The organism is Micromonospora yangpuensis (genome assembly GCF_900091615.1).
GTDB lineage: Bacteria > Actinomycetota > Actinomycetes > Mycobacteriales > Micromonosporaceae > Micromonospora > Micromonospora yangpuensis.
Genome location: NZ_FMIA01000002.1, coordinates 4,458,746 through 4,516,416 on the forward strand (window position 1 = coordinate 4,458,746; position 57,671 = coordinate 4,516,416).

The window sequence follows — 57,671 nt, forward strand, 5'->3', positions numbered from 1 at the left end:
GCCGGCCTCGGTGTAGTAGCCACCGAAGAAGAGAGCGGTCGCGCCACTGCCGACGATCTTGCTGACGACGGCGGAGAAGTTGGTCTGCTTGACCTGGATCTTGTCCTCACCGGCCACCGTGCCGAGGACCTTCTTGACCTCGTCCACCAGACCCGCGCCGTACGCCGACTGGTCGTCGACGACGTAGACCTTCTCGGCCTTCAGCACGTCCTTGATGTACCGGCCGGCCGCCGGGCCCTGCGAGGTGTCGTTACCGACGCCCCGGTGGAAGATCTTCCAGTTCTTCTCGCTCAGGCTCGGACGGGTCGCCGACGGGGTGATGATCGGCAGACCGGCCTGGTCGAAGATCGGGTCGGCCACCTCGGACTCACCCGAGAACGCCGGGCCGATGATGCCGACGACCTTGGTGTCGCCGACCGCCTGCTGGGCCAGCGCCGGGGCCTTGGCCGGGTCGCCCTGCGAGTCGTACTCGGTCAGGTTGACCTTGCAGTCCGCGTTCTCGGCGTTGTACTGGTCGATGGCCAGCTTGGTGCCGTTACGCATGTGAATACCGAGACCCGCGGCGTCGCCGGTCAGCGGCCCGAAGAAACCAAGCTTGAGGTCGCAGGCAGCGGAACTGCCGGTACCCTCGCTACCACTGTCGGCCTTACACGCGGCCGCGCCACTGATGACGAGCGCGCTGATGGCGACACCACCGAGCACCCGTGCGAGCTTCTGCCTCACGGCTCGTACCCTCCTTGTTCGATGGCCCGACCCGCCGCAGAAACAGAACCCTGCGAGGTGGACCAGGCCGACCGCGATCCCGGTCTGGGGGCGGACGTTATCCCACGGCCGAGTGATGGCGTAAGTCCCGACAGTGGGGATTGACCGAACCGTTACACGCGATGCCGAAACAGCGACCATCGCTGTAAGAAGGTTGCGCTCCGAGTATTTTTCGAGTTTGTTTCGGCGCCGGAAATCACGCCCCGAAAACCCCTCACCGGACAAGATCCGCCGTCCGAACGGACCAGACACCGGACGATCGGCCGTCATCGACGAAGACCACCAGCCGACCACCGCCAACGGTCACGGTCACCGGGTGGTCACCACCGCCGGGCACCTCCACCGGCAAGGCCACCTCGCCCCACGAGCCACCCCCGTCACCGGACCACCACAGCGACCGCTCGGCGCCCACCCCCACCGCCACGGCCAGCCCCGCGCCGTCGGCCGCCAGCCCGTCGACCGACCGCACCCCCGCGCCACCCGCCGCACCGGCGAACCCGCCGGCCACCCGCCACCGCCCGGCCACCCGCCGCCACAGCACGAACCCCTGCCCCACCGCGCCCACCACCACCGGCTCCCCCGCCACCGACACCACCCGCTCGGCCGACCCACCCGGGGTCGACCCGCCAGGAGCCGACCCGCCCGGGGTCGACCCGCCAGGAGCCGACCCGCCAGGAGCCGACCCGCCGGTCGACGCCGAGCCACCCCTGGTTGACCCGCCGGCCGACGCCGGGTCGCCCACCGCCGACGTCGACCCGTCCCGCTCGACGCCGGACAGCCGATCCGGCAACGTCGAACGTCGCCAGGACCGCCCGTCGGACGACGTCCAGACCACCGGTACGAAAGCCGTACCGCCGGGCGGCAGCAACCAACCCACCACCACCCAGCCGTCCGACGCGGCCACCGCGTCCAGGCCGGCGGTCCGCCCCCGGGCGTCCCCGGCCAACTGCGCAACCCCCGAACGCAGCGTGAACTCCCCGGCGTCCGGCGACGTCCAGACCGCCGCCCCGGAGACCCGTCCACCGGCGATCAGCCACCCCCCGGGGCCGCCGGCGACCCGGGCCACCGCCACCGCCTCCGGGCCGCCGAAGGTCTCGAACTCCGCCGGCACCTCGACCAACGCGCCGTCGGCGGCCTGCCGCCAGGCACTCACCCGCGGATTGCCGTGCGCCCCACCGGACTTCGCCCCCAACGCCGCCACCCGGGGATCCCGGCAGCCCACCGCGTACAGCACGTTCCGCGCGCCGTAGAACGACTCCGCGCGTACCGCCCGCGCCCGCCAGGACCGCCCGTCGTCGGAGGCCCAGAAGGCCGGCCTGGTCCCCCCGTCGGCCGCGGCCACCGCGCCCACCGCGTACCACCGCCCGCCGCAGGCCACCGCGTCGCGGACCAGCAACCGGCCGGGCGCACCACCGGGCGGCTCCACCACGCCCGCGGCCCAGTCCGGCCGCACCACCGGTGCGTCGGCGGCGGGACCGTCGGCGACCGGCTCGGCCCGACAACCGACAACCACCAGCAGCGGTACGACCAGGGACGCGAGAGCACGCCGCGCGAACATGGACCGGATGCTATCGATGCCCGGCCACACCCGACGCCCCGTCACACCGGGGCGGCGACACTCAGGAGGCGGGCTCGGCCACCTCGCCGCCGGCGGTCTCGGCCAGGATCCGCTCGGCGACCTCCTTCATGGTCATCCGGTGGTCCATCGCGGTGCGCTGGATCCACTTGAACGCCTGCGGCTCGGTCATCCCGTACGTGGTCATCAGCGCGCCCTTGGCACGCTCCACGGTCTTGCGGATCTCCAGGCGGTCGGTCAGCCCGGCCACCTCCGCCTCCAGCGCCGAGACCTCCGCGTACCGGGAGAGGGCGATCTCCACCGCCGGCACCAGGTCGCTCTTCTGGAACGGCTTCACCAGGTACGCCATCGCCCCGGCGGCACGGGCCCGCTCGACCAGGTCCCGCTGGCTGAACGCGGTCAGGATGATCACCGGCGCGATCCGGCCCCCGGCGATCCGCTCGGCGGCGGCCAGACCATCCATGATCGGCATCTTGATGTCCAGGATGACCAGGTCGGGCTTGAGCTCCTCGGCCAACCGGACGGCGGTCTCACCGTCACCGGCCTCGCCGACCACCTCGTAGCCCTCCTCGACCAGCATCTCGGCCAGGTCCAGCCGGATGAGCGCCTCGTCCTCGGCGATCAGTACGCGCCTACGCTCGGCATCCGTCTGCGTCTCCGCCACGAGCCACTCCCACCAGTCTGTGCTCCGACACCCGCCGTGCCCGGGTGTCACCGTCTCCAGCCTAGTGGGTAGTCTGTCAGTGCCGAATCACGGAAGCCCCTGTACTCCAACCGGAAGAGAGACGGAGCTCAAACCTCCGACAGTGTGGGTTCGAGTCCCACCGGGGGCACCAAAGTGTCATACGCCTGTTCGAATATGACCGCGTGCATCCGCTTGAGATCCATACTCTGGCCCGCCGCATCTACTTCTCCGGATGCACGGTTGCCGAGACGGCGCGTCAGGTAGGACTCCCCTACCAGACCGTCTGGCACTGGTGCCGGGACCGCACAGAACGGAAGCAGCACGGCACAGCCCTGCGTTGCTTCCGCTGCAACCCGGCTCTGGCCGGCCCGGTGGACATTGTCAGCTACGCCTACCTGCTGGGCCTCTACCTGGGCGACGGCCACCTTGTCACGTCGACGAAGGCACCCGTGCTGCGGGTCAGTTGCACGGAGATCTACCCCGGCCTCATCGACGCTTGCGAGCAGGCGATGCTGGCCGTCCTCGCGGCCCGGGTGCAACGGACCCCGAAGCAGGGATGTGTCCTGGTGCAGAGCAGTGGCGCGCACTGGCCGTGTCTGTTGCCGCAGCACGGGCCGGGCAAGAAGCACGAGCGGCCGATCGTGCTCGCCGACTGGCAGCGCCGCATCGTCGCCGACCACCCCGGCGACTTCCTCCGCGGCCTGTTCCACTCCGACGGCTGTCGAGCCACCAACCGGGTGACCACCCGCGGGAAGGTCTACGTCTATCCGCGGTACATGTTCTCCAACCGGTCGACCGACATCATGGGCCTCTGCCAGTGGGCCCTCGACCTGCTCGGCGTCGAGTGGCGGATGAACATGCCGTACTCGTTGTCGGTGGCGCGGCGCTCGGCGGTGGCCGTACTCGATCGGCATGTCGGGCCGAAGCACTGAGCACCGCGCGCCCGACCGCCGGGCCGAGCGCGGCGGCCGCCGGGGCCGGCCGAAGGCGGCGCGGCCTGGGGTACCGGTCGCGCGCGGCGGCCGTCGGGGCCCTGGTGCGCCGACCGCCCGGGGCCGGTGGGGTCCGGGACACCGGCGCCGAGGAGTCGTTCCGGAAGAGGCCCGGGTGCGCCGACGGCCCGGGGCCGGTGGGGCCTGCGGGCGTCAGCCGAGGGTGGCCAGGGCGCGGGCCAGGTCGTCGCGGAGGTCCTCGGGGTCCTCCAGGCCTACCGAGAGGCGCAGGAGTCCGGCTGCGGGTCGGGCGTCGCCGGCGACCGGGCGGTGGGTGAGCGAGGCGGGATGTTGGATGAGGGTGTCCACGCCGCCGAGGGAGACGGCGTGGGTGATGAGCCGGCAGGCGTCAGCGACGGCGGTGGCGGCGGGCGCGCCGCCGGCTACCTCGAAGGCGAGCAGGCTGCCGCCGCCGGCGAGTTGGCGGCCGACCAGCCCGGCGGGGTCGTGCAGGCTGGGGTGGTGGACCCGGGTGACGGCCCGGTGACCGGCGAGCCAGCCGGCGAGTTTCTCGGCGCCGGCCTGCTGGGCGCGCACCCGTAGCGGCAGGGTCTGCAGGCCGCGGTGCAGGAGGTATCCGCCGAGGGGGTGCAGGATCGCGCCGGTGAGGGCGCGGACCTGGCGTAGTCGGGTGGCCCAGCCGGCGTCGCAGGCGACGACGCCGGCGAGGACGTCGCCGTGTCCGCCGATGCTCTTGGTGGCGCTGTGCAGGACCAGGGCCGCGCCGTGCCGGGCGGGTTGCTGGAGTACGCAGGTGGCGACGGTGTTGTCGACGAGCAGGGGTACGTCGCCGGCGGCGTCGGCCAGGGCGGCGATGTCGACGAGGTCGAGGGTGGGGTTGGCGGGGGTCTCGGCGATGACCAGTGCGGTGTCGGGGCGGATCGCGGTGGCGACCTGCTCGGGGTGGGCCCAGCTGACGGTGGTGCCGAGCAGCCCGGTGGCCAGGACGTGGTCGGTGCCGCCGTAGAGGGGGCGGACGGCGACGACGTGTCGTCGTCCGTCGGTGGCGGCGGCGAGCAGGGTGGCGGTGAGGGCGGCCATGCCGCTGGCGAAGGCGACGGCGTCGGTGGTGCCTTCGAGGTCGGCGAGGGCGGTTTCGAACCGGGCGACGGTGGGGTTCCAGAGGCGCTGGTAGACGGGGCTGTCGCCGGTGGGGAGGGTGCCGCCGGTGGCGAGGGTCTCGTAGGTGTGGCCGCCGGCGTCGACCGAGGGCAGCGGGTTGGTGGTGGACAGGTCGATGGGTGGGGCGTGGACGCCGAGGGCGGCCAGGTCGGCGCGGCCGGCGTGCACGGCTCGGGTGTCCACGGTCGTCATGGCGGGAAGCGTCGAACATCTGGCCGCATCGAGGCAAGTGATCTGTGGAAGATTCTTCACGGACCCCTTTCCGCGCGCTGATGTTCGAAGCAGGATGGGCGGATGCCTGCTGTACCGAATGATGTGCGGCCGTTCGCGGCCCTGGACGACGTCGACCGCGCGATCCTGACCGAGCTGGCCGCCGACGGCCGGTTGCCGAACAACGCCCTCGCCGAGCGGGTGGGCGTGGCGGCGTCGACGTGTCTGACCCGGACCCGGGCGCTGCGCGAGTGCGGGGCGATCCGGGGTTTCCACGCCGACGTCGATCCGGCGGCGGTCGGGTTGCCGTTGCAGGCGTTGGTGTCGGTCCGGTTGACGGCGCACGAGCGGGCGGCGGTGGACGCGTTCCGGGCCCGATCGGTGCGGTTGCCGGGGGTGGTGTCGGTGTTCCACGTGGCGGGTGCCGACGACTACGTGTTGCACGTGCGGGCGGCGTCGGGGGACGCGTTGCGGGACTTCGTGCTGGACCATCTGGCGGTGGATCCGGCGGTCGCGCACACCGAGACGTCGTTGATCTTCGAGCAGGTACGCGGAGCGGGCTGACCAGGCGGTCCCGGGGTGTTTGGAAGGGCCCCTGTACATCAGAAAGCGTTAACAGGGGGCCCTTCCTTGCACGGGGGTGGGAACAGAACGGGCGGGGGGGCGGGTTGGGGCATGGTGTGATCGACGTACCGATGTCTGTTCTTGACCTTGCTCCGGTCGCGGCCGGGACCACCGCCGGCGCGGCCCTGCGGCACACCACCGAGCTGGCCCGACGTACCGAGGAGTTGGGCTACCGCCGGTTCTGGGTGGCCGAGCACCACAACATGCCGGCGATCGCGAGTTCCGCGCCGGCGGTGTTGCTGGCGCACCTGGCGGCGAACACCTCGTCCATCCGGTTGGGTTCGGGTGGGGTGATGTTGCCCAACCACGCGCCGTTGGTGGTGGCCGAACAGTTCGGCACCCTGGAGGCGTTGCATCCGGGGCGGATCGATCTGGGGATCGGGCGGGCGCCCGGCACCGACCAGGTGACCGCGTTGGCGTTGCGGCGCACGATGGAGGGGCTGTCGGCGGAGGGTTTCCCGCAGGAGTTGGCGGATCTGGTGAACTACTTCACCGGTGAGCGGCCGGGGCCGATCACGGCCACGCCGGGCCGGGGGGACATGCCGGCGGTGTGGCTGTTGGGTTCCAGTGGGTTCAGCGCGCAGTTGGCCGGGCTGCTGGGGTTGCCGTTCTCGTTCGCGCACCACTTCAGTGCGCAGCACACGTTGCCGGCGTTGGCGTTGTACCGCAAGCACTTCCGGCCGTCGCGGTGGCTGGCCGAGCCGTACGCGATGGTGGCGGTGAACGCGGTCTGTGCCGACACCGACGAGCGGGCGGAGTGGCTGGCCGCGCCGAGCGCGTTGTCGTTCCTGCGGTTGCGTTCGGGGCGGCCGGAGCCGTTGGCCACCCCGCAGGAGGCGGCGGAGTACCCGTACACCGAGGTGGAGCGGGAGTTCGTGCTGGCCCGGCGGGAGGGGCAGGCGTTGGGGTCGCCGGAGACGGTCCGGCGGCAGTTGACGGAGTTGTTGGCGCGTACCGGTGCGGACGAGTTGATGTTGACCACGCTGGTGTACGACGTGGCCGACCGGGTGCGGTCGTTCGAGTTGATCGCCGAGAAGGTGGCCGGTGGCCTGCGCCGGAGTGCCTGAAACACGCTCTTCATAGCCACGTCACCGGCCCGTCGCCGAGGCCGCCTAGTTTTGTCCTCGGTGGTGGTACGGCATTCCCGGTCGGGACGGGTCGGGGGTGCTGCGGTGTGGGGCACCGGGGCGGGTTGTGCGGGTTCACGCTTCCCCGGTGCCTGTCCCGGGTCCGCTGGTTGCGGCGGACCCGGGACTGCACCACCCTCTTTTCCAAGTCGGGTGCGCGGTGGGCTCAGCGTAGGTAGATCGCGGGGGTCGGCGGAGGCGCCATCCCGTCACCGATGAAGAAGCTCGGGTGCGGCGGCTGGTTGTAGGCGGTGTTCTGCCAGGCGATGGCGACCCGGTACTGCGGGTCGTGCATCAGGGTGTGGATCCGGGTGCTGGTCGGCGTCGGGGTGCTGTAGATGCGCAGCGCCCGGTTGTCGGTGGTGCGCCAGATCACCTCCTCCCGCCAGTCGCCGAGGAGGTCGGCGGAGAGCGCCGGGGTGGACTTGGTGCCGTTGTTGGCGGTGACCCCACTGCCGGTGAGCAGTCGGGTGTCGCCGCCGGTGCCGTACTTGTCGATTCGGGTGCCGTCGAGCAGTTCCCGGACCGGGTCGCCGTCCCACCAGGCGAGGAAGTTCGTCGAGGAGGGTTTGCGGCCGACGTTCTGTCCCCGGGTGTTGGCCAGGTAGCTCACCGCGGCGGACCAGGATTCGGCGCCGGGGCTGCCGGCCCAGATGTCGGCGGAGACGCCCCGGCCGTTGTCTCCCGAGGCGGGGGTGGACCAGAGGAGCTGGCCGGTACGGGCGTCGGCGAAGTAGGAGCTGGGTTTGCTGGCGTCCTCGTCGACCTTGAAGACCTCCAGGCCGGCGCGGGTGGGGTCGAGGTCGCCCACGTGCATGGCGTCGCCGTGGCCGTTGCCGGTGGAGTGCAGCAGTCGGCCGTTGTCGTCGATGGTGGCGGCGCCGTACACGATCTCCTGCCGGCCGTCGGCGTCGACGTCGGCGACGGAAAGCTGGTGGTTGCCCTGGCCGGCGGCGGCGGAGTTGCCGGCGGCGTTGGAGTCGAAGGTCCACCGCTTGGTCAGGGTGCCGTTGCGGAAGTCCCAGGCGGCGACGACCGCGCGGGTGTAGTAGCCCCGGGCCATGATCAGCGAGGGGCGTTGGCCGTCGAGGTAGGCGGTGCCGGCGAGGAACCGGTCGACCCGGTTGCCGTAGTTGTCGCCCCAGGAGGAGACGGTGCCGCGTGGCGGGTCGTAGGTGACGGTGGAGAGGACGGCGCCGGTACGGCCGTCGAACATGGTGAGGTACTCGGGGCCGGCGAGGACGTAGCCGCTGGAGTTGCGGTGGTCGGCGTTGGCGTTGCCGATGACCTGGCCGGTGCCGGAGCGGGTGCCGTCGGCGGTCTTCATGGCCACCTCGGCGCGCCCGTCGCCGTCGTAGTCGTACACCTGGAACTGGGTGTAGTGCGCCCCGGCGCGGATGTTGCGGCCGAGGTCGACCCGCCACAGCCGGGTGCCGGTGAGGGTGTACGCGTCGACGTGGACGTTGCCGGTGTAGCCGGACTGCGAGTTGTCCTTGGCGTTGCTCGGTTCCCACTTGAGCACGATCTCGTACCGGCCGTCGCCGTCGAGGTCGCCGACGCTGGCATCGTTGGCGGTGTACGTGTACGCCTCTCCGCTGCCGGTGGTGCCGCCGGGGGGAATCTGCAGCGGCACGTCGAGGTAGCCGGCGCCGAACTGCAGGGCGGGGGCGGAGGCGGCCTGTTCGACGCCGCCGACCACGGCCCGCACGGTGTACGTCGAGCCGGCGGCGGCCCCGGTGTCGAGGTGGTTGGTGGCCCCGGTGATCGGGGTGGCGTTGACCCGGGTGGCGCCGCGGTACAGGTTGAAGGACACCCCGGTGGTCTCGGTGCCGAGCAGCCGCCAGCTGACCAGGTTGCCGTTGCCGGAGCGGACGCTCACCAGTCCCCGGTCGAGGTTCTCCAGTTGCTTGGCCCCGGCCGGCGGGTTGGTCGGTGGCCCGGTGGTGGGCGGTGGCGTGGTGGGTGGCATGGTCGGTGGCCCGATGGTCGGCGTTGGTGGGCTGGTCGGTGGCGGGGTGGCGCCGGTGCAGGTGGTGCCGTTGAGCGCGAAACTCGTCGGCACCGGGTTGCTGGCGGTCCATGAGCCGTTGAAGCCGAAGCTGGCCGTGCCGCCGGTGCCGAGCACGGCGTTGTAGCCGGCGTCGCGGGCGGTGACCTGCGCGCCGGTGGAGGTGACGGTGGCGTTCCAGGCCTGGACGACCTGCTGGCCGGCGGCGAACGACCAGGTGAGGGTCCAGCCGTCGATCGGGTCGCCGAGGTTGGTGACGGTGACGTCGGCGCCGAAGCCGCCGGTCCACTGGTTGGTGATCCGGTAGTCGACCCGACAGCCGGCGGCGTCGGCGGCGGCGACCGTCGGCAGGGTGCCGGCGGCGAGGGTGCCGACCGCCGCGACGGCGGCGAGAACCGCCCGGGTACGGGCCGGGGTACGGCGGCGTAGGTGTTTGGTTGGCACGGGGACTGCCTCCACTGGAGGTAGGGCGCGCGGCGTCGGAGCCGCCACCGGCTGCCCGGGCCGGTGGTGGGTCGCCGCGCTGACGACGGTGGCGGACATCCATCGACATCCGTAGTTCTATCCCGCGCACCCGGATGCTAGGACACCGCTTTCCCGGAGCACAACCGGCTGACCGCTTGATCTTCGCCGGGGCAGCTGCTCGACTCGTCGGATGGCTGAGCACATGGACCCCGAGGAGTTCCGCCGGGCCGGGTACGCCGTCGTGGACTGGATCGCCGACTACTGGGCCACCCTCGGGCAACGCCCGGTGACCACCACGGACCCGCCGGGTACGGTGACGGCGTCCCTGCCGGCCGGGCCGCCGGAGCACGGTGAGCCGGTGGCCGCGGTCCTGGCCGACCTGGACGACCTGATCGCACCCCAACTCACCCACTGGCAGCATCCCGCCTTCTTCGGGTACTTCCCGGCCAACACCAGCGGGCCGAGCGTCCTCGGCGACCTGGTCAGCTCCGGTCTGGGAGTGCAGGGCATGCTCTGGGCGACCGGCCCGGCCGGCACCGAGTTGGAGACGGTGCTGCTGGACTGGCTGGCCGAGCTGATGGACCTGCCCGAACGGTTCCGGTCGACCTCGTCCGGCGGTGGGGTCATCCAGGACTCGGCCTCCTCGGCGACCCTGGTGGCCACCCTCGTCGCGCTGCACCGGGCGAGCGGGGGTCGCTGGCGGACCGCGGGCGTCGACCGCCGCTACCGGGTGTACGCCTCCACGCAGGGGCACTCCTCGATCGAGAAGGCCGCCCGGATCACCGGACTCGGCACCGACGGGCTCCGGCCGGTCGAGGTGGATCCGGACACCCAGGCGATGTGCCCGCGGGCGTTACGCGCGGCGATCGCCGACGACCTGGCCGACGGGATCGTGCCGGCAATCGTGGTGGCCACCGTCGGGACCACCTCCACCACCGCCGTCGACCCGCTGCCCGAGATCGGCGCGATCTGCGCGGAGTACGGCGTCTGGTTGCACGTGGACGCCGCGTACGCCGGTGCCGCCGCGGTCTGCCCGGAGCTGCGCTGGACCCACACCGGCCTGCGGTACGCCGACTCGTACTGTTTCGATCCGCACAAGTGGCTGCTGACCGGCTTCGACTGTGACGCGTTCTGGGTGGCCGACGCCGCCGAGTTGGTCGAGGCGCTCACGGTGCTGCCGGAGTACCTGCGCAACGCGGCCTCCGAGTCGGGTGCGGTGATCGACTACCGGGACTGGCAGGTGCCGCTGGGCCGCCGGTTGCGGGCGTTGAAGCTCTGGTTCGTGCTGCGCTGGTACGGCGCGGCGGGCCTGCGGGCGCACGTCCGCTCCGGGGTGGCGCTGGCCGACCGGTTCGCCACCCGGGTACGCGCCGACGACCGCTTCGAGGTGGTCGCCCCGCACCCGTTCGCGCTTGTCTGTTTCCGGCTGGTCGCCGGGGACGGGGCGAGCGCCGAGCTGCTGGCCCGGGTCAACGCCACCGGCCGGACGTACCTGACCCACACCCGGGTCGCCGGCCGGTACGCCCTGCGGCTGGCGGTCGGCTCCCCGCAGACCACCTCGGCACACGTGGACCAGGTGTGGCAGCTGCTCGCGACGACCGCGACCGACCTGCTCGCCGACCGACCGGGGTGAGCCCGCCGGCCAGCCGGCGACGGACGCCGGCCCTGCCCGCGTGCTCCCGACGGGGACCGGTCAGTTGTCGACGGAGGCCAGGGGCCGCTCGGGGGTCGCGGTGGCCGCCGCGGCGGCCTCCTCCCGGCGGGTCCGGCGCAGGGCGCGGACCGCGAGCACCAGTGCGGTGACCCAGCCGGCCACCAGCAGCGCGTAGATCACCGGCTGCGCGCTACTGCCGACCGGGCCTACCTGGATGAGGATCCGGGCGTTGGTAAGCACGATCACGCCACCGACCGCCGCGCCGAGCAGTTGCGCCGGGACGACGCGCACCAGCCAGGCGGCGATCGGCGCCGCGATCAGCCCGCCGATCAGCAGGGCCAGCACCATGGGCAGCACGAAGCCCGCCCCGCCGAGACCGATGAGGAACCCGAGGCTGGCCGCGACGGAGACCACGAACTCGGAGGTGTCCACCGAGCCGATCACCTTGCGCGGCTCCATCCGCCCGGAGACCAGCAGCGCCGGCGTGGCGACCGGTCCCCAGCCACCGCCGCCGGTGGCGTCGACGAAACCGGCGACCAGCCCGAGCGGGCCGAGGAACCGGCTGCGCAACCGCCCGACGGTACGGGTGGCGGGCAGCCGGCGGGCGAAGCGCACCAGCAGGTAGACGCCGAGGGTGAACAGGATCGCGGCCATCCAGGGTGCGGCGGTCTCGGTGGAGAGCCAGCTCAGCACGGTGGCGCCGGCGAACGCGCCGACCGCGCCGGGCACCGCGATCCGGCCGACCACCCGCCAGTCGACGTTGCCGAAGCGCCAGTGGGCCACCCCGGAGGCCAGCGTGGTGCCGATCTCGGCCAGGTGCACCGAGGCCGACGCGGCGGCGGGGGCCACCCCGGCGACCAGCAGCAGGGTGGTCGAGGTCAGGCCGTACCCCATGCCGAGGGCACCGTCGACCAGCTGCGCGGCGAGCCCGACCAGGGTGAGGACCAGCAGCTTACGCATGAACGCCCCCAGCTTTTCCGCATGTCCTACCGACTTGGTCGACAATGCGGCAGAGGAGCGCCCGGGTCAATCCCCCGACCGGTGGATGGGACACCCCGCCGCAGGCGGGTCGGACCTCGCCGCAGGCGGGTCGGACCTCGCCGCAGGCGGGTCGGACCTCGCCGCAGACGGGTCAGACCTCGCCGCAGACGGGTCAGACCTCGCCCCAGGCGGGTCGGCTCGAGGCGGTCAGACCCAGGCGTCAGGGTCGGCGACCAGCTCGTTGATGCGTTCCGGGAGCTTGCCGGCGGCGACGTCGGCGATCGAGACCAGCTCCAGGATCTGCCGTTCGCTGGCCCGCAGGGCGATCCACACCTCCTGCAGAGCCCGCGCCGCCCCGAGGTAGCCCAGCTGCTCGGGCCGCTGGCCGCGCACGTGTGCCAGCGGGCCGTCGATCACCCGGATCACCTCGGCGAGGGAGATCTCGGCCGCCGGTCGGGCCAGCCAGTAGCCGCCCTCGGGGCCACGCTGGGCGTGCACGATCCCACCCCGGCGCAGCTGCAACAGGATGCTCTCCAGGAATTTCGGCGGAATCTCCTGGGCTCGGGCGATCTGCTCGGCGGTGACCGGCCGGGAGCGCCCACCCTCGGGGACCGCGGCCAGCTCGGCGGCGGCACGGAGGGCGTAGTCGACCCGGGCGGAGAGGCGCATGTCGGCAAGGTTAGCCGTCAGGCAGGCGCGGTCGCTGGCGGGGCCGTGGCACGATACCCCTTGTCGTCGGTTCGACGCCGCCCGGCGACGTGAAGCGCGTCCGCGCGCAGACATATTCGGCGCGCCTCCGCGCGCGGACATATAGGGCGCGCTTCCGCGCGCGGAGCCGGGGCGATAGGGGCAGCGACACCAATGCCGGATGTGATGCCGCTGAGTTCACGCGATCCGCAGCGGACCGGCCCCTACGAGCTGCTCGGTCGGCTCGGCGCGGGCGGTCAGGGGGTGGTCTACCTCGGCCGGGACCAGGACGGCCGGCTGGTCGCCGTCAAAATGATCAACGTGGACCTGCACCAGAACCCGCGGGCCAAGGCGCAGTTCGCCAAGGAGATCAACGCTGCCCGGCGGGTGGCGCCGTTCTGCACCGCGCAGATCCTCTTCGCCGACGTCGACGGCGAACTGCCGTACGTGGTGAGCGAGTTCATCGAGGGCCCCACCCTGCAACGGCACGTCCGGGAACACGGCCCGATCACCGGCAACGCGCTGCACCGGCTGGCCGTGGGTACCGCCACCGCGCTCACCGCGATCCATCGGTCCGACATCGTGCACTGTGACCTGAAGCCCGACAACGTGGTCCTCGGCGCGGACGGCCCGCGGGTGATCGACTTCGGCATCGCCCGGGCCCTGGACGTCACCGAGACGCTCACCAACCGGATCATGGGCACCACCCCGTACATGGCACCGGAACGGTTCCGCGACACCGAGGTCGGACCGGCCAGCGACGTCTTCGCCTGGGCGGCGACCATCGCCTTCGCGGCGGCGGGACGGCCGCCGTTCGGCACCGGCCCGCTGCCGGTGGTGATGCACCGGGTGTTGCACGATCCACCAGAGCTGGCCGGGCTCTCCGCCGCGTTGACCGAGCTGATTCAGGAGTGCCTGGACAAGGAGCACCAGCGCCGGCCGAGCGCCGACCAGGTCCTGCTGCGACTGCTGGGGCACGCCGCCCACCCCGGCGCGGCGCTGCCGATCCGGTCCGTGCTGCGCGCCGGCACCGACGCGGCGGCCACCCAGGCGGTCCCGCGCCAACAGGGTTCCACCCGCCCGTACGACATGCCGGCCACCCACCAGCAACCGGCACCGGACGAAGGACCACCGCCCACGACGGGCCAAGGGACGCAGCCCGCGACCGGCCAAGGGACGCAGCCCGCGACCGGCCAAGGATTTCCACCCGCACCGGGCCCACGAACGCAGCCCGCGACGGGCCACGGGTTACCACCCGCGGCGGGCGGAGGGCTGCGGCCCGCGCCGCCGTACCGGGGCGGGTCGGGGCCCGCGGTGGGCTGGCCGGGGCGGTTGCGTCGGGAGGTCGGCGACGCCTGGGGGATCTCGCTCGCGATCTTCTTCGGCTCGGTCGGGGTGGCCGTCGGCTACGTCGCGTCCACCATGGTGGGCGTCGCCGCCGCCGTCGGCGCGCTGACCTTCGTCGTGGTCTACGGTGTGCGTCTCCTGGTCGCCGCCGCCCCGAACGGAGCCGTCACCCCGAACGGAGCCGTCACCCCGAACGGAACCACCGCCCCGAACGGAACCACCGCCCCGAACGGAACCACCGCCCCGAGTTCGGCCGTCCCGGGCGCGACCGGCACACCGGGCGCGACCGCCGGGACCGACGGAACCGACGGTGCTGCGACGCGGGCCGGCACCGGCCACAGTCAGCACGGTGGACCGGGCGCCCGCCCGGACGCCTGAGCCCCGACCACAGTGGAGGACGCGATGACCACCGGTCGACCCGCCCGGCAGTGGTTGCCGTACCTGGTGTCCGTCGTCGCCGGCCTCGCCGTGATCGTCGCCGCGTACCTGGTCGTCGGGCCGGCGACCGGCCCGGACCGGCGCGACTGCGTGGTCCTGCAGGTCAGCTCCTCGACGGAGAAGAGCGAGCTGCTCGGTCGGCTCGCCGCCCGGTACAACGACAGTGACCGTCGGTTCGACGGCCGGTGCGCCCAGGTGAGCGTGCACGGGCTGAACTCGGGCGCGGCGATGGAGGCGCTGGCCGGCGGCTGGGCCGCCCGGCAGCCGCAGCTGCCGGCACCGCAGGTGTGGCTGCCGACGTCGAGTCTCTGGACGGCCCGGTTGCGGGTCCTGGACACCACGGCCGGGCGGACCCCGCAGACCCCGGGCCGGTACCCGTCGATCGCCAACAGCCCGCTTGTCGTCGCCATGCCGCAGGACCGCGCCGAGCTGGTGCGGCAACGCGGCCAGCTGGGCTGGGCGGAGCTGCTCGGCCTCTCCGGCGACACCGGCTGGGCGGCGTACGGACGGCCCGAGTGGGGGAGCTTCACCTTCGGCAAGGACAACCCGAACCTCTCCACCTCCGGCCTGGCGGCCACCATCGCGACCTACTACGCGGCGGTGAACCGGGCCAGCGATCTGACGGTGGCCGACCTGGCCAAGCCGGCGGTCACCCAGTTCGTCCGCCGGATCGAGGCCAACGTCTCGCACTACAGCGACGACTCGGTGGACCTGCTGCGCGATCTCGCCGAGGCCGACCGGGCCGCCGCCGACCCGAGCCCGACCGCCGGTGGTCCGACTGCCGATGGTCCGGCCGCCGGGGCGCCGGTGACCGACATGAGCGCGGTCGTGTTGCAGGAGGAGCTGGTCTACCTCTACAACGAGGGGCAGCTCGGCCCGACCCCCGGCCAGCGGCCCCGGATGCCGCTGGTGGCGATCCACCCGAAGGAGGGGACCTTCAACCTCGACCACCCGTACGTGGTGCTGCCCTCGGCCGAGGCGCCCCAGGCGGCGGCCGCCGCGGACTTCCTGGCGTACCTCCAGGATGCCCCGCAGCAGCGCAGCTTCGCCGAGCTGGGCTTCCGCGACCACGAACGGCGCCCCTCCGACGCGCTGGTCGCCGCGGTCTCGGCCGGCGACGCCGCCCCGCTCACCTACTTCGACCCACCGGAGCCGGAGGTGGTCGACGCGATCCTCGACGGCTGGGCCACCCTGCGCAAGAAGGCGAACATCCTGTTCGCGGTGGACACCTCCGGGTCGATGGAGGCCAAGGTCGGTTCCCGGACCCGCTTCCAGGTGGCGACCGGTGCCGCCGGCCGGGGCATCGGCCTGCTCAACTCCGCCGACCAGGTGGCGCTCTGGTCGTTCTCGTCGGAGACCCGGCCGCACCGGCCGACCCGGCCCTACAGCGAGGAACTCAAGCTGGCGCCGTTCGACCGGGACCGCTTCACCGACCGGCTCTCCGGGCTACGGGTCGAGGGCAACACCGCGCTGTACGCGACGGTCCGGGCGGCGCACCGCCACCTGACGCAACGCTACGACCCGAACCGGATCAACGCGGTGGTGATCCTCACCGACGGCAAGAACGAGTACCCGAAGGACCAGGATCTCGACCGGCTGCTCGCCGACATCGCGCTGGACCCGCAGCGCCCGGTCAAGGTCTTCTGCATCGCCTTCGACCAGCAGTCCGACTTCGCCAGTCTGGACCGGATCGCCAAGGCGTCAGCCGGCAAGGCCTTCGACGCCACCGACCCCACCACCATCGACGACGCCTTCGTCAAACTCGTCAGCAGCTTCTGACCGGGCCCGCTACCCCACCCCGCCCGCACTGTTTCGGGCAAACAGCGGCCTTCCTCCACCCGGACCGCACTGTTTCCCGGAAGCAGCGACCTTCTTCCACCCGGACCGCACTCGCCGACCGGCGGGTCACTCGCCGACGCGGCGCAGCAGTCCTTCCTGGACGGCGGTGGCGATGTGCCGGCCGGTGGCGGTGAACATCCGGCCGGTGGCCAGGCCCCGCGCCCCGGAGGCCGACGGGCTGGCGCTGTCGTAGAGGAACCAGTCGTCGGCCCGGAAGGACCGGTGGAACCAGAGCGCGTGGTCGAGGCTGGCGCCGACCACGCCACCGGGCCCCCACACCTCGCCGTGCACCGACAGCACCGAGTCCAGCAGGGTCAGGTCGGAGGCGTAGGTAAGCAGGCAGGCGTGCAGCAGCGGGTCGTCGGGCAGCTTGCCGTCGACGCGCATCCAGACCCGCTGGTGCGGCTCGGCGGGCCGGTCACCGGGGCGTACCCAGCCGGGCTCGCCGACGTAGCGCACGTCGATCGGGCGGGGGATCTGCCCCCAGATGCCGAGCCGCTCCGGGTAGCGGGAGAGCCGCTCGGCCATGGTCGGGACCTCGTCCGGCCCCGGCACGTCCGGCGGGGTGGGGGCCTGGTGGTCCAGACCCTCCTCGGCACGTTGGAACGACGCCGACATGAAGAAGATCGGCTTGTCGTGTTGCAGCGCCACCGACCGGCGGACCGAGAACGACCTGCCGTCGCGGACGTTCTCGACCTGGTAGTCGATCGGCTCCGCCGGGTCGCCGGGGCGGACGAAGTAGCCGTGCAGCGAGTGCACGGACCGTTCCGCCTCGACCGTGCGGCCGGCCGCCACCAGGGCCTGGCCGGCCACCTGGCCGCCGTACACGCGTAGTGGGCCGACCGGCGGGCTGACGCCGCGGAAGGCCATCCTGCCGACGGCGGCGAGGTCGAGCAGCTCCAGGAGCTGGTCGACCGCGGCCTGACCGACCGCCACGCCGCCGCCGGTCACCGCAACGCCCGCGCCGAGTCCGCGTCGACCAACGAGCCGAGCTGGTGTACGCGCAGCGTGTTGGTGGAGCCCGGGCTGTCCGGCGGGCTGCCCGCGACGATCACCACGTAGTCACCGGGATTGGCCCGGCCGAGGCCGAGCAGCAACTCGTCGACCTGGCGGAACATGTCGTCGGTGTGCTGGACGAACGGCATCAGGAAGGTCTCCACGCCCCAGGAGAGGGCGAGCTGGCTGCGCACCTCCGAGACCGGCGTGAAGGCCAGCAGCGGCAGGTCGCAGTGCAGCCGGCTGAGCCGCCGGACGGTGTCACCGGTCTGCGAGAAGGCGACCAGCGCCTTGGCGCCGATGGCCCGGGCGATCGAGGAGGCGGCGACGGTGAGCGCGCCACCGTGGGTACGCGGGTCGTGCTGCAGCCGGGGCACGCCGATCGAGCCGGCCTCGGTGGTGGTGATGATCTTGGCCATGGTGCTCACCGTGAGCACCGGGTACTTGCCGACGCTGGTCTCGCCGGAGAGCATCACCGCGTCCGCGCCGTCGAGCACGGCGTTGGCCACGTCGGAGGCCTCGGCCCGGGTGGGCCGCGAGTTCTCGATCATGGAGTCGAGCATCTGGGTGGCCACGATGACCGGCTTGGCGTTCTCCCGGCAGAGCTGCACGGCGCGCTTCTGCACCAGCGGGACCTCGTCCAGCGGCATCTCCACGCCCAGGTCGCCCCGGGCCACCATCACCCCGTCGAAGGCCAGCACGATGGCCTCCAGGTGGTCCACCGCCTCGGGCTTCTCGACCTTGGCCAGCACCGGCCGGTACACCCCGACCTCGGCCATGATGCTGTGCACCAGCTTGATGTCCTCGGCCGAGCGGACGAAGGACAGGGCGATCATGTCGGCGCCCAGGTTGAGGGCGAAGCGCAGGTCGTCGGCGTCCTTCTCCGACAGGGCCGGGACGCTGACCGCCACGTTGGGCAGCGAGACGCCCTTGTTGTTGGAGACCGGGCCACCCTCGGTGACCAGGACCCGGATGTCGTTGCCGGTGACCTCGGTGACCTCGACGGCCACCCGGCCGTCGTCGATCAGCAGCCGGTCACCGGCCCTGACCTCCTGCGGCAGCTTCCGGTAGGTGCAGGAGACCCGGTCCCGGCTGCCCACGACGTCGTCGCCGGTGATCACCACGGAGTCACCGGTGCGCCACTCGTGCGGGCCGTCGGCGAACCGGCCGAGCCGGATCTTGGGCCCCTGCAGGTCGGCCAGGACCGCCACCGGCACGCCGGCGGCCTCGGCCGCCTCGCGGACCAGTCGGTACACCGACTCGTGGTCGTCGTGGCTGCCGTGGCTGAAGTTCAGCCGGGCCACGTTCATCCCGGCCTCGACCAGTCCCCGGATCCGCTCCGGCGACGAGGTGGCGGGACCAAGAGTGCAGACAATCTTCGCGCGGCGTGTCACGCCCATCAGGCTAGTCTCTCCCCCGGGTCGACCCACCGGCCGGCCCCTTTCGGAAACGGAAACATCGGTCCAACCCCGGGGTACCAGGACCGGTCGACGGACTCGTGGTCGTCCGGTGTCACGCGGGGGGCCTCGGACGCGGGCATCGGCGACCGCGACGCAGAGCGTACTCGCCCGGCGGACGGCCGGTCGGCCGGGCACCGCGGCGACGGTGGATTCCGCCCGCCCGGTGGGTGTCGTCGGCCACGATCGGGTAGTGGGACGTTGACGAGGGCCCAGTCGGGGGAATCAAGACCCGTTGGTCACGTGACGTAGAGGAACGAGGTACCCCTGATGGCACAGCCCGCGAAGGCCGCCGGAAGCTACCGGATCGGCGGCGACCTGACCGTCGACCGGCTCGGCTACGGCGCCATGCAGCTCACCGGCCCAGGGGTCTGGGGCGACCCGCGCGACCCGGCGGAAGCGGTCCGGGTGCTGCGCCGGGCGTACGAACTGGGGGTGACGTTCATCGACACCGCCGACTCGTACGGGCCGTTCGTCTCCGAGATGTTGATCAAAGAGGCGCTGCACCCGTACGCCGACGACCTGGTGATCGCGACCAAGGCCGGGCTGACCCGCTCCGGCCCGGGTGACTGGCGCCCGGTGGGCCGCCCGGAGTACCTGCGCCAGCAGTGCGAGCTGAGCCTGCGCCACCTCGGCCTGGACAGCATCGGGCTGTACCAGCTGCACCGGGTCGACGCCAAGGTGCCGTTGGAGGACCAGCTCGGCGAGCTGGAGCTGCTGCGGCAGGAGGGCAAGATCCGGCACATCGGCCTCTCCGAGGTGACCGTGGAGCAGATCGTGGCGGCCCGGCGGATCGCCCCGATCGTGTCGGTACAGAACCTGTACAACCTGGCCGACCGCTCCGCCGAGGAGGTCCTGGAGCACTGCGAAGGCAACGACCTGGCGTTCATCCCGTGGTTCCCGATCGCCACCGGCAACCTGGCCAAGCCGGGCGGGCCGCTGGACGCCATCTCCACCGCCCACGGCGCGACGCCCGCCCAGCTCGCGCTGGCCTGGCTGCTGCGCCGCTCGCCGGTCATGCTCCCCATCCCGGGCACCTCCTCGGTGGCGCACCTGGAGGAGAACGTGGCCGCCGCCGAGGTGCAGCTCACCGACGACGAGTACGAAGCCCTGGCCAAAGCCACCTGACGGTAAGGAAGGGCCCCTTGTTAACGCATCCTGTCTAGCGGGGCACCCTTCTCACCACCGACCGGCTGGGCAGGGCGGATCGGCCGCCCCATCCGGCGGAGCGGGTCGGCCGGCTCGACTGGGGCCCGTCGACCCGGGTGGGCGGGTGGCGTCCTGTCCGGTGTGGAGCGCACGGGGCGTACCGACGAACTGCGGGTGATGCCGTGGTGGCTGGCGCTGGTCGGGTTGCTGGTGGCGCTCGGGGCCGGCTGGCTGGTGCTGGACCTGCTGCTGGCCGAGGCGGACCGGGCCGCCGCACCGGACACCCGGGCCGGGCTGCGCATCGACGCGATCCGTACCGGCCTGACCGTGGTCGTCGGCACCGGCGGCGGGATGGCGTTCCTGCTGGCCGCGCGCCGGCAGTGGCTCACCGAGGGCGCCCAGCGGCACCAGGAGACGGTGGCCGCGCACGACCGGGCCCACCGCGACCGGGTGCAGACGCACGCCGAGGCGGTCGCCGAGGCCACCGGACGCCAGCAGGAGTCCCAGGCCGACACCGCCGAGCACGACGCCACCGAACGCCCCCGCTTCGGCCGGGCGCTGGCCATGGACCACGTCGAGTTCTTCGGGTACGCCGGTTTCCGCCTGGTCGGCTTCGCCGACCTGGCCCTGTTCCGCTGGGCGGTGTTCGGCCGCGACGCCCACTTCGAGCGGGCCAGCTTCGACGGGCCGGCGAACTTCGAGCGGGCCAGCTTCGACGGGCCGGCGAACTTCGGCCGGGCCAGGTTCGGCCGGGCACCCCTGCGCCGACGCGGGTCCGCCCGACGTGTCACGCGGGTCGGCCCGGTCGGGCTGGTTAGGCTGGCGTGGTCCCCTTCCGGCCGACTCCCACGGACGCGCTGATGACTTCCCCCGACGTGTTGACCACCGACGACCTCGACGACATCGGCCACTACGGGCATCCCGGCCGGGCGGAACCGCAGGCGCTGCTCGACCGGCTGGTCCGGGCCGTCGACGAGGGCCGGATCGCCGACGAACGCGACCGTGGGTACGCCCTGTCGCTGGCCGCCGGGATCGCCGAGGAGGACCTGAAAGACCTGGACCGGGCCCTGGCGTTGATCGAGCGGGGCATCGTGGAGGACCGGGCGTCCGGCGAGTCGGAGCTGGACTCCCGCGCGGACCGGGCCCGGCTACTGCACCTGACCGGTCGCGAGGACGAGGCCCTGGCCGAGCTGACCGAGCTGCGCCCGCTGCTGGAGTCCGAGCCGGGCGCCACCCACGTCACCGAGGTCCTGGAGGAGATCGGGCGGGCCGACCTGGCCGAGCGGTGGCTCACCGAGGCGGTCCGGACGCTGCTCACGCGCACCCGGGAACCCGGCGGCGACACCCTGACCGGCGACGAGCAGGAGCAGGTGGCGGCGATGCTGTTCGGGCTGCTCCGGCAGCGGCACCGGCTCCGCCACGAGCTGGACCTCGGACACGACGACCTCGACGAGTTGGCCGACCGGCTGGACGTCGCCGCCGAGCAGGCCGCCGACCGGGCCGCCGCCGAGACCAGCGGGCTGCTGTACTGGCCCCGGAACGAGTTCAACGGCCTACTGCTGCGCTGGCCCCAGTTGGCCGACCAGCTCGGCGGGACCTGGGACGAGCACCGTACCGGGGTCGAACGGGAGCTGGTGGCGCTGGCCGGCGAGGGCGTACCCGGCCTCGCCCTGGTCCCCGGCTCGGCCGAGGCGTACGCCGGGTTCGTCACCGCCGGGGACCGGGACCCGGCCGACGAGGACACCCTGGACGACTACGCCGACGGGTTGGCCGACCAGGCCGACGCGGTGTCCTGGCCGCCCGGCCGCAACGAGCCCTGCTGGTGCGGCTCGGGCAGCAAGTACAAGAAGTGCTGCCTCCCCCGCTCCCGGTAAGGAAGGGCCCCTTGTTAACGCTTTCGGTATAGCGGGGCACCCCGCTCACCGGGCACCGGTGGGCGGGGCGGGTGTACAGCCCCGCCCACCGGCGCGGGTCAGCCGGTGACGGTCTGCGCCTGGTCGGTGACGGTGGTACCGCCGTAGGCCCGGACGGCCGGGACGGAGTCGGTCCGCATGGCGACGGCCGGGACGGAGCCGGTTCGCATGGCGCCGGCCGGGACGGAGCCGGTTCGCATGGCGCCGGCCGGGACGGAGCCGGTTCGCATGGCGCCGGCCGGGACGGAGCCGTCCCGGCCGGCGCGCGTACCGATCAATTGTTTATCGAGTTCATCATCGTGAGGCGGGTGTGGGTGCTGATACCGCTCGCGGCTCGGTCGCCGGCGACGGCGGCCTCCTGCGGGGTGGCACCACTGGCCATCGCCCTGGCGACAGCCCTGTTGCGCTGCTCTTCGATCTTCCTCCTGCGCCGCTTCAGAAACCTGCTCAAGATAGACATACGCTGCATGTTCCCGACTGGCCGCCGCACCAAACCGCCCCATACCGCCCCATCGAAACGGGTCGGGCTACGGTGCTGAGGCGGACGGCCAGCGGGTCGGCACGCCCCCTCAGCCGGTGAGGCCGCCGGCGAACGGCATCGGCCGCCACTGTTCGGGGAGGGTCCGGGCGGCCTCGGCCAACAGGGGCAGCTGTGGCGCGAGGGCGAGGGCGGCCACGAACCGCAGCATCCCGACGGCGTCGACGAAACGCAGGACGTCCCGGTCGAGCCGACGCATGCCCCGACGTTGCGCCTCGCGGTCGTAGGCCGCCGCGCCGTCGGGGCCGACGCCGGCCAGGTCCCACTCGACCGGCCCGAGCGTGACCATCTCGAAGTCGGCGTACCGGTCGCCGTCGACGCCGGGGAAGATGTTCACCGCCGGACAGTCGCCGTGCACGGGCTGGAGTTCGATCCCCGGGAAGGTGCGCGCGAAGGTCGCGCGGTCACGAACCACCGGCCCGAGGATCTGCCACTCCCGCCGCGCCCGGTCCAGGTCGGCCGGGTCGATGAGGTCGGGGTGGTCCGCCAGCCGGACGAGGCCGTCGTCGATGAACCTCGGCTCGGCAGCGGACAGGTACGACAGTTCGCCCGGGTAGTCGCGCATCGCGGCGTGCAGTTCGGGGACGCGACCGGCGTTGGCCACGTAGTCGGGCTCCCGGTCGGCGTCCTCGGCGACGAACTGCCAGAACGTCATGGACAGGCCGTCGCACTGGACCGGCTCGGCGGGCACGAGCGGGCTGGGCGGGATGACCGGGGTGCCCCGGTCGGCGAGCCACCGGGCCAGGTCCAGCTCCGCGCGCTGCCGGCGGGCCTGGCCGGCCAGGTCCGCGTAGTGCGGCAGCACCGTGAGCACCCGGGCCACGACCGGCGCGGGAGCGAGGTGGACGACGACGGAGAACACGTCGTGCAGCACCCTCGGCTCGGTCACGGTGAGCCCGAGCGTACGCCCGGCGCGCACCGCCGCGTCGACCGCGCGGGCGGTACGGTCGGCCAGCTGTTCCGGCGTCATGATCACACTCATCGAGCGAGCGTCGCGGACCGCGACGTCCGACGCAACCGGGTTTCCCGACGGGACCGACCCGACCCGGCTCGCCCGGCCCGGTCCACCCGACGGGCCTACCCGGCGGGGCCCACGGCCGGGTGGCTGAGCGCCTAGGCTGCCGAGAATCGGGGAAGGAGCAGGCGCGTTGACCGAAGAAGTGATCGAGGAGAGTCCGACCGGGTGGGTCGCCGAGCACGTCCGGCGGTACCTGGCCACCGACGGCGCGGACGGCGCCACGTTCCACGGGTACGACTCGTTGCTGCTCACCACCCGGGGGCGTACCTCGGGCAAGCTGCGCCGCACGGCGCTGATCTACGGCCGCGACGGCGACCGGGTGCTGCTGGTGGCCTCCAACGGCGGCGCCGCCAGGCACCCGCACTGGTACCTGAACCTCGACGCGCATCCGGAGGTGGGTGTCCAGATCGGAGCGGAGCGGTTCACCGGGCGGGCCCGCACCGCCTCCGCCGCGGAGCGCCCGCGACTGTGGGAGCTGATGGTGGGGGTCTTTCCGCAGTACGCCACGTACCAGCGGGAGACCGACCGGGAGATCCCGGTCGTCGTCGTCGAACGCGGTTGACCGCCGGCCGGTGCGGCGCGGCCCGCAGATCCGGTGGTGCCGCGCCGCACGTACCCGAGGGGATGCGTGCGGCGCGGCACCGTCGGCTCACTTGACCGGCTCGGCCTCCGTCGACGCCTCGGTTGCCGGCCCGGTCGACGCCCCGGCCCCGGTCGACGCCCCGGCGCGCTGCTGACCGTCCTTGACGTAGGTGGGGTGCAGGTGCACCGGCGTCGCCTCCTGGCGCTTGCGCCGGGACTTGGCCCGCAGGTTGAGGAACTCGACGAAGATCGAGAACGCGATCGGGCCGTACACGTAGCCCTTGGGAATGTGCTGGTCGAGCCCTTCGGCGATCAGGCTGCCGCCGATGAGCAGCAGGAACGACAAGGCCAGCATCTTGACCGTCGGGTGCTTGTTGACGAAGTCGCTGATCACGCCGACCGAGACGAGCATGATGACCATCGCGATCACCACCGCCGCCACCATGATGAACAGTTCGTCGACCATGCCCACCGCGGTGATCACCGAGTCCAGGGAGAAGACCACGTCGAGGATGAGGATCTGCACGATCACCGACCCGAACGAGGCGGCCTTCTTGCCCGCGCCGCCGTGGTCGGAGCCCTCCAGGTGTTCGTGGATCTCGTAGGTCGCCTTGCCGAGCAGGAACGCCCCGCCCAGCAGCAGAATCAGGTCACGCCCGGAGATCTCCTGACCGAGGACCGTGAACAACGGCGCGGTCAGTCCGATCACCCAGGACAGTGAGGCCAACAGCAGCAGGCGGGTGATCAGGGCGAGCGACAGCCCGATCGTGCGCGCCCTGGCCTGCTGATGTTCGGGCAGCCGCCCGGCCAGGATCGAGATGAACACGACGTTGTCGATGCCCAGCACGATCTCCAGCAAGAGCAGGGTCGCGAACGCGATCCACAGCTCTGGACTGGCCAGAAACTCCATCTCAGCCTCGTCTTTCCAGGTCACCGCCGGTCGACCACCGACCGTCGGGCCGATCTTCGCACGCGGTGTCACGCACACGGCGGATCGAGCGCCGCCGTTGGTACCCCGCCGACACCGCCCCCAACCGGGGATACGGACCCGAACCCGCACGGCACCCACCCGATGCTCGCCCGGCAGCCGGCGGTCGCGGCAGATTATGAGCGGTCGTTCAGTTTTGCCGACCGGTGCGGTATCGGGTATCCGACAGATAGTCGGATCGGCTAGCCTTCGACCGTGATCCATGGGGGGTGTGGATCAGCACTCGACAGCGGCGGTCCGGACAGACCCGAGGGAGCCCATGCCAGACAGCGACCCCAGCCCGACCGACGCCGCACTGGAACGGCTCGACGACGAGATCACCTTCCTCGTCGACAGCCTGCGTGATGTCTCCGACAGCCTCGCCGACCTGGCGTTCCGCCTCGACGCACAGCTCACCGAGTCCGACCACGAGCAGGTCCGGATCACCACCGACCGGCTGGCCGCCACCCTGAACAACCACCTCACCAACGACCTGACCGCCCTGGTCGGGCTGGGCGCGATCCGGCACGGCGCACCGGCCGAGGTCGGCACGGTCGACGACGAGATTCCCACCCTGACCGCCACGGACCTGCCCCCGCTGTCCGGGGCGGCCACCGGCGCGGCCACCGGTGGAACCGCCAACGGGACCACGGGTGGCAACGCCACCGGGGCCACCGGCGGATCCGCCAACGGCACCACGGGTGGGGCCACCGGCACGACCACGGAGGCGGAGACCGGTGCCCGGCTCGTCGCCGCCGAGCATCTCAGGCGGTTGGCGGCCTTCGTCGGCAGCCACTTCGACCTGGCCCGCCTCGCCGCCGAACACGGCAACGCCGAGCGGGCGATGAGCGAGTACCGGCTGGCCCGCCAGGCCGCCCACAGCGCGCCCGAGGCGTACCGGCTCTGGCTGGGTTGTCTGTCCGAGCCCGGCCAGGAGCACGACACCGGGCCCGACTGACCCGGAACGAGCCGGCTTCCCCTCCCATGTGGATCGTGGACACTTACCGTCCTGACCGGACCTCACGGACGGAGAATGTCCAGGACTGCGGCGGACCACAGGGGAAGGCCGGGTGGATGGGACCGATCGATGTGGTGGTGGTCGGGGGCGGGATCATCGGGCTGACCGCCGCCGTACGGCTGCAGGAGCGGGGTGCCCGGGTGACCGTGCTGGCCGCCGACGACCCGGAGCGGACCGTCTCCACGGTCGCCGCGGCCGTCTGGTACCCGACCCACACCGACCCGGATCCCCGGGTGCTGGACTGGGCACGTCGGACCTACGCGACGTTGACCCGCCAGGCCGCCGAGGGCGTACCCGGGGTGGTGCTCCGGCCCACCCGGATGTTGCTGCGCCACGGGCCGGTCGAGCTGCCGTGGTGGGCCGAGGCGACCGGCGACCTGGTGGTGCGGCCGGCGGCACCGCCGTACCGGGCGCAGTTGCGGTTCACCGCGCCGACGGTGGAGATGTCGCCGTACCTCGGGTGGTTGCGGGAGCGGATCTCCGCCGCCGGCGGCCGGGTGTTGCGGCACCGGGTCGCCCGGCTGGCCGACGCCTTCGTGGACCCGGCCACCTCGGCCGGCGTGGCGACGGTGGTCAACGCGACCGGGCTGGCCGCCGGCCGGCTGGCGGCGGACCCGGCGGTGTACCCGGTGCGCGGGCACATCGTGCTGGTGGCCAACCCCGGCCTGACCACCTCGGTACGCGACGAGGACGACCCGCGCGGCATCACCTACGTGCATCCGCGCCGGCACGACGTGGTGCTCGGCGGCACCTACCAGCCCGGCCGCGCGGACCTGGACGCCGAGCCGGAGACCGCCGCCGCGATCCGTCGCCGCTGTGTGGAGCTGGTGCCGGAGCTGGCCTCGGCGCGGGTGCTCGGCGAGCGGATCGGGTTGCGGCCGGCCCGGCACGGTGGCCCCCGGGTGGAGTCGACCTCGACCGGGGTGCCCGGTCAGCGGCTGGTGCACGCCTACGGCCACGGCGGCGCCGGAGTGACCCTGGCCTGGGGCGTCGCCGACGAGGTCGCCCGGCTGGCCGCCTGACCCGGCCCGCCGACCACCGCAGGGTGCGGACCCGGCACCACTCAGCGCAGGGTACGGACCAGCACCAGGTAGGCGCAGTAGGCGACCGGCACCAGCACGAAGCAGATCAGGAAGCCGAAGTGGACGTACCGGCTGCCGGTACCGGCGTGCAGCGCCGGGCTCCCCCACTGGCCGAGGATCAGGTACCCGGCGAAGAACGACAACGCGGGTAGCCCCGCGCACATCCACGCGCCCAGGGTGAAGCCGTCGACCAGGCCGACGCCGGAGGCGACCACCAGCATCAGCATGACCAGCACCCCGACCGACGCGCAGGCGGTGTAGACGGCCAGCGCCCGCGCCAGCGGCGACCAGCCGGGCAGCAACGCCGGCTGGTGGGCCAGCGTCTCGGCCTGTTGGCCGTACCGGTCGGCGTCGTCGGCGAGCCGCCGCGCCAGCTCCAGCTCCGCGCCCGGCTCGGCCGCCGCCGCCCGCTGCGCCGGCACCGCCGGGTCCACCGTCGCCGGCAGCCCACCCGCCGTCGGCCCCGCCTGCCGATCCGGGTACGCCCCGACCCCCGACCGCCCTGGCAGGGCGGCTGCGCCGCCGCCAGCCACCGGCACCGGTCCGGCACCGGCGTACCCCGCGCTCCCGGCGGGTGCCGCTGCGCCGGCCTGGTCCGGCCAACCGCCCGCTGCCGGTCCACCCGCCGCCGCGGTGCCGGCCGGTGCCGGTCCGGCAGCTGGTGGCACGGCGTCGGCCGGCGGGTACGGGGGTGGCGGGACGTCGATCGTGCGGCCGAGCTGCTCCAGGCGTTGCGCCTGGCCGGCGAGCCGGTGGTCGAGCTGGTCGGCGGCGGCGTGCAGGCCACGGCGGCGTTCGGTGTCGGCGGCGGCGTCCCGCTGCCCGGCCCGGCGGCGCTCGGACAGCTCCCGGGCCAGCGCCACGTAGTCGTCGAAGCTGCTCACGCCGCTACCTCACCACGCCCGTAGGACCCGTTCACTGCCCCTCCTCGTCCAGCTCGTGCCCGGGACGCAGGAACGGCACGATCAGCCGGATCCGCTGGTCGTGCCGGTCCACCAGCAACGCCCGACCCGGTCGGGGGGTGTAGCTCAGCTGGTGCATGCCGAGGTAGAGGCCGAGTTCGCCGCCCGGCACGTTCAGCGCGACCAGGCAGGCCACGTCGTCGCGGTTCTGCGTACCGCCGATGTCCTCGGAGAGCCGACGCAGGCCCCGCCACCAGCCCAGCAGATGCACCCCGTGGCCGGGGGCCTGGCGCAACAGGGTGCGCAGGTCGTCGTAGCCGCTGCGGAAGCTGCCCGGGTCGCTGCGGCCCAGCGCCCCGCCGGCGGCGTCCACCCCGAACACCACCAGGTACGTCCGCCTTACCGCGCTGGCGGCGACCTCCGCTGGTGGACCGGCGGACGCATCCGGCGGTGCGGACGGTCCGGCGGGCGGAGCGGACGCATCCGCGGGTGGCTCGGTGAGGCTGCTGATCCGTTCGCGCAGCCCGGCGGCGTCGAGCTGCTCGACGAGGTGTCCGGCGGCGGTCAGCTCCGCGATCGTCTCGTCGGCCGCCTCGTCGGCGGCGGCCACCAGCGGGACGACCAGGAACCGCGCGCTGCCGGGGGTGTGCTGCCGGGCCAGGCTCAGCGTCGCCGCGCGAAGCACGTCCGCGCCGGTCACCGCGGTACCCACCACGGCCAGGTGCCGGCCGGGGGTGGCGTCCATGGTGAACAGGGCGGTGGTCCCGTCGACGTCGACGGTCCGGCCGACCAGGGCCAGCGGCCGCCGGCCACCCGGGCGCAACCCGGCGAAGGTGGGATCGTCCTCGACGTGCGCCGCCTCGTACCCCCGGAAGACCGCGGGTGGCCGCGAGCCCGCCGGGCGGTCCTGCCACAGCTCGTGGCGCAGGGTGGCCAGCGCGGCGGCGTCGGCGTGCGCGTCGGGGAACCGGACCACGGTGTCCGCGCCGACCTCACCGGCGGCGGTGTTGAGCACCGCCGAGCCGATCGGCAACGCCCCGGCGGCGTCGTTCGTCGCCGCCAGCACCCCGGAACCGCCGGGCAGCGCCACCCGCAACGGGAACTGCCCGAAGATCGCCTCGGCCCGGCCGTAGAGGGCCTCGATGCCACCGGTGCTCTGGCTGGCCAACACCAGGTGTACGCCGTACGAGCGGCCCTTGCGGGCCAACTCCTCCAGCAGGTCCACCGACTCGCGGGCCACCGCGTCGTTGCCGGCCAGCAGCACGTGGAACTCGTCGATCACCGCCACGATCCGGGGTACCGGGTTGTCGCGGGGCAGGTCGGCGAGCTTGGTGACGCCGTGGCGTTTCAGCGCGGCGGCCCGCCGGTTCAACTCCCGGCGCAGCTCCCGGAGCACGGCCACGCCGTACTCCCGATCGCTCTCGATGCCGACCGCGCGGGCGTGCGGCAGCCAGGACGGGTCCCGGCCGGTCGGCACGAAGTCGGTGAAGCTGACGCCCTCCTTGAAGTCGAGCAGGTAGAGCTGCAACTCGGCGGGCGGGTAGCGGGCGGCGAGACCGTAGAGGACGTCGATCAGGAAGACCGTCTTGCCCGCCCCGGTCCGCCCGCCGACCAGCCAGTGCGGGGTGGTGTCGTCGAAACCGACGGTGGCCTGCTCCCGGCCGGCCCGGCCGATGACGGTACGCAACCCGGGGCCGGCGGACTCGGCCCACCGGCGCGGCGGCAGCAGATCGGTGAAGGTCAGCGCGCCCTGCCGACGGGTGGCCGCCGCGAGGTGCTCGGCCAGGGCGTGCACCGAGGCGGCCGGCGGATCGCCGTCGAGGCGTACCGGGGCGGCCAACCCCGTACCGTCCACGCTGTACGGCCGGCCCGGCGGATCGCCCAGGTACGCCCAGCGTTCGTCGAGCCGCAGCCAGGTGGTGCTGCCCAGCGGCGGTGGCGGCTCACCGGGGGCCTGCCGGGGATGGCCGGCCACCAGGACGCAGACCGAGGCGGCCGGGCCGGCGTGGGTGAGCGCGGCCAGCCGGGCGAACTCCCGCGGCGGCAACGTCGACGCGGCGACCACCAGCAGCAGCTCCGCCCGGCCGGGCTCGGCGTGCCGGGCGTCGCGGGCGTGCCGTTCGGCCGCGTCCAGGCCGGCGGCCACCTCCGCCTCGGTGATCGCCGGTGCGGCCAGCACCCCGGCGTCGACCAGGGGACGCAGTGGGGCGAAGGTCGCGCCCAGGGCGGCGGTGTCGATCCCCCACACCCGCACCGAGCCGGGCGGGGCGGTGGCCAGCAGGCGCAGCACCACCGCCCGCAGCAGCGCGCCGACCCGGGCGTCGCGGGCGTCGACGTCCACCGTCAGGTGATGGCCACCGCCCAGCGGCGCCAGCGCCGGGAACTCGCCGTCGGGGGTCTGCGCGGCGCCGACGCGTACCGGGGCGAAGCTGGTGCCCAGCGGGGTCTGCCCGGGCGACGGGGTGCCCAGCGCGGCACCGAGCCGGGCCAGCCGGGCCACCAGGTCGGCGCTGCCGTCGCCGGCCACAGGTGGCTGGTCGGCGAGCATCCGGCGGGCGGCGGCCAACCGCTGCCGGGCCTGCCGGTGGGCCGTGATCGCCTGCCCGTACGCCGAAGCGAGCCTGCCCACCCACTGCTCCCCACGTCGCTTGTGGTCCGGTCCCCCGCGAACCCTAACGGACCGACGCGGACCCGCCCAGTCCGCAAGGGACCCCACCCCACGCCCCAGGTAAGGAAGGGCCCCTTGTTAACGACCCGGCGGTGAGAGGGGTGCCCTTCTCTACCGAAGGCGTTAACAAGGGGCCCTTCCTTACACGTGCCTAGCCGGTGACGGTGGTGAGGGCGCGCAGGTAGCCGTCGCGGTAGCCGGCGGCGTTCGGGTGGTACGCCTCGATGACCCCGGTGACGTCCCGGATCCACGGGTCGGCCGCGCAGACGCCGTGCCCGGTGAACTGGGGGCGGGTGTCGGCGAAGGTGGCTCCGGCGGCGGCGGCCCGCGCGGCGGTGACCGAGGCCAGGACGTCGGCGGCCTCGTTGAGGATGGTGCGCTTGTAGGTGCTCATCGCCAGCAGCCCGCAGGAGCCGGTCTCGAACAGTCGCGGGTAGCCGAGCACGATCAGCCGGGCGTTCGGGGACCGCTGTTTGATGGCGGCGTAGGTGCGGTCCAGTCGGGCGGGCAGCGTGCCGGTGATGAAGGCCTTCGCCCCGTCGACGGCGCTGGTGCAGGACGAGGTGCTGCCGAACCGGCAGCTGGTGATGACGTCGACGAATCCGGCGTCGTTGCCGCCGATGGTGATGGTCACCAGGGTGGTGCTGGTGCTCAGTGAGTTGACCTGCTTGCTGAGCACGTCGTCGGTGACCGCGCCGCCGCAGGCGGGGAACGTGAAGCTGTCCACCGAGTTGGCGGCGGCCCAGAGCGGGGCGTACGACTTCTGGCTGCGCAGACAGCCGGAGAGGTCGTACGGGCCGGCGCCCACCCCGGAGGAGTACGAGTCGCCGAGGGCTACGTAGTTGACGGCCGCGGCTGCCTGGGCGGTGCCGGGGACGAGGAACGCGCCGACGACGGCGGTGAGCAGGGCTACCAGCGCGGTGAGGGCGCGGGCCAGCGGGCGGTGGGGCATGGACGGACCTCCACGGACAGGGGGTGGTGGATCCTCGAAGCCGCGCGCGTGGCCGAAGGGGTCGGTGGTTACCGAGCGGTAATGCTATCGAAACATTTCCATCGAGGGAATAGCCGACCTGGGATGATGTCTGAGGTGGCGGGCCCACCGGTCCGCGTCCGGAGACCACGGGGAGTGTCATGGGCAAGACGTACGACAGCATCAGCGGGCGGCTGCGCGCCTTCGTCGAGGCGCAGCCGATCTTCTTCACCGCGACCGCGCCACTGGCCGCCGACGGCACAGTCAACCTGTCCCCCAAGGGGCTGGCCGGCTCGTTCGCCGTCCTCGACGAACACACCGTCGCCTACCTGGACTTCGCCGGCAGCAACGCCGAGACCGTCGCCCACCTGCGGGAGAACGGCCGGATCACGCTGATGTGGTGCGCCTTCGACGGCCCGCCGAACATCGTCCGGATCCACGGTCGGGGCGAGCCGGTGTTCCGCGACGATCCACGCTGGCCGGACCTGCTCGCCCACTTCCCGCACATCGACCCCGCCCGGCACGGGCACCGGGCGATCATCGTGGTGCACGCCGAGCTGATCCGCGACACCTGCGGGTACGCCGTACCGCTGATGACCTACCAGGCCGACCGCGACCTGCACGCACGGCGCTTCGGCCGGGAGGACGACGAGTCGCTGGACGCCTACTTCACCGCCAAGGAGCACGTCGGGACCAGCATCGACGGCCTGCCCGGCCTGCCCCTGCCGTTGCCACCCACCCCACCGGCCGGGCAGCCGTCCCCAGCCGCCGGGTAGCCCACCCCGCCCGCCGGACAACCGTCCCGACCCGCCGGACAACCGTCCCGACCCGCCGGACAACCGTCCCGACCGGCCGGCGAGCCGTCCCGGCCGGCCGGGTGAGGTGTGACGGGCGCGGACCCGCTCCGCCGGTGGTCACCGGCGGAGCGGGTCCGTAGGTCGCGGGTGGGTGCCGGTCAGCGGGCGGCCAGCGGCTGGGCGGCCGGGTCGACCGGAGCCGGCAGCCGACCGTGCCCGCCGAGGTGGGCGTGGATGGCGGCGGCTGCCGCCCGCCCCTCGGCGATGGCCCAGACGATCAGGGACGCGCCCCGGTGCATGTCACCGGCGACGAAGACCCCGTCGGCGGCGGTCTGCCAGTCCGGCCGGGCATCGAGGGCGCCCCGGGCGTTGCGGGTCACCCCGAACTGTTGCAGCAGCGGCTGCCGTTCGGTGCCCTCGAAGCCGATCGCCAGCAGCACCAGGTCCGCCGGCAGCTCCCGCTCGGAGCCGGGTACCGGGGTGACGATGCGCTGGCCGGCGCGCTTCTCCACGGTCACCTCGGCGATCCGGACCGCCCGGACCTGGCCGGTGCCGTCGTCGACGAACTCCTGCACGGCCGCGGCGAAGACCCGCTCGCCGCCCTCCTCGTGCGCCGGGTAGCTGCGCAGCACCCACGGCCAGGTCGGCCAGGGGTCGCGGGCGGCGTCCCGGGCGCTCGGCGGCTCCGGGTAGAGGTCGAGCTGGTACACCCCGGCCGCGCCCTGCCGGTGGGCGACACCGAGGCAGTCGGCGGCGGTGTCACCACCGCCGATGATCACGACGTGCTTACCGGCGGCGTCGATCGGGGTGCCGTCGGGCAGCACCGCGGTGGCCGGTCTGCCGCCACCGGCGGCCGTCGCCGAACCGCCGCCGCCCGCGGCGGCGACCACCCGGTTGGCCGCGACCAGGTGCGACATCGCCTGGTGTACGCCCCGCAGCGCCCGTCCCGGCGTCGCCGGGGTGTCCCGGCCGGCGAGCGCGCCGCAGGCCAGCAGCACCGCGTCGTACTCGGCGCGCAACTGCCGGGCGGTGACGTCCACGCCGACCTCGACCCCGGTGCGGAACTGCACGCCCTCGGCGGCGAGCTGGGCCAGCCGCCGGTCGATGTGTTCCTTCTCCAGCTTGAAGTCGGGGATGCCGTAGCGCAGCAGCCCACCGAGGGCGTCGTCACGCTCGAAGACGGTGACGGCGTGGCCGGCGCGGACCAGTTGCTGGGCGGCGGCCAGGCCGGCCGGTCCGGAGCCGACCACGGCGACCCGACGGCCGGTCGGGGCCGGCACCGGCTGCGGGGCGAGCAGGCCCCGCTCGACCGCCGCGTTGGCGATCTCCACCTCGACCTGCTTGATGGTCACCGGCTCACCACCACCGATACCCAGCACGCAGGCGGCCTCGCAGGGCGCCGGGCAGAGTCGCCCGGTGAACTCCGGGAAGTTGTTGGTGGCGTGCAGCGAGTCCACCGCCGCGTCCCAGGCGTCGGTACGGACCAGGTCGTTCCAGTCCGGGATGCGGTTGCCCAGCGGGCACCCCTCGTGGCAGAACGGGATGCCGCAGTCCATGCAGCGGGTGGCCTGCTCGCGGATCAGCTCCGCGCCGGCCGGCGGGTACACCTCACGCCAGTCACTGATCCGCACCGGCACCGGGCGGCGGGCCGGCAGCCGCCGGTCGTAGCGCAGGAAACCGTTCGGGTCAGGCACGAGCCACCTCCTGGGCCACCGCCGGCGACGCGGGCGGTACGGACGCGTCGGACGGCGCCGCCGGGGCAGCTGTCGCCGCCAGCGCGCTCATCACCGCGTCGTCGACGTTCTGGCCGGCGGCTTCGGCGGCCTGCATGATCTCCATCACCCGGCGGTAGTCCCGGGGTACCACGGCGGTGAACTCCTCCACCGCCTCCGGCCAGCGCTTGAGCAACTCCTCGGCGACCGCCGAGTCGGTCTCGGCGAAGTGCCGCTGGACCAGCTCGTGCAGCTCGGTGCGTTCGGCGTCGCGCAGCGGGGCCAGGTCGACCAGCTCGGCGTTGACCCGGCGACGATCCAACCGCCAGACGTACGCGGTGCCACCGGACATGCCGGCGGCGAAGTTGCGGCCGGTCGCGCCGAGCACCACCACGGTGCCGCCGGTCATGTACTCGCAGCCGTGGTCACCGACCCCCTCGACCACCGCCACGGCACCGGAGTTGCGCACCGCGAACCGCTCGCCCACCCGGCCACGCAGGAACAGCTCGCCGGCGGTGGCCCCGTACAGGATGGTGTTGCCGGCGATGATCTGGTCCTCGGCCCGCTCCCCCGGCCCGGCCGTGCCGGCGACGAACGGCGCGGCGGCGTCCGGGCGGACGACGAGCCGCCCGCCGCTGAGGCCCTTGCCGACGTAGTCGTTGGCGTCGCCGTGCAGCCGCAGGGTGACCCCGCTGGGCAGGAACGCGCCGAAGGACTGCCCGGCGGTGCCGCGCAGCACGAACTCGATGGTGTCGGTGGGCAGGCCGGCCCCGCCGAAGCGGCGGGTCACCTCGCCGCCGAGCATCGCGCCGACGCTGCGGTGCTCGTTGCGCACCGCCACCTCGACCCGGACCGGCTGCCGGTCGGTGAGCGCCGGCTGCGCCAGCGCGATCAGCTCGTTGTCCATGGCCAGTGCCAGGCCGTGGTCCTGGGCGCGGATCCCCCGGCGGGAGGCCCCCTCGGGCAGCTCCGGCAGGTGCAGTACGCGGCCCAGGTCCAGGCCCTTGGCCTTCCAGTGGTCCACCGCCGGGGCGACGTCGAGCAGCTCGGTCCGGCCGATCGCCTCGTCGATGCTGCGCAGGCCCAGCTCCGCCAGGTAACCCCGGACCTCCTCGGCGAGGAAGAGGAAGAAGTTCTCCACGAACTCGGGCTTGCCGGTGAAGCGTTCCCGCAGCACCGGGTTCTGGGTGGCGATGCCGACCGGGCAGGTGTCCAGGTGGCAGACGCGCATCATCACGCAGCCGGCGACGATCAGCGGTGCGGTGGCGAAGCCGAACTCCTCGGCCCCGAGCAACGCCGCGACCAGCACGTCCCGGCCGGTCTTGAGCTGGCCGTCGACCTGCACGGTGACCCGGTCGCGCAGCTTGTTGAGCAGCAGCGTCTGCTGTGCCTCGGCCAGGCCCAGCTCCCACGGGGTGCCGGCGTGCTTGAGGGAGTTGAGTGGGGACGCGCCGGTGCCGCCGTCGTGCCCGGAGATCAGGATGACGTCGGCCTTGAGCTTGGCCACGCCCGCCGCGACGGTGCCGACGCCGACCTCGCTGACCAGCTTGACGTGCACCCGGGCGGCCGGGTTGACGCACTTGAGGTCGTGCACGAGCTGGGCGAGGTCCTCGATCGAGTAGATGTCGTGGTGCGGCGGCGGGGAGATCAGGCCGACGCCGGGGGTGGCGTGCCGGGTCCGGGCGATCCACGGCCACACCTTGTTGCCGGGCAGCTGCCCACCCTCGCCGGGCTTGGCACCCTGGGCCATCTTGATCTGCAGGTCGTCGGCGTTCACCAGGTACTCGCTGGTCACCCCGAACCGGCCGCTGGCGATCTGCTTGACCGCGCTGCGCCGGGCCGGGTCGTGCAGCCGGTCGACGTCCTCGCCGCCCTCGCCGGTGTTGGACTTGCCGCCGAGGCGGTTCATCGCCACGGCCAGGCTCTCGTGCGCCTCGGCCGAGATCGACCCGTACGACATGGCGCCGGTGGCGAACCGCTTGACGATCTCGCTGGCCGGCTCGACCTCCTCGATCGGCACCGCCGGGCGGACGCCGGTCCGGAGGCTGAACAGCCCACGCAGCGAGCCGGTGTGCGCGGCCAGCTCGTCGACCTTGGTGGTGTACTGGCGGAACACGTCGTACTGGCGGCTGCGGGTGGCGTGCTGGAGCAGGAAGACCGTCTCCGGGTTGAACAGGTGCAGCTCGCCCTCGCGGCGCCACTGGTACTCGCCGCCGACCTGGAGCCGGGTGGGCGCCTCGACGCCCGGCGCCGGCCAGGCGCGCGAGTGCCGGGCGGCGACCTCGGTGTGGATCTCGGCCAGCCCGATCCCGCCGATGGTGCTCGGGGTGCCCCGGAAGTAGCGGTCGACCAGCCGGCCGTCCAGGCCGACGGCCTCGAAGACCTGCGCCCCGCAGTACGAGGAGACGGTCGAGATGCCCATCTTCGACATGATCTTCAGGACACCCTTGCCGAGCGCCTTGACGTAGTTGCGGACCGCCGTGCGCGGCTCGACCCCCGGCAACGCGCCGGTGGAGATCATGTCCTCCACCGACTCGAAGGCCAGGTACGGGTTGACCGCCGCCGCGCCGTACCCGATCAGCACGGCGGCGTGGTGCACCTCGCGGCAGTCGCCGGACTCGACGATCAACGCGACCTGGGTCCGGGTCTGCTCCCGGACCAGGTGCTGGTGGACGGCGGCGGTGAGCAGCAGCGACGGGATCGGGGCCAACCGGGAGTTGGAGTCCCGGTCGCTGAGCACCAGGATGCGTACCCCGTCCTCGATGGCCTCGGAGACGTGCCGGCAGATCTCGGTGAGCCGGGCCCGGATCCCCGGACCGCCGTCGCGGACCCGGTACAGGCCGGAGACCCGGACGGCCTTGAAGCCGGGCAGGTCGCCGTCCTCGTCGATGGAGAGGATCTTGGCCAGCTCGTCGTTGTCGATCACCGGGTGCGGCAGCACGATCTGCCGGCAGCTCGCCGGGGAGGGGTCGAGCAGGTTGCCCTCCGGCCCGATGGTCGAGGCCAGACTGGTCACCAGCTCCTCCCGGATGGCGTCCAGCGGCGGGTTGGTGACCTGGGCGAAGAGCTGGTGGAAGTAGTCGTAGAGCAGCCGGGGCCGCTGCGACAGGGCGGCGATCGGGGTGTCGGTGCCCATCGAGCCGATCGGCTCGGCACCGGTACGCGCCATCGGCGCCAAGAGGATCTTGCGCTCCTCCTCGGTGTAGCCGAAGGTCTGCTGCCGACGCCGCACCGAGTCGTGGGTGAAGACGGTGTGCTCGCGGGCGGGCAGGTCGTCCAGCTCGATCAGGCCGGCGTGCAGCCAGTCGGCGTACGGCTCGGCGGCGGCCAGCTCGGCCTTGATCTCGGAGTCCTGGACGATCCGCCCGTTGACCGTGTCGACCAGGAACATCCGGCCGGGCTGCAGCCGCCCCTTGGCGACCAAGGTGGCCGGGTCGAGGTCGAGCACGCCCGCCTCGCTGCCCAGCACCACCAGCCCGTCGCTGGTACGCCACCAGCGGCCCGGGCGCAGCCCGTTGCGGTCCAGCACCGCGCCGACGATCTCACCGTCGGTGAAGGCGACCGAGGCCGGCCCGTCCCACGGCTCCATCAGGCTGGCGTGGAAGCGGTAGAAGGCCCGCTTGTCCGGCCGCATGTCCGGATCGTTCTCCCAGGCCTCCGGGATCATCATCAGCACCGCGTGCGGCAGGCTCCGGCCGGCCAGGTGCAGCAGCTCCAGCACCTCGTCGAAGTTGGCCGAGTCGCTGGCGGCGGGGGTGCAGACCGGGAAGAGCCGGCGGATGTTGCCCGGAATGTTCGGGCTGCGCAGCAGCGCCTCGCGGGCCTGCATCCAGTTGCGGTTGCCCCGGATGGTGTTGATCTCGCCGTTGTGCGCGATCAGCCGGTACGGGTGCGCCAGCGGCCAGGACGGGAAGGTGTTGGTGGAGAACCGGGAGTGCACCAGGGCGATCGCGCTGGTGACCCGCTCGTCGGTCAGGTCGGGGAAGAACTCCGGCAGCTGGTCCGGGGTGAGCATGCCCTTGAAGACCATCGTCCGGCCGGACAGCGACGGGAAGTACGCCGGCACGCCCCGCTCGGCGGTCTCCCGCTCGACCTGCTTGCGCAGGCAGAACGCCACCCGGTCGAGGTCGATGCCGGACAACGGCGAACCCGCCGGGCCACCCGGGGAGCCGGTCAGCCGGTGCGCGGCGAGGAAGACCTGCCGGACCCGGGGCATCGCCGTCCGGGCGGTCTCACCCAACCCCTCGGGGTTGGTCGGGACGTCCCGCCAACCGAGCAGGTCGGCCCCCTCGACCAGGGCGTACTTGTCGACCACCCGGCGGGCCTGGGCCTCGGCCGCGTCGTCGTCGGGCAGGAAGACCAACCCGGTGACGTACTCGCCGGCGGGCGGCAGCGGGAAGTCGACCACCTCACGCAGGTAGGCGTCCGGCACCTGGATCATGATCCCGGCGCCGTCGCCGGTGTTCGGCTCCGCGCCCCGGGCACCCCGGTGGTCGAGCCGGCAGAGCGCACCGAGACCGCCGGCGACGACCTGGTGGGAGCGTCGGCCGTGCAGGTCCGCCACGAAGGCCACACCGCACGCGTCGTGCTCCTGGGCAGGGTCGTACAGCCCGGCCGAGGTGGCGGGGCGCGGCGGGTCGAGAGGGTACGGGAAAACCACCGGGTCTCCTGTCGTCACTCAGGTGCTGATCACGGTCGGGACGACGTCGGCCCTGCGGGGTCTATTGAGTCTACGTTAGGGGCTGCCGCGCAAGGCCAGTGCAGATTGATCACACTTCCAGTACGTGGGACAGGTAGTCTCGCGCGGTGGATTCCGTACCCGCCGCACTCTTCGACCGCCTTGAATCCTTCTACGACGCGGTGCCCCGGGATGCCGCCCGTGCCGAGGAGCATGGCGGCCTGGTGCTCTTTGTCCGGGAAGGCCCAGGGTGGCCGTTCTACGCGCGGCCCCGACCCGGTGCCACCGAGCCGGCGTCGCTGGCCGACATCACCAGCGTACGCCAGCGGCAGCGCGCCCTGGGGCTGCCCGAGGCCTTCGAGTGGGTGCACGAGCAGCATCCCGACCTGCTCGCGGTGGCCCGCTCGGCGGGGCTGGACGTGCTGGAGGCCCCGCTGATGGTGCTCGACCCGGCGGCACTGCCCGATCCGGGCACGCTCAGCGACGTACCGGTGCGGTTGTTGACGCCCACGGCACCGGACTTCGCCGCCGACGTGGCCACCCGCCGGGCGGTGGCCGCGGTGGGCTTCGCGGCCACCGGGACGGCCCCGGGCCCGGCCGGGCCGGCCGAGCGGGAGGCCGCGCGGATCGAGCTGGAGGTGGCCGCCCTGGACGAGGAGGCGGTCCGGGTCGCCGACGGACGGCGGTTGTCCGCGCTCGCGGAGGTCCCCGGCCAGGGGGCACTGGCCAGCGGGATCGCCATGCGGGTCGGGGACGTGGCCGAGATCGCCGGGGTGGCCACCCTGCCCTCGGCCCGCCGACGGGGCCTGGGGGCGGCGGTGACCGCGACCCTGGCCGACGCGCTGCGGGCCGCCGGCACCGAGCTGATCTTCCTCAGCGCCGGCGCTCCGGAGGTCGCCCGGATCTACCTACGGGTCGGGTTCCGCCGGATCGGCACCGCCTGCCTGGCCGAACCCGCCGCCCTGGTCGGCTGACCCCGAGCCCGCCGACGCCGCCGCACGCGGCACGGTTGCCGGCGCGATACCGGACGGCTACCGCACCGTCCGGCAGGTCACGCCGGGAGGACCACCCGGGGGTCACTGTGGTGGACGCCACCGCTCCGCCACCGTGGCGGCCCGGCCCAGCAACCGGGGGGTGACCGCACCGAGGGCGGCGTCCCGGGCCCGCAACGCGAGCCGGCCCCGGGTCTGCAGCACCGCCGACATCCGGCGGGTCTGCCGCACCACCGTCGCCGCCCGGGACCGACGGGCCCGGTCGTACGCGGTGAGCGTGTCCGGGAGGCTGAGCTCCCGGGCCAGGCTCTGCAGGGTGGCCGCGTCCTCGAAGGCCAGACACGCCCCCTGACCCAGGTGCGGGGGCATGGCGTGCGCGGCGTCGCCGAGCAGGACCACCCCGCCCGGCCCGGCGGGGAAGGCGTACGTGCGTGGCAGCGGGCGCAGTTCACGGATCTCGCGCTGGACCAGGGCCGCCGGATCGGTGGCGGCGAGCAGCCCGGCGACCGGCTCGGGCCAGCCGGCGTACCAGCGCCGCAGCAGGGTGAGCTGGGTCTCCGGCGGCTCCGGCCGGGGTGCTCCGGCCGCCGTGGCGATCCAGTGGACGCCGCCCCGCCCGGTCGAGGAGTGCCGGCCCAGTGGCGCCGACACGAAACGGTAGCCGGCCCCGAGCACCTCGCCACCGGCCGGACGGTCCGCCACCGCCGGTGGCACCTGGTACCAGGGGACCACCGCCGCCCAGGTGACGCAGCCCGAGCTGACCACACCGGTGGCGGGTGCGAGCTGCCGACGGAGCACGCTGTCCGTGCCGTCCGCGGCGACCACCAGATCCGCGGTGAACGTCTGCCGCCCGTCGCCGACCACCGGCCGCTCGCCCGGCTCGGCCCGCACCGAGCGGATCGTCACCCCGGTCCGCAGGTCCACCCGGTCACCGAGGGCGGCGATCAACGCGTCGTACAGGTCCTCCCGGTGCGCGACCAGCGGCGTCCGCTCCGCCGACGCCGGACGGGGCTGCACCAGCCACTGCCCGTCCGGCCGACGGACCCCACCGTCGGGCAGCGGGGTCGAGATCGCCGCGAGGGCGGCGTCGAGACCGAGCGCCCGCAGCGCGCGTACCCCGTTCGGCCAGAGCACGACGGCCGTCGGCTCCGGGCGGACCCGGTCGGCCCGTTCCAGGAGGGTCACCTGCCAGCCGGAGCCGGACAACGCGCCGGCCACCGCGAGGCCGCCGAGTCCGGCCCCGACGACCACCGCGCTGCGCATCGCCGCCGCTCCCCCGCTCAGCTGTCGCGTTCGGTGCGCGGACCGGTGCCGCCCTTGGCGGGGGCCGTTCCGTCCGCCTCGGTACCGGTCACCTGGGTCCCGGCCACGCCGGACGCGTCACCGGGACCCGTCGGGTCGTCCGGGTCGTCCGGATCGGTCGGGGCCGCCTCGGCCGCCGGCTGCCCGGACTTCTCGTCGGGAACCGCACCGGTCTCCTGGTACGCGCGGAACTGTTGCTCGTCGACCACCCGGTAGCCCTGTGGGGCGGCGGCCGCGGCACCGGCTTCCCGCGCCGAGAGGTCCACCTGGGAGACGTCCCCACCGGCACCGACCGGGCCGGGCGCCGCGGCGACACCGATCGGGATCAGGAACTCCCGCGGGCCGCGTACCCGGACGAAGTAGATCAACGCGCCGAGGAAGACCAACGCGGAGGTCCAGACGTTGAGCCGCAGGCCGAGGATCGTGTTGGCGTCGTCGGTGCGCATCAGCTCGATCCAGAACCGGCCGACGGTGTAACCCATCACGTACACCGCGAAGGCCCGGCCCCGGCCCAGCCGCAGTCGCCGGTCGAGCAGCAGGACCAGCGCGACGACGCCGAGGTTCCAGAGCGCCTCGTAGGCGAAGGTCGGGTGGTAGAGGCCCGGTTCGAGGATCGGTTGACCGGCATCGTCGCGCAGCGCCCGACCCGGGTTCTGCGGATCCATCCGGTGGATCTCCAACCCCCACGGCAGGGTGGTCCGGCCGCCGTACAACTCGTTGTTGAACCAGTTGCCCAGCCGGCCGATGGCCTGCGCCAACGGCAGGCCCGGGGCGAGCGCGTCGGCCACCACGGTCAGCGGGATGCCGAGCTGCCGGGCGGCGAACCAGGCGCCGACCGCCCCGCCGGCCACCGCACCCCAGATGCCCAGGCCACCCTCCCAGACGAAGAACGCCTTGATCGGCTCACCCCCGGTGCCGAAGTACTTCTCCGGAGAGGTGATCACGTGGTAGATCCGGGCCCCGACGATGCCGGCCGGCACCGCGTACACCGCGATGTCCAGCACCGCGCCGGGAGCCACCCCACGCTGCCGCAACCGCCGCTCGGTGACCCAGCAGGCCACCACGATGCCCAGGATGATGAAGAGCGCGTACGCCCGCAGCGGCACCGGACCGAGCTGCCAGACCGCGGTGCTGGGGCTGGGCAGGGCCGCCTGGGGAGACAACGAGACGAGAGTCACGGGTGCACACGCTACCGCTGCCCTCCCTTCCCCCGGCACCCCGGTGTAAGGAAGGGCCCCCTCTTAACGCATCCGGTAGAGAAGGTCACCCCTCTCACCCACCACCCCCGGGCAGCCCCGGGCAGGATGAGGGCGGGGCAGGCAGGGCGGGGCAGGGAGGGTCAGGAGGGCGGGGCGGAGGGGGTCAGGCGGGTTGGCGGGTGGGGGTACGGGTGCCTTGGGCCAACTCTGTCGACAGGGTGCGTAGGGCGGCCAGGCCGCTGGCGGAATCCGGGGCGTCCAGCAGGCAGCGGATCAGGGCGCTGCCGACGATCACCCCGTCGGCGTACCCGGCGACCGTGCCGGCCTGCGCGCCGGTGCCCACGCCCAAGCCGACCCCGACCGGCAGGTCGGTGACCGCACGGACCCGGGAGACCAGCGTCGGCGCGGCGTCGGAGGTACGCGACCGGGCGCCGGTGACCCCCATGACCGCGGTGGCGTAGACGAAGCCCCGGCAGTGCTCGACGGTCATCGCCAGCCGGGCGTCGGTGGACGAGGGCGAGACCAGGAAGGTCCGGTCGAGCTGGTGGGCGTCCGAGGCGGCCAACCACTCGTCGGCCTCGTCGGGAATGAGGTCCGGGGTGATCAGGCCGGTGCCGCCGGCCGCGGCGAGGTCCCGGGCGAAGGCCTCCACGCCGTACTGCTCGATCGGGTTCCAGTAGGTCATCGTCACCACCGGCGCGCCGGTGGCCGCGACCGCCTCGATGATGCGCAGCGTGTCGGTGGTCCGGACGCCGCCGGCCAGGGCGATGTCGCTTGCCTTCTGGATCACCGGCCCGTCCATCACCGGATCGGAGTACGGGATCTCCACCTCGATGACGTCGACGCCGGCCTCCACCATCGCGGTCATCGCCGCGATGCTGCCCTCGACGGTCGGGAACCCGGCCGGCATGCAACCGACGAGCACCGCCCGCCCGTCGGCGCGGGCCTTGTCGAACGCAACCCCTATCCGGCTCACGCCACCGCCTCCTGATCGAGGATGCCGAAGTACTCGCCGGCGGTGTGCACGTCCTTGTCACCCCGGCCGGAGAGGTTGATCACGATGGTGGGCTCCCGGCCCAGCTCCGCCGCGAGCTTCGGAGCGATCCGCAGGGTGCCGGCGAGGGCATGCGCGCTCTCGATCGCCGGGATGATCCCCTCGGTACGGCAGAGCAGCTCGAACGCGGCCATCGCCTCGGCGTCGGTCACCGGCAGGTACGTCGCCCGCCCGGAGTCGTGCAGCCAGGCGTGCTCCGGCCCGATGCCCGGGTAGTCCAGCCCGGCGGAGATCGAGTGCGACTCGATGGTCTGCCCGTCGGCGTTCTGCAGCACGTAGGTGCGGGCACCGTGCAGCACGCCGGAGCTGCCGCCGGTGATGCTGGCCGCGTGCCGGCCGCTCTCCACCCCCTCGCCGCCGGCCTCGAAGCCGTACAACCGCACGGCGGAGTCACCGACGAAGGCGTGGAAGATGCCCAGGGCGTTGGAGCCGCCGCCGACACAGGCGGCGACCGCGTCCGGCAGCGCACCGGTCAGGTCGAGGCACTGCTGGCGGGCCTCGTCACCGATGCCCCGGACGAAGTCGCGCACCATGGCCGGGAACGGGTGTGGCCCGGCGGCGGTGCCGATCAGGTAGTGGGTGTCGTCGACGTTGGCGACCCAGTCCCGCATCGCCTCGTTCATCGCGTCCTTGAGGGTGCGCGAGCCGGTGGTGACCGGTACGACGGTGGCACCGAGCATCCGCATCCGCGCCACGTTCAACGCCTGCCGCTCGGTGTCGACCTCGCCCATGTAGACGACGCACTCCAGGTCGAACAGGGCAGCCGCGGTGGCCGTGGCGACACCGTGCTGACCGGCGCCGGTCTCGGCGATCACCCGCCGTTTGCCCATCCGCCTGGTCAGCAGCGCCTGGCCGAGCACGTTGCGCACCTTGTGCGCCCCGGTGTGGTTGAGGTCCTCCCGCTTGAGCAGCACCTTCGCGCCGACCTTCGCGGAGAAGCGCTCGGCGGGGTACAGCAGCGAGGGGGTGCCGGCGTAGTCGCGCAGCAGGGCGCCGAACTCCGCCCGGAAGCCCTCGTCGGCAACCGCCGTGCGCCACGCCTGGTCCAGCTCGTCCAGGGCCGCCACCAGGGCCTCGGGCACGAACCGCCCACCGAACCGGCCGAAGTGACCGGCGGTGTCGGGTTGCGCCCCCGGATCGGGGCTCGGGCCGGCCGCGGCGGCCAGCGCGTCGGCGCTCATCGCTGTGATCCTCTCGGTGGTGGCGGAACGACCGGTGGTGGCGAAACGACCGGTGAGAGCGGGACCGGTGCCGGTCAGCGCACCGGCCGGGGCGTGGCCGGATGGTTGCCGGCGTTGACCAGCTCGGCCACCGCCTCGCGGGGGCTCTTCTGGGTGACCAGGCCCTCGCCGACCAGGACCGCGTCGGCGCCCGCCGAGGCGTACCGGATGAGGTCGTGCGGGCCGCGGACCCCGGACTCGGCGATCTTGACCACGCTACTCGGCAGGCCGGGGGCGATCCGCTCGAACACCGACCGGTCCACCTGCAGGGTACGCAGGTCACGGGCGTTGACCCCGATCACCTGCGCGCCGGCCTCCAGGGCCCGGTCGGCCTCCTCCTCGTCGTGCACCTCGACCAGCGCGGTCATGCCCAACGACTCGATCCGCTCCAGCAGGCCGACCAGCGCGTTCTGCTCCAGCGCGGCCACGATCAGCAACACCAGGTCCGCGCCGTGGGCCCGGGCCTCGTGCACCTGGTAGCTGGAGACCACGAAGTCCTTGCGCAGCACCGGCACGCCGACGGAGGCCCGCACCGCGGCCAGGTCGTCGAGGGAACCACCGAACCAGCGGCCCTCGGTCAGCACACTGATCGCCCGCGCCCCACCCGCGGCGTACTCGCCGGCCAGCTCGGCCGGGTCGGCGATCTCGGCCAGTTGCCCCCGCGACGGCGAGGAACGCTTGACCTCGGCGATCACCGCGACCCCGGGCCGACGCAGGGCGGCGTACGCGTCCAACGGCGGCGGCGCGGCGGCGGCCAGCTCCCGGATCCGCTCCAGCGGAACCTGCTCCTGCCGGTGGGCGACGTCCTCGCGAACCCCGGCCAGAATCTCGTCGAGCACGTTTGCGGGCGCCGCCGGACCGGGCTGGTCACCCTCCGCGTGCGCATGCTCAGCAGTCACCAACGGACTCCCCTCTCCGGGCGTCATGGGCCGATGCTAGGCGGCGCCACCTGGCGACGGCTGGCGGGGGTATGGCGCTGCTCACGAGACGGGCTGGGGCATAATGGCCGACCTCCGGTGAACGCCGGGTCACCCTGCGCCACCGCGACCATCGACCACCGTCATCCACGCCGGACATCCGCGAGCGTTGCGTCATCGACCACCACCCATCGCGGTTCCATCATCGCCGGTCGACGACCAACCCGCAGCACAAGGATGCACATCGATGTTGTGACGAGGATCAAGGAAGTACGGCCCTGGCCGTGCCGTTGGTCCGGGCGGACAGTTGACCCGCCGGTCACCGTGGCGAAACCCGCGCCCGGCAGCATCGGTTCACGGCAGACTCGACCACGGGCCTGCCCACGTCGGAACGATCCTCGTGCGGAGTGTGGAGATGAGCGCGGAGAAGCCCCACCCGACCATCGGACTGACCACCGTCTCCCGGACCGTCGCGTCCCTGGCCGTCGGCATGGTGCACACCCTGGAGCGGGCCGTGGTCGGTGAGGCCCGGGTGCGGACCGCCCGGGGCAACGCCTGGGAGGCGGTCTGCGCCGATCGGGCCCGTGCCGACCAGCGCGCCGAACTCGACCGCCTGGTCGCCGAACTGGCCGTCGCCCACGCCCACGCCGCCGCCCGCGACCGGCAGCGGGTCGGCTGAGCGCCCCACCGGTCCCGACCGGCCCGCCGCCCAGCCGGTCCGCCGGCCCCGGCCGCCCCGCCGCCCCACCGGAACCGGACGGCACACCGGTCCGACGGACCGACCGGGCCAGCCTCACCGTCAGTGCAGCGTCGGATCCTCGCCACGGTCGAGCGCGTCCCACGCCTCGACGGTGCGCCGACCGGTGACCGGGCTGCCCGCGTCGGTCACCGGGCCGGTCGGGACGCCCGGACCCGGGGCGTCCGGGCCGGTCGGGACACCTGGGCCGGTGGGCGTCGGGCGGACCGGGCGTTCGTAGCGGGCGCCCATCGCCGGCCAGCCGGCCCCCCGCAGCGCGGTCGAGACGCCACCCAGTGCGGTGAGCAACCCGCCGACCAGGCAGAGCACCGGCCACTGCCGGTTCGCCTCGCCGTCGAACCCGGCCACCAGTCCGTAGCCGCCCCCGGCGGCCAGCAGGCCGTAGCCGCCGCCGGCCGCCACCGCCAGCCCGAGACCGGTCAGCAGCACCCCCAGCCACCGCCGGAGGCGGCCCCGGGTGGCCAGCACCGCGCCGCCACCGGCCAACGCCACCAGGGCCAGCGCCGGCAACCACGGCAGCAGGCCCGCGCCGGCCCGGTCCTGGCGTACCGGCGGCAACGGCACCGGCCGGACGGTCAGCTCCACCGACCAGGTCCGGGTCGCCGCCCAGAGCGCCAGACCCGCCCCGGCCAGACAGAGCAGCACCGCGTACGTCAGCTCACGCCGTCCACGCCCCGCGGCCGGGTCGGGGGCGGTCACCGGGCCGGCCGGAGGGTCTCGGCGGCGGCGATGGCGGCCAGTACAGCGGCGGCCTTGTTCCGGGTCTCCTGGTCCTCGGCGGCCGGGTCGGAGTCGGCGACCACCCCGGCCCCGGCCTGGACGTAGGCCCGGCCGTCGCGGATCAGCGCGGTCCGGATGGCGATCGCCATGTCCAGGTCGCCGCCGAAGCCGAAGTAACCGACGGTACCGCCGTACAGGCCCCGCCGGACCGGTTCCAACGCCTCGATGATCTCCATCGCGCGGACCTTCGGCGCACCGGAGAGGGTGCCGGCGGGGAACGTCGCGGCCAGCGCGTCGAAGGCGGTGCGGTCCGGACGCAGGGTGCCGACCACGGTCGAGACGATGTGCATCACGTGGCTGTACCGCTCGATGGTGGCGAACTCGGGCACCTCGACGGTGCCCGGCAGGCAGACCCGACCCAGGTCGTTCCGGCCCAGGTCGACCAGCATGACGTGCTCGGCCCGTTCCTTCGGGTCCCCGAGCAGCTCCGCGGCCAGGCGGGCGTCGTCCGCCGGGGTCCCGCCCCGGGGGCGGGTGCCGGCGATCGGGTGCAGCAGCGCCCGCCGCTGCCCGTCGGCGCCGACGCTCACCTTGACGTGGGCCTCCGGCGAGGAGCCGACGACGTCGAACCCGTCGAAGCGCAGCAGGTACATGTACGGGCTGGGGTTGGTGGTGCGCAGTACCCGGTAGACGTCCAGCGGGTCGGCGTGGGTGGTCCGCTCGAAGCGCTGCGACAGCACGATCTGGAAGCACTCGCCGGCCCGGATCGCCTCCTTGGCCGTCTCCACCGCCTTCGGGTACCCACCGACCGGGGTACGGCCGACCACCTCACCGGCCGGCCGGCGCTCGACCGTGGAGATCATCGGCGGGATGGGGCGGGACAGCGCGGTGGTCATCGCGTCGAGCCGGCCCACCGCGTGGTGGTACGCCGCGTCCACCTCGGCCTCGCGGTCGGCGGCGCCCGGCGGTGGCAGGATCGCGTTGGCGACCAGGATCGCCGAGCCCTCGTAGTGGTCCAGCACCACCAGGTCGGTGGCGAGCAGCATGCCGAGCTCCGGCAGGCCCAGGTCGTCGCGGGTCAGCTCGGGGAGGCGCTCGAAGCGCCGGATCAGGTCGTACCCGAGGTAGCCGACCATGCCTCCGGTCAGCGGCGGCATGCCGCTGTCCGGGTCCCAGGCCGGCCCGGCGAGCGCCTCGACCGTGGCACGCAGCACCGCCACCGGGTCGCCCTCGGTGGGCAGTCCGGCCGGCGGTTGGCCGGTCCAGACCGCGACGCCGTCGCGTTCGACCAGGGTGGCGCTGCTGCGTACGCCGATGAAGGAGTACCGCGACCAGGCCGTGCCGGCGGTGCCGACGCCCTGCTCGGCCGACTCCAGCAGGAACGTGCCCGGTCCACCGGCGAGCTTGCGGTAGACCCCGACCGGGGTCTCGGCGTCGGCGAGCAGCCGCCGGGTGACCGGGACGACCCGCCAGCGCCGGGCCAGCCCGGTGAAGGTGGCCAGATCGGGACTGACCGCACCGTCGGTCACGAGCCACCCCCCTGCGGTACGGTGCCCGACGGCTGCCCGTCGACGGCGGAGCCCGATGGCCGCTGGTCGGCGGCGGAGCCCGATGGCCGCTGGTCGGCAGGGGTGGTGACCGGCAGCTCGGTGTGGAAGCAGGTCCGGTCGCCGGTGTGGCACGCCGCGCCTACCTGGTCCACGCTCACCAGCAGCGCGTCGCCGTCGCAGTCCAGCGCCACCGAGTGGACGTACTGGTGGTGCCCGGAGGTGTCACCCTTGACCCAGTACTCCTGCCGGCTGCGCGACCAGTAGGTGGCCCGGCCGGTGGTCAGGGTCAGGTGCAGGGCCTCGTCGTCCATCCAGCCGACCATCAGCACCTCGCCGGAGTCGTACTGACGGACCACGGCGGCGACCAGGCCGTCGGCGTCGCGCTTGAGCCGGGCCGCGACGGCCGGGTCGAGGCGGGAACCACGGGCCGCGCCGGCGGGCGTCGGCCCCGGCGGGCTGGGGTGGGCGCCGGTCACCGGCGCGTCAGGTACGGGCACAGTGACCCATTGTCCGCACCCGCCCGGGTCCCCGGCCACCCGGCCCACCGGAAACGGGTCTTCCGGTGACCTCGGCACCGGACCGGCCGAACTGCCGCCGCGTGGCTCAGTCGGGGGTGTGGACGGGACGGGGTCGGCAGAGCACCGGGTGCAGGGCGCGGGCCAGTTCACCCGGGTGCCGCACGGGGTGCGGGAAGGCCAGCCGGAGCTGGTGGCGCTGCGGCGTCCGGCCGTACGTGACGACCAGGCCGTACCGGTCCACCCGGACCGGCCGGACCGGACCGGGCGGAGCCGCGGGGCCGAGGTGTCGCCGGACGTACCCGGTGACCTCCGCGCCGTGGTGGTCGGCGAGGTCGGCGAGCACCTGCGCCTCGACCGGGTGCAACGGGTCCGGCTCGGCGGCGGCGTACTCCCCGGGGTCGACGCGCAGCACGGTGCCGGCGCGTTCCAGCCGGGCCTCGGCGACCTCGAAGCGGTACAGCCGGAACCGGGTGCCGACGTCGAGCAGGTCTCCGGTCGGGGCCACGTCGGCGAAGTCCAGGGTGGCCTGCCGCTGCGCGTCGTCGCGCAGCCGGCTGGCACGGCCGGAGACCCAGGCCCGGCCCAGCGACGGGGCACCGGCGCCCGGCGGCAGGTCGAGCACGTCGAGGACCACGGCGACGTCGCCCCCGGTCGCCGGCTCCAGCGCGACGGCGAGGTCGCTGACCACCGGCACCAGCATCAGCAGTTGCCCCTCCTGGTCGGTGACGTGCCGGACGTGGTGCGGGCCGGGACGGTGCGCGACGTGGACGAGTGCGGGCAACCGCCCGGCCGTCAGGGTACGGACGAGTTCGGCGGGACTGGGCCGCACGACGGCGGGGCTGGGGCGCACGGCGCACCTCCGGAAGTAGGTTAGGCTTACCTAACTCGCACCCTAGAGCACCGGCCCCGCCGCCGTCCACGTCCCATCCCGACAGCCACCCCGTCAGCTCACCGGGTCTGCTCCAGCCAGGAGGCGTAGAGCAGCGCGTAGACCGAGCCGGGCTCGCGCAGCAGCTCGTCGTGCGGGCCACGCTGCACGATCCGACCCTTGTCCACCACGATCACCTCGTCGGCGGCCTGGGCGGTGGAGAGCCGGTGCGCGATCGCCAGCGTGGTACGCCCCCGGGTCACCGCGTCCAGGGTCCGCTGCAGCCGTACCTCGGTGGCCGGGTCGACCGCGCTGGTCGCCTCGTCCAACACCAGCAGGTCCGGATCGGCGACGTAGGCCCGGGCCAGCGCGACGAGCTGCCGCTCCCCCACGCTGAGCGCCTCGCCGCGCTCACCGACCGGAGTGTCCAGCCCGGCCGGCAGCCCCTCCAGCCAGTCGGCCAACCCCAACTCGGTGAAGGCGGCGGTGAGCTGGTCGTCGCTGAGCTCCGGCCGGGCGAACCGGACGTTCTGCCCCACCGTGGCGTCGAAGAGGAACCCGTCCTGCGGGACCATCACCACCCGCGAGCGCAACGAGGCGAACCGGACCCGCCGCAGCGGCACCCCGGAGAGCAGCACCTCGCCGCTGCTCGGATCCATCAACCGGGTGAGCAGCTTGGCGAAGGTGGTCTTGCCGCTGCCGGTCTCACCCACCACCGCCACCCGGCTCTTCGCCGCGATCTCCAGGTCGACGTCGTGCAGCACCGGCGCGCCGCCCGGGTAGGCGAAGCCCACCCCGGCGAAGCGGATGTCCAACGGCCCCGCCGGCAGGTCCCGGCCCTGCTCGCCCGGGTCGGCCACGTCCGGGGCGACGTCGAGCACGTCCAGCACCCGCCGCCAGCCGGCGATCGCGTTCTGCGCCTCGTTGAGCACCTCGGTGGCGATCTGCACCGGCTGGATGAAGAGCGTCACCAGGAACAGGAACGCGGTGAGCTGACCGATGGACAGGGTGCCGTCCACCCCGAGGGTGACCCCCAGCACGACCACCCCGGCCAGCGCCAGACCGGCCGCCAGCTCCCCCACCGAACTACCCAGCACGCTGATCCGGATGGCCCGCTGCTGGGCCCGGCGCTGGTTCTCGATCGCCTCGTCGAGCCGCCGGGAGGTCCGCCCGGAGATGCCGTACGCCCGGATCACCGGCGCGCCCACCACGCTCTCGCCGATCGTGCCGAGCAGCGTGCCCATCCGTTCCCGGACCACCCCGTACGCGGCGCCGAGGCGGCGCTGCAGCGACCGGATCACCAGCACCGCCGGCAGGAAGGCGGCGAACACCACCAGGGTCAACTGCCAGGAGTACGCCAGCATCACCGCCGTGGTGACCACCAGCTGCCCGAGGTTGACCAGCAGGATCACCCCGCCCCACTGGAGGAACTGGGTGATCTGGTCGACGTCGCTGGTCACCCGGGACACCAGCGAGCCCCGCCGCTCGGACTGCTGGTGCAGCATGGACAGGTCGTGCACGTGCCGGAAGGCCCGGGTCCGGACGTTTGCCAGCGCGGTCTCGCTGACCGTGAAGAGCCGCCGGGTCATCAGGTAGCCGCAGGCGGTGGTGACCACCAGGACGGCCGCGGTCAACGCCACGACGACGGCCACCACGTCGAGGTTCGGCCCGCCCGGGTCGGTCAGCCCCCGGTCGATGCCCTGCTGGACGGCGACCGGCACGGCCACCCGGCCGACCATGTAGACCAGGGCCAGGGCCAGGGTGCCGGCCAGCCCGGTCCGCAGCTCCGGGGAGAGTGCCAGCCCACGGCGGAACGTCCGCCAGGTGGAGTCGCCCACCGGCCGCCCTGCGGTCCTCGCCGTGGTGGTCACCGGTCCGCCTCCACTTCCAGGCCCGAATCGACCGGGATCACCGGGTCGTACCCGGTCGGTGGTGGGTCCACACCACCTGCCTGTTCGCCCTCGGCGTCGGCCTGCTCGTAGGCGGTGACCAGGTCGGCGTACCCGCCGACGGTGGCCAGCAGCTCGGCGTGGGTGCCCCGGGCGACCACCCGGCCCTGCTCCAGGTAGATCACCTCGTCGGCGAGCGCGATGGTGGCCCGCCGGTAGGCCACCACCAGGATCGAGGTGGCCGGGCCGGCCGGCCCGGCGGAGCGCAGCCCGGCCAGGATGGTCGCCTCGACCCGGGGGTCCACCGCGCTGGTGGCGTCGTCGAGCACCAGCAGCCGGGGCCGGCCGGCCAGCGCCCGGGCCAGGGTCAGCCGCTGCCGCTGCCCGCCGGAGAGCGAGGTACCCCGCTCACCGACCATGGTGTCCAGGCCGTCGGGCAGGGCGGCGACGAACCCGTCCGCCTCGGCCAGCCGCAGCGCCGCCCAGACCTGCTCGTCGTCGACGCCGGGCCGGTCCAGGCTGATGTTGGCCCGGACCGTGTCGTCGAAGACGAACGGCACCTGGGCCACCAGCGCGGCCGTCTGGGCCAGCGAGGCGGCGGTGAGGCTCCGCACGTCCACCCCGTCCAGGGTCACCGTGCCGCGCGGCGGGTCGACCAGCCGGACGGCCAGCGAGGCGATGGTGGACTTACCGGCCCCGGTCGGCCCGACCAGGGCCACGGTCCGGCCGGCCGGCACGGTGAAACCCACCTCGCCGAGCACCTGGGCACCGGGCCGGTGCGCCTCGACCGGCTCGTAGGAGAAGTGCACGTCGGCGAAGGTGAGACTGGCCGGGCGCGACTGCGCCGCGTCGAGCGTCACGTCGCCGTACGGCATCTCGCCGGAGGCGTCGAGCACCCGGCGGACCCGGTCCCAGCCGGCGACGCTGCGTGGCAGTTCGGCCAGGACCCACCCGATGGCCCGCACCGGAAAGGCCAGCACGGTGAAAAGGAAGGCCACGCTTACCAGCTCGGCGACGCTGATCGCCTCCTGCCGGAGCCGGATCGTGCCGACCACCAGCACGGCCAGGGTGCCGAGACTGGGCAGGGTCTCCAGCAGCGGGTCGAAGAGCCCGCGCAGCCGACCGACGGAGATCAGCGCGTTGCGCAGCTCACCGGCGCGTTCGGCGAACCGGGCGGTCTCCTGCGCCTCCCGGCCCATCGTCTTGACCACCAGGGCGCCGTCGAAACTCTCGTGGGCGATGCCGCTGACCTCGGCGCGCAGCCGTTGGGCGCGTTGCTGCCGGGGCGCCATCCGCCGGGAGTAGACCACGTTGAGCGCGAACAGGGCGGGAAACACGGCCAGGCCGACCAGGGCCAGCGCCCAGTCGGTGAGGAACAGCGATCCGATCGCACCGACCAGCATCACCAACGTGCCGACGGCGAACGGCAGCGGCGCGATCGGGTACCAGGCGGCCTCGACGTCGGAGTTGGCGTTGGACAGCAACGTGCCGGTGGCGTTGCGGTGGTGCCAGGCCAGTGGCAGGTCCAGGTAGCGGCGGGTCACCCGGCGGCGGTAGGCGGCCTGGAGCCGGAACTGCATGAACCCGGCACCGAGCCGCCGGCCGAAGATCCCCACCACCCGCAGCACACTGATGCCGAACAGGGCCGCCGCCGCGAGGGCCAACACGCCCAGCCCCACCGATCCGGCCGAGATCGCCGGCACCACCACGTCACCGACCACCGCGCCGACCACGAAGGCGCTGGCGATCACCATCACGCCGAACAGCACGCTACCGGCGACCGCCACCGCGAAGATCCGCGGTTGTTCCCGGATCGCCAGACCGAGGACGGAGAGTCCCCGCAAGAGCACGTCCCGACTCGTCCTGCTCGCCACGCTTCCCCCGCCGTAAGTTGCCCGTCTGCCTACTCATCCTTACCGTTCGCCGCCACCTCCGCCGACCCGCCAGGATATGTCCACCATCACGCCCGAACCGGTAGGCCGAGCGGCCCACTCGCCGCGCCGGGGGGCGCCGGCGGGCCTACGATCAGGCCATGCCTCGGTACGCCCGATCGGAGCGCTTGGCGCTCGCCGACCTCTTTCTCGCCGTGGGCCCGGACGCGCCCACCCTCAACGAGGGGTGGACGACCCGGGACCTGGCCGCCCACCTGATCGTGCGGGAGCGCCGCCCGGACGCCGGCGCCGGCATCGTGCTGCCGCCGTTGGCCGGGTACGCCGAGCGGGTCCGCCGCCGGATCGCCGCGCGGGACTGGGCCGCCCTGGTCGGGCAGGTCCGTCGGCCACCGCTGTGGAGCCCGCTGAGCAACCCACTGGTCGACGAGGCGGCCAACCTGATGGAGTTCTTCATCCACCACGAGGACGTCCGCCGGGCGGTGCCGGACTGGCAGCCGCGGGAGTTGCCGGCCGGGTTGACGGCGGGGCTGTGGCGGCGGGTCGGGCCGGTGGCCCGGTTGGCGCTGCGCCGGTTCCCGGCCCGGGTGCTCATCGAGGCACCGGGGCACGGTGAGGTCGGCAGCGGTCGCGGTGGCGAGCAGCTCCGGGTGGTGGGCGACCCGGGAGAGCTGCTGCTCTTCCTCTCCGGTCGGCAGCCGGCGGCCCGGGTCCACCTGGACGGCCCGCCGGCGGTCGCCGAACGGCTGCGCACCGCCGCGCTCGGCTTCTGAGCAGCCGGTCGGGCCCCGGCGGGGGTGGTCGATGGCGGGTGCAGGCAATACGCTTCGGTAACCGCACCCCGACGTGACCTCGGTCACGCCTCCACCCCCAAAGGCGGCTACCACGATGGCTCTCGACGTACCGTACCGCTCCATCCCCGACATGTTCCTCAAGCGGGTCGCCGCCTCCGGCGACCGCCACGCCTTCGGCCACCCCTCCGCCGACGACTCGGGCCCGGTCTGGCTGACCTGGGAACAGGTCGGCCGGCGCGCCAAGGCGGTCGCCGCCGGCCTGCAGGGCCTCGGCCTCGGCCCGGAGGAGCCGGTGGCCATCCTGGCCAACACCCGGCTCGAATGGGTGCTCGCCGACCTCGGCATCATGTGCGCCGGCGGCGCGACCACCACCGTCTACCCGACCACCGAGCCGGACGACACGGTCTACATCCTCGCCGACTCCGCGTCCCGGGTGCTGTTCGCCGAGAACCCGGCCCAGGCCGCCAAGATCACCGGCGCGAGCCTGCCGGCGCTTACCCACGTGGTGCTCATCGACGGTGCCGCCGACCCCGCCGCGGCCGTCCCCCAGCTCACCCTCGCCGAACTGGAGGAGCAGGGCAGCCGGGCGCTGGCCGCCGATCCCGACCTGATCGAACGGACGGTGGCCGGCATCGGGCCGGACCACCTGGCCACCCTGATCTACACCTCGGGCACCACCGGCCGCCCCAAGGGCGTCGAGCTGCTGCACGGCGGCTGGTGCTGGGAGGGCGTGGTCCAGGCCGACACCGGCCTGCTACGCGGCGACGACCTGCACTACCTGTGGTTGCCGCTGTCGCACTCCTTCGGCAAGACGCTGCTCTGCGGCGGGATCCACGTCGGCCTGCCCACCTACGTCGACGGCCGGGTGGACAAGCTGGTCGAACTGCTGGGCGTGGTGCGCCCGACGCTGATGTGCGGGGCTCCCCGGGTCTTCGAGAAGGTCTACAACAAGGCGGTCACCACCGCCCAGAGCGCCGGCGGGGCGAAGGCGAAGATCTTCGCCTGGGGGGTGCGGATCGGCCGGGAGAAGGTCGCGCTGGAACAGGCCGGCCGGCCGGTGCCGGGTGGCCTGAAACTGAAGTACACGCTGGCCGAGAAGCTGGTCTTCAGCAAGCTCCAGGCCCGCCTCGGCGGTCGGATCCGGGTGCTGGTCTCCGGCTCGGCCCCGCTGAGTCAGGAGATCTCCAGCTTCTTCGCCGCCGCGAACCTGCCCATCTCCGAGGGGTACGGGCTCACCGAGACCAGCGCCGGCAACTTCGTCAACCGGCCGGGCAAACTGCGCATCGGCACCGTCGGGCCGGCCATGGGCGACCTGGAGTGCCGGATCGACACCGACGGCGAGATCCTGCTACGCGGCCGACCGGTGATGCGCGGGTACCACAACCTCCCGGAGGAGACCGCCGCCGCGTTCACCGACGACGGCTTCTTCCGTACCGGCGACATCGGCAGCCTGGACGACGACGGCTACCTGCGGATCACCGACCGGAAGAAGGACCTGGTCAAGACCTCCGGCGGCAAGTACGTCGCGCCCTCGCACATCGAGGGGATGTTCAAGGCGATCTGCCCGTACACCTCGCAGGCGATCGTCGTCGGTCAGGCCCGCAACTACTGCACCATGCTGGTCACCCTGGACCCGGACGCGATCGCCGGCTGGGCCGCCGGCGGCCCGCTGGAGGGCCGTCCGTACGCCGAGGTCGTCACCTCGCCGCAGGCGCGGGCCATGGTCGAGGAACACGTCGCGCAGCTCAACACCAAGCTGAACCGGTGGGAGACGATCAAGAAGGTCACCATCCTGTCCCGCGACCTGACCATCGAGGACGGCGAGATGACCCCGTCCATGAAGATCAAGCGGCGCGGGGTGGAGACCAACTTCGCCGCCGAGATCGACAAGATGTACGAGGGCAGCCTCGCCGAGCTGTGAGCACCGCGTACCCGCGCCGGCCGGGTCCCGACCACGACGGGACCCGGCCGGCGGTGTGTCTCCCGGCGGCCGGTCACAGGTGTTCCCGGCGCCACCTGCTCGCCTCGTGCTCGGCCGCCACCTCCTGCGCCAGCGCCAACCGGCGGACCTCGCGCCGACGCCGCCCCTCGCCCCGGGTGCCCAGTACCACCAGCCCGACGCAGACCAGCGCCAACAGCACCAGCGCGGCCAGCGCCGGGATCCGGGCGGCCACCGGCGAGAGCAGCGCCAGCACGGCCACCGCGACCAGGGAACGCCAGCGCAGGATCCGCACCGCCCGCAGGCCACAGCCGACCAGGCCGAGCAGGTAGAGGCCGACCCCGCCGTAGAGGACCAGGATCCAGAACCCGCCCAACGGTTCGCCCCACGGCGGGCTGGTCGGGTCCGCCGTCTCGACGAGCAGGTCCTTGATGCCCAGGGCGAAGAGAATGATGCCGGTGACCAGCGGCAGGTGCCCGAAGGTGTACGCGTCGCGGGCCAGCCGCCCCCGCCGGGCCGGGTCGCGGGCGCGGTGCAGGGCCTGCTCCATGGCGAAGGCCAGGGTGTCGAAGTACGCCCACCAGAGGGCGGCGGCCACCGCGATGCCGGTCACCGCGGCGATCACCACCGGCCAGGTCAACGGAAGCTGGTCGACGACGAACCGCTGGCCGAGCCCCAACGCGATGATCGACTCGCCGAGGGCGACCAACACGATCTGGGCGTGCCGCTCCGCCCAGTGCCCGGCCGACACCACCACCCAGTACGCCCGGCCGAGCGCCACGCCCGCCCCGTACTCCAGGGCGAGCGCGCCGGTCCAGAGGCCCAGTTGCAGCGCCGTGGCCGCCCCGCCGGAGTCGATCCTGGGCGGCAGCAGCGCGGCGGTGACCAGCAGCAGCGCCGCGACCACCGGCAGCACGGCCAACAGCGCCCAGCGGCGCAGCCGCTCCGGGTCACCGCGCGCCACCCAGCCGAAGATCGCCAACTGCGCGGCCCTGACCAGCAGGTAGCAGGTGGCGAAGACCAACGGACCGTTCAACCCGCCCGGTACGTCCTCGAACGCGCCGGGCATGCTCAGCGCGAGCAGGAAGGTGGCGGCGAC

45 protein-coding genes, 1 tRNA gene and 1 pseudogene (2 of these 47 running past the window's edge) are annotated in these 57,671 nt (G+C 73.4%); 18 read left to right on the forward strand and 29 right to left on the reverse strand.

Going from position 1 to position 57,671, the window contains the following annotated elements; genetic code table 11:
- The 3 genes from GA0070617_RS20095 to GA0070617_RS20105 all read right to left on the reverse strand — a co-directional run.
- Nucleotides 1–723, reverse strand: the 5' portion of a protein-coding gene (locus GA0070617_RS20095) for a branched-chain amino acid ABC transporter substrate-binding protein (RefSeq protein WP_091440891.1). It extends 441 nt beyond the left edge of the window; 723 of the gene's 1,164 nt are visible here — the first part of the coding sequence; its start codon is at nucleotides 721–723; the stop codon falls past the left edge of the window.
- Between the two features lie 253 nt (nucleotides 724–976).
- On the reverse strand, nucleotides 977–2,320 hold the full coding sequence (locus GA0070617_RS30700) for a hypothetical protein (RefSeq protein WP_175440596.1): 1,344 nt from the start codon (nucleotides 2,318–2,320) through the stop codon (nucleotides 977–979).
- Between the two features lie 61 nt (nucleotides 2,321–2,381).
- Entirely contained in the window at nucleotides 2,382–3,002 is a 621-nt protein-coding gene (locus GA0070617_RS20105) for an ANTAR domain-containing response regulator (protein WP_091440894.1), read from the reverse strand.
- A 95-nt stretch (nucleotides 3,003–3,097) separates the two neighbouring features.
- On the opposite strand from GA0070617_RS20105, the gene GA0070617_RS20110 reads away from it, so the two are divergent.
- Both GA0070617_RS20110 and GA0070617_RS20115 read left to right on the forward strand, forming a co-directional pair.
- Nucleotides 3,098–3,174, forward strand: a tRNA-Leu gene (locus GA0070617_RS20110).
- Between the two features lie 220 nt (nucleotides 3,175–3,394).
- Complete coding sequence (locus tag GA0070617_RS20115; RefSeq protein ID WP_244891690.1) at nucleotides 3,395–3,955, forward strand: hypothetical protein; 561 nt, start codon at nucleotides 3,395–3,397, stop codon at nucleotides 3,953–3,955.
- Nucleotides 3,956–4,168: 213 nt separating this feature from the next.
- Here the strand turns inward: GA0070617_RS20115 and GA0070617_RS20120 are convergent, their stop codons facing one another.
- The gene (locus GA0070617_RS20120; RefSeq protein ID WP_091440900.1) at nucleotides 4,169–5,329 is read right to left on the reverse strand and encodes a trans-sulfuration enzyme family protein; all 1,161 of its coding nucleotides are present in this window, start codon (nucleotides 5,327–5,329) and stop codon (nucleotides 4,169–4,171) included.
- Between the two features lie 102 nt (nucleotides 5,330–5,431).
- On the opposite strand from GA0070617_RS20120, the gene GA0070617_RS20125 reads away from it, so the two are divergent.
- Both GA0070617_RS20125 and GA0070617_RS20130 read left to right on the forward strand, forming a co-directional pair.
- The gene (locus GA0070617_RS20125) at nucleotides 5,432–5,911 is read left to right on the forward strand and encodes an Lrp/AsnC family transcriptional regulator (RefSeq protein ID WP_091440905.1); all 480 of its coding nucleotides are present in this window, start codon (nucleotides 5,432–5,434) and stop codon (nucleotides 5,909–5,911) included.
- Nucleotides 5,912–6,042: 131 nt separating this feature from the next.
- Nucleotides 6,043–7,038 (forward strand): LLM class flavin-dependent oxidoreductase, encoded by a 996-nt coding sequence (locus tag GA0070617_RS20130; protein ID WP_175440597.1) that lies wholly within the window; start codon nucleotides 6,043–6,045, stop codon nucleotides 7,036–7,038.
- A gap of 226 nt (nucleotides 7,039–7,264) precedes the next feature.
- Here the strand turns inward: GA0070617_RS20130 and GA0070617_RS20135 are convergent, their stop codons facing one another.
- Nucleotides 7,265–9,550: a rhamnogalacturonan lyase family protein gene (locus GA0070617_RS20135; RefSeq protein WP_280519233.1), complete on the reverse strand. Its 2,286-nt coding sequence runs from the start codon at nucleotides 9,548–9,550 to the stop codon at nucleotides 7,265–7,267.
- Nucleotides 9,551–9,761: 211 nt separating this feature from the next.
- Between GA0070617_RS20135 and GA0070617_RS20140 the strand changes: the two genes are divergently transcribed.
- Nucleotides 9,762–11,204, forward strand: a complete 1,443-nt coding sequence (locus GA0070617_RS20140; protein ID WP_229688205.1) for a pyridoxal-dependent decarboxylase — start codon at nucleotides 9,762–9,764, stop codon at nucleotides 11,202–11,204.
- Between the two features lie 60 nt (nucleotides 11,205–11,264).
- Here GA0070617_RS20140 and GA0070617_RS20145 read toward each other — a convergent pair whose 3' ends face one another.
- Together GA0070617_RS20145 and GA0070617_RS20150 are read right to left on the reverse strand one after the other, a co-directional pair.
- On the reverse strand, nucleotides 11,265–12,185 hold the full coding sequence (locus GA0070617_RS20145; RefSeq protein ID WP_091440917.1) for a sulfite exporter TauE/SafE family protein: 921 nt from the start codon (nucleotides 12,183–12,185) through the stop codon (nucleotides 11,265–11,267).
- Nucleotides 12,186–12,413: 228 nt separating this feature from the next.
- A complete protein-coding gene (locus tag GA0070617_RS20150) occupies nucleotides 12,414–12,875 on the reverse strand; it encodes an RrF2 family transcriptional regulator (protein WP_091440920.1) in 462 nt (153 codons plus the stop codon).
- A 204-nt stretch (nucleotides 12,876–13,079) separates the two neighbouring features.
- Here GA0070617_RS20150 and GA0070617_RS20155 point away from each other — a divergent pair, with 204 nt between their 5' ends.
- Nucleotides 13,080–14,618 carry a serine/threonine protein kinase gene (locus GA0070617_RS20155; RefSeq protein WP_175440598.1) on the forward strand — a complete coding sequence of 513 codons (1,539 nt, stop codon included), beginning with the start codon at nucleotides 13,080–13,082 and terminating at the stop codon, nucleotides 14,616–14,618.
- A 24-nt stretch (nucleotides 14,619–14,642) separates the two neighbouring features.
- Nucleotides 14,643–16,457: a vWA domain-containing protein gene (locus tag GA0070617_RS20160; RefSeq protein ID WP_091446779.1), complete on the forward strand. Its 1,815-nt coding sequence runs from the start codon at nucleotides 14,643–14,645 to the stop codon at nucleotides 16,455–16,457.
- Nucleotides 16,458–16,583: 126 nt separating this feature from the next.
- Here GA0070617_RS20160 and GA0070617_RS20165 read toward each other — a convergent pair whose 3' ends face one another.
- Both GA0070617_RS20165 and pyk read right to left on the reverse strand, forming a co-directional pair.
- Nucleotides 16,584–17,468, reverse strand: coding sequence for an acyl-CoA thioesterase (locus tag GA0070617_RS20165; RefSeq protein WP_175440599.1), 885 nt, complete (start codon nucleotides 17,466–17,468; stop codon nucleotides 16,584–16,586).
- Entirely contained in the window at nucleotides 17,465–18,913 is a 1,449-nt protein-coding gene (gene pyk / locus GA0070617_RS20170; protein ID WP_091440928.1) for a pyruvate kinase, read from the reverse strand. The genes GA0070617_RS20165 and pyk overlap by 4 nt, the downstream gene beginning before the upstream one ends.
- 327 nt (nucleotides 18,914–19,240) lie before the next feature.
- Here pyk and GA0070617_RS20175 point away from each other — a divergent pair, with 327 nt between their 5' ends.
- The 3 genes from GA0070617_RS20175 (at nucleotide 19,241) to GA0070617_RS32070 (ending at nucleotide 21,993) form a co-directional block, all read left to right on the forward strand.
- A complete protein-coding gene (locus GA0070617_RS20175) occupies nucleotides 19,241–20,098 on the forward strand; it encodes an aldo/keto reductase (protein ID WP_091440931.1) in 858 nt (285 codons plus the stop codon).
- Nucleotides 20,099–20,260: 162 nt separating this feature from the next.
- On the forward strand, nucleotides 20,261–20,980 hold the full coding sequence (locus GA0070617_RS20180) for a pentapeptide repeat-containing protein (RefSeq protein ID WP_091440934.1): 720 nt from the start codon (nucleotides 20,261–20,263) through the stop codon (nucleotides 20,978–20,980).
- Nucleotides 20,980–21,993 carry an SEC-C domain-containing protein gene (locus tag GA0070617_RS32070; RefSeq protein ID WP_139135722.1) on the forward strand — a complete coding sequence of 338 codons (1,014 nt, stop codon included), beginning with the start codon at nucleotides 20,980–20,982 and terminating at the stop codon, nucleotides 21,991–21,993. Before GA0070617_RS20180 ends, GA0070617_RS32070 begins: the two co-directional genes overlap by 1 nt.
- A gap of 313 nt (nucleotides 21,994–22,306) precedes the next feature.
- Here GA0070617_RS32070 and GA0070617_RS30705 read toward each other — a convergent pair whose 3' ends face one another.
- Together GA0070617_RS30705 and GA0070617_RS20195 are read right to left on the reverse strand one after the other, a co-directional pair.
- Complete coding sequence (locus GA0070617_RS30705) at nucleotides 22,307–22,492, reverse strand: hypothetical protein (protein WP_175440600.1); 186 nt, start codon at nucleotides 22,490–22,492, stop codon at nucleotides 22,307–22,309.
- 109 nt (nucleotides 22,493–22,601) lie between these two features.
- A complete protein-coding gene (locus tag GA0070617_RS20195; protein WP_091440946.1) occupies nucleotides 22,602–23,552 on the reverse strand; it encodes an aminoglycoside phosphotransferase/kinase family protein in 951 nt (316 codons plus the stop codon).
- 166 nt (nucleotides 23,553–23,718) lie between these two features.
- Between GA0070617_RS20195 and GA0070617_RS20200 the strand changes: the two genes are divergently transcribed.
- Nucleotides 23,719–24,150 (forward strand): nitroreductase family deazaflavin-dependent oxidoreductase, encoded by a 432-nt coding sequence (locus GA0070617_RS20200; protein WP_091440950.1) that lies wholly within the window; start codon nucleotides 23,719–23,721, stop codon nucleotides 24,148–24,150.
- 87 nt (nucleotides 24,151–24,237) lie between these two features.
- Here the strand turns inward: GA0070617_RS20200 and GA0070617_RS20205 are convergent, their stop codons facing one another.
- On the reverse strand, nucleotides 24,238–25,080 hold the full coding sequence (locus tag GA0070617_RS20205) for a TerC family protein (RefSeq protein ID WP_091446783.1): 843 nt from the start codon (nucleotides 25,078–25,080) through the stop codon (nucleotides 24,238–24,240).
- Between the two features lie 337 nt (nucleotides 25,081–25,417).
- Between GA0070617_RS20205 and GA0070617_RS20210 the strand changes: the two genes are divergently transcribed.
- The gene (locus GA0070617_RS20210; RefSeq protein WP_091440953.1) at nucleotides 25,418–26,095 is read left to right on the forward strand and encodes a hypothetical protein; all 678 of its coding nucleotides are present in this window, start codon (nucleotides 25,418–25,420) and stop codon (nucleotides 26,093–26,095) included.
- A gap of 116 nt (nucleotides 26,096–26,211) precedes the next feature.
- Nucleotides 26,212–27,177 (forward strand): FAD-dependent oxidoreductase, encoded by a 966-nt coding sequence (locus tag GA0070617_RS20215; protein ID WP_091440956.1) that lies wholly within the window; start codon nucleotides 26,212–26,214, stop codon nucleotides 27,175–27,177.
- A 41-nt stretch (nucleotides 27,178–27,218) separates the two neighbouring features.
- Here the strand turns inward: GA0070617_RS20215 and GA0070617_RS20220 are convergent, their stop codons facing one another.
- The 3 genes from GA0070617_RS20220 to GA0070617_RS20230 form a co-directional block, all read right to left on the reverse strand.
- Nucleotides 27,219–28,121, reverse strand: a complete 903-nt coding sequence (locus tag GA0070617_RS20220) for a hypothetical protein (protein ID WP_091440959.1) — start codon at nucleotides 28,119–28,121, stop codon at nucleotides 27,219–27,221.
- A gap of 31 nt (nucleotides 28,122–28,152) precedes the next feature.
- A complete protein-coding gene (locus tag GA0070617_RS20225; protein WP_091440962.1) occupies nucleotides 28,153–30,768 on the reverse strand; it encodes an FtsK/SpoIIIE domain-containing protein in 2,616 nt (871 codons plus the stop codon).
- Between the two features lie 190 nt (nucleotides 30,769–30,958).
- On the reverse strand, nucleotides 30,959–31,759 hold the full coding sequence (locus tag GA0070617_RS20230) for an SGNH/GDSL hydrolase family protein (protein WP_091440965.1): 801 nt from the start codon (nucleotides 31,757–31,759) through the stop codon (nucleotides 30,959–30,961).
- Nucleotides 31,760–31,938: 179 nt separating this feature from the next.
- Here GA0070617_RS20230 and GA0070617_RS20235 point away from each other — a divergent pair, with 179 nt between their 5' ends.
- Complete coding sequence (locus tag GA0070617_RS20235; RefSeq protein ID WP_091440969.1) at nucleotides 31,939–32,553, forward strand: pyridoxamine 5'-phosphate oxidase family protein; 615 nt, start codon at nucleotides 31,939–31,941, stop codon at nucleotides 32,551–32,553.
- Between the two features lie 179 nt (nucleotides 32,554–32,732).
- Here the strand turns inward: GA0070617_RS20235 and GA0070617_RS20240 are convergent, their stop codons facing one another.
- Both GA0070617_RS20240 and gltB read right to left on the reverse strand, forming a co-directional pair.
- Nucleotides 32,733–34,268, reverse strand: a complete 1,536-nt coding sequence (locus GA0070617_RS20240) for a glutamate synthase subunit beta (RefSeq protein WP_091440972.1) — start codon at nucleotides 34,266–34,268, stop codon at nucleotides 32,733–32,735.
- On the reverse strand, nucleotides 34,261–38,946 hold the full coding sequence (gene gltB / locus GA0070617_RS20245) for a glutamate synthase large subunit (RefSeq protein ID WP_091440975.1): 4,686 nt from the start codon (nucleotides 38,944–38,946) through the stop codon (nucleotides 34,261–34,263). Before gltB ends, GA0070617_RS20240 begins: the two co-directional genes overlap by 8 nt.
- A 146-nt stretch (nucleotides 38,947–39,092) precedes the next feature.
- Between gltB and GA0070617_RS20250 the strand changes: the two genes are divergently transcribed.
- Nucleotides 39,093–39,938 carry a GNAT family N-acetyltransferase gene (locus GA0070617_RS20250; protein WP_091440978.1) on the forward strand — a complete coding sequence of 282 codons (846 nt, stop codon included), beginning with the start codon at nucleotides 39,093–39,095 and terminating at the stop codon, nucleotides 39,936–39,938.
- A gap of 102 nt (nucleotides 39,939–40,040) precedes the next feature.
- On the opposite strand, the gene GA0070617_RS20255 is transcribed toward GA0070617_RS20250, so the two are convergent.
- From GA0070617_RS20255 to trpC, 5 genes are all read right to left on the reverse strand, one after another.
- On the reverse strand, nucleotides 40,041–41,219 hold the full coding sequence (locus GA0070617_RS20255) for an FAD-dependent oxidoreductase (protein WP_091440979.1): 1,179 nt from the start codon (nucleotides 41,217–41,219) through the stop codon (nucleotides 40,041–40,043).
- Nucleotides 41,220–41,236: 17 nt separating this feature from the next.
- On the reverse strand, nucleotides 41,237–42,436 hold the full coding sequence (lgt, locus tag GA0070617_RS20260) for a prolipoprotein diacylglyceryl transferase (RefSeq protein WP_091440982.1): 1,200 nt from the start codon (nucleotides 42,434–42,436) through the stop codon (nucleotides 41,237–41,239).
- Between the two features lie 184 nt (nucleotides 42,437–42,620).
- Nucleotides 42,621–43,433 carry a tryptophan synthase subunit alpha gene (gene trpA, locus GA0070617_RS20265; protein ID WP_091440986.1) on the reverse strand — a complete coding sequence of 271 codons (813 nt, stop codon included), beginning with the start codon at nucleotides 43,431–43,433 and terminating at the stop codon, nucleotides 42,621–42,623.
- On the reverse strand, nucleotides 43,430–44,692 hold the full coding sequence (trpB, locus tag GA0070617_RS20270; RefSeq protein WP_091440989.1) for a tryptophan synthase subunit beta: 1,263 nt from the start codon (nucleotides 44,690–44,692) through the stop codon (nucleotides 43,430–43,432). Before trpB ends, trpA begins: the two co-directional genes overlap by 4 nt.
- Nucleotides 44,693–44,766: 74 nt before the next feature.
- On the reverse strand, nucleotides 44,767–45,570 hold the full coding sequence (trpC, locus tag GA0070617_RS20275; protein ID WP_175440793.1) for an indole-3-glycerol phosphate synthase TrpC: 804 nt from the start codon (nucleotides 45,568–45,570) through the stop codon (nucleotides 44,767–44,769).
- Nucleotides 45,571–46,063: 493 nt separating this feature from the next.
- Here trpC and GA0070617_RS20280 point away from each other — a divergent pair, with 493 nt between their 5' ends.
- Nucleotides 46,064–46,327: a hypothetical protein gene (locus tag GA0070617_RS20280; protein ID WP_091440996.1), complete on the forward strand. Its 264-nt coding sequence runs from the start codon at nucleotides 46,064–46,066 to the stop codon at nucleotides 46,325–46,327.
- Nucleotides 46,328–46,447: 120 nt separating this feature from the next.
- Here the strand turns inward: GA0070617_RS20280 and GA0070617_RS20285 are convergent, their stop codons facing one another.
- The 6 genes and pseudogenes from GA0070617_RS20285 to GA0070617_RS20310 all read right to left on the reverse strand — a co-directional run bounded on the left by GA0070617_RS20285 (nucleotide 46,448) and on the right by GA0070617_RS20310 (nucleotide 53,824).
- Nucleotides 46,448–47,104 carry a Trp biosynthesis-associated membrane protein gene (locus GA0070617_RS20285; RefSeq protein WP_091440998.1) on the reverse strand — a complete coding sequence of 219 codons (657 nt, stop codon included), beginning with the start codon at nucleotides 47,102–47,104 and terminating at the stop codon, nucleotides 46,448–46,450.
- The gene (locus tag GA0070617_RS20290; RefSeq protein WP_091441001.1) at nucleotides 47,101–48,654 is read right to left on the reverse strand and encodes an anthranilate synthase component I; all 1,554 of its coding nucleotides are present in this window, start codon (nucleotides 48,652–48,654) and stop codon (nucleotides 47,101–47,103) included. The genes GA0070617_RS20285 and GA0070617_RS20290 overlap by 4 nt, the downstream gene beginning before the upstream one ends.
- A 74-nt stretch (nucleotides 48,655–48,728) precedes the next feature.
- Nucleotides 48,729–49,172: pseudogene (gene hisI, locus GA0070617_RS20295) on the reverse strand (phosphoribosyl-AMP cyclohydrolase); the annotation flags it as partial.
- Between the two features lie 106 nt (nucleotides 49,173–49,278).
- A complete protein-coding gene (locus GA0070617_RS20300) occupies nucleotides 49,279–50,022 on the reverse strand; it encodes a DUF2470 domain-containing protein (protein ID WP_091441006.1) in 744 nt (247 codons plus the stop codon).
- A 119-nt stretch (nucleotides 50,023–50,141) separates the two neighbouring features.
- Nucleotides 50,142–51,932: an ABC transporter ATP-binding protein gene (locus GA0070617_RS20305; RefSeq protein WP_091441009.1), complete on the reverse strand. Its 1,791-nt coding sequence runs from the start codon at nucleotides 51,930–51,932 to the stop codon at nucleotides 50,142–50,144.
- Nucleotides 51,929–53,824 (reverse strand): ABC transporter ATP-binding protein, encoded by a 1,896-nt coding sequence (locus GA0070617_RS20310; protein ID WP_091441012.1) that lies wholly within the window; start codon nucleotides 53,822–53,824, stop codon nucleotides 51,929–51,931. Before GA0070617_RS20310 ends, GA0070617_RS20305 begins: the two co-directional genes overlap by 4 nt.
- A 158-nt stretch (nucleotides 53,825–53,982) precedes the next feature.
- Between GA0070617_RS20310 and GA0070617_RS20315 the strand changes: the two genes are divergently transcribed.
- Together GA0070617_RS20315 and GA0070617_RS20320 are read left to right on the forward strand one after the other, a co-directional pair.
- Nucleotides 53,983–54,612 carry a TIGR03085 family metal-binding protein gene (locus GA0070617_RS20315; protein WP_091441014.1) on the forward strand — a complete coding sequence of 210 codons (630 nt, stop codon included), beginning with the start codon at nucleotides 53,983–53,985 and terminating at the stop codon, nucleotides 54,610–54,612.
- Nucleotides 54,613–54,727: 115 nt separating this feature from the next.
- A complete protein-coding gene (locus GA0070617_RS20320) occupies nucleotides 54,728–56,554 on the forward strand; it encodes an AMP-dependent synthetase/ligase (RefSeq protein ID WP_091441017.1) in 1,827 nt (608 codons plus the stop codon).
- Between the two features lie 73 nt (nucleotides 56,555–56,627).
- Here GA0070617_RS20320 and GA0070617_RS20325 read toward each other — a convergent pair whose 3' ends face one another.
- A protein-coding gene (locus tag GA0070617_RS20325; RefSeq protein ID WP_229688206.1) for a low temperature requirement protein A crosses the window boundary here: on the reverse strand, nucleotides 56,628–57,671 show its 3' portion. The gene runs 264 nt beyond the window's last position; only the last 1,044 of its 1,308 coding nucleotides appear in the window; its start codon lies beyond the right edge, outside the window; it ends in the stop codon at nucleotides 56,628–56,630.

Bases quoted from the DNA above. Each gene is read 5' to 3' on its own strand.
- GA0070617_RS20120 (WP_091440900.1), bottom strand. From the start codon at position 5,329: ATGACGACCGTGGACACCCGAGCCGTGCACGCCGGCCGCGCCGACCTG.
- pyk (WP_091440928.1), bottom strand. From the start codon at position 18,913: ATGGGCGTGACACGCCGCGCGAAGATTGTCTGCACTCTTGGTCCCGCC.
- GA0070617_RS20205 (WP_091446783.1), bottom strand. From the start codon at position 25,080: ATGGAGTTTCTGGCCAGTCCAGAGCTGTGGATCGCGTTCGCGACCCTG.
- GA0070617_RS20150 (WP_091440920.1), bottom strand. From the start codon at position 12,875: ATGCGCCTCTCCGCCCGGGTCGACTACGCCCTCCGTGCCGCCGCCGAG.
- GA0070617_RS20320 (WP_091441017.1), top strand. From the start codon at position 54,728: ATGGCTCTCGACGTACCGTACCGCTCCATCCCCGACATGTTCCTCAAG.
- GA0070617_RS20145 (WP_091440917.1), bottom strand. From the start codon at position 12,185: ATGCGTAAGCTGCTGGTCCTCACCCTGGTCGGGCTCGCCGCGCAGCTG.
- GA0070617_RS20210 (WP_091440953.1), top strand. From the start codon at position 25,418: ATGCCAGACAGCGACCCCAGCCCGACCGACGCCGCACTGGAACGGCTC.
- GA0070617_RS30705 (WP_175440600.1), bottom strand. From the start codon at position 22,492: ATGTCTATCTTGAGCAGGTTTCTGAAGCGGCGCAGGAGGAAGATCGAA.
- GA0070617_RS20125 (WP_091440905.1), top strand. From the start codon at position 5,432: ATGCCTGCTGTACCGAATGATGTGCGGCCGTTCGCGGCCCTGGACGAC.
- GA0070617_RS20235 (WP_091440969.1), top strand. From the start codon at position 31,939: ATGGGCAAGACGTACGACAGCATCAGCGGGCGGCTGCGCGCCTTCGTC.
- GA0070617_RS20155 (WP_175440598.1), top strand. From the start codon at position 13,080: ATGCCGCTGAGTTCACGCGATCCGCAGCGGACCGGCCCCTACGAGCTG.
- GA0070617_RS20195 (WP_091440946.1), bottom strand. From the start codon at position 23,552: ATGAGTGTGATCATGACGCCGGAACAGCTGGCCGACCGTACCGCCCGC.
- GA0070617_RS20315 (WP_091441014.1), top strand. From the start codon at position 53,983: ATGCCTCGGTACGCCCGATCGGAGCGCTTGGCGCTCGCCGACCTCTTT.
- trpB (WP_091440989.1), bottom strand. From the start codon at position 44,692: ATGAGCGCCGACGCGCTGGCCGCCGCGGCCGGCCCGAGCCCCGATCCG.
- GA0070617_RS30700 (WP_175440596.1), bottom strand. From the start codon at position 2,320: ATGTTCGCGCGGCGTGCTCTCGCGTCCCTGGTCGTACCGCTGCTGGTG.
- GA0070617_RS20255 (WP_091440979.1), bottom strand. From the start codon at position 41,219: ATGCGCAGCGCGGTGGTCGTCGGGGCCGGACTCGGCGGCCTCGCGGTG.
- GA0070617_RS20160 (WP_091446779.1), top strand. From the start codon at position 14,643: ATGACCACCGGTCGACCCGCCCGGCAGTGGTTGCCGTACCTGGTGTCC.
- GA0070617_RS20230 (WP_091440965.1), bottom strand. From the start codon at position 31,759: ATGCCCCACCGCCCGCTGGCCCGCGCCCTCACCGCGCTGGTAGCCCTG.
- GA0070617_RS32070 (WP_139135722.1), top strand. From the start codon at position 20,980: ATGACTTCCCCCGACGTGTTGACCACCGACGACCTCGACGACATCGGC.
- GA0070617_RS20215 (WP_091440956.1), top strand. From the start codon at position 26,212: ATGGGACCGATCGATGTGGTGGTGGTCGGGGGCGGGATCATCGGGCTG.
- GA0070617_RS20280 (WP_091440996.1), top strand. From the start codon at position 46,064: ATGAGCGCGGAGAAGCCCCACCCGACCATCGGACTGACCACCGTCTCC.
- GA0070617_RS20175 (WP_091440931.1), top strand. From the start codon at position 19,241: ATGGCACAGCCCGCGAAGGCCGCCGGAAGCTACCGGATCGGCGGCGAC.
- GA0070617_RS20130 (WP_175440597.1), top strand. From the start codon at position 6,043: ATGTCTGTTCTTGACCTTGCTCCGGTCGCGGCCGGGACCACCGCCGGC.
- GA0070617_RS20140 (WP_229688205.1), top strand. From the start codon at position 9,762: ATGGCTGAGCACATGGACCCCGAGGAGTTCCGCCGGGCCGGGTACGCC.